The sequence below is a fragment of the Thalassolituus sp. UBA675 genome, from assembly GCF_002297765.1.
Classification (GTDB): domain Bacteria; phylum Pseudomonadota; class Gammaproteobacteria; order Pseudomonadales; family Oceanobacteraceae; genus Thalassolituus.
On record NZ_DBNJ01000012.1, the window covers coordinates 115,343 to 173,013 of the forward strand.

The window sequence follows — 57,671 nt, forward strand, 5'->3', positions numbered from 1 at the left end:
CGCAAACAGATAGAGGCTCTCCAGCGGCCCGGTAACGGCAATCCACGCAAACAGGAGATTGGTTCCGGCCATCGCCAACCCACCGATCAGTAGCCCCCTGAAAATACCCAGTTTCTGATTAAAATACGCACCTATCAGGCTGAAAACGATGGTCACCCACCAGGTCACCATCTTCGAATAGGTGGCAATCTGAGCATCGGTAAAGCCAATTTCCTTGTAAAAGGTAATCGACATACGTCCAAGGAATGCCTCGCCCATTTTGAACGTAAACAAGAAAGAGAGCAGTAAAAGTACTATCGTACTGCCATAACGGCTGAGCAACGCCCGGAAAGGTTCAATCAGGGTGAATTGAAGTTGTGCGCTTAGGCTCAGGCCAGAAACACGACTCTCGAGTTTTTCGCGACGGCGATTGTCTCGTTCCACTAATACCGTCACTAACGCGGTAATAAAGAGACAAAACATGGCCAGATAGAAAAACACATCGGCCCAGTCCATCGACGACAGACCTTTCATATAAAACGCCGCAGCACCAAGCAAGCTGTACCCCGTCCACCAGCCGCTGGTAGCAAACGCCGCGGCATAGGGAATAAGTGCCTCTTCAGCTTCTGGATCGAAACTGTCTACCCTGAATCCATCAATAGCGATGTCACAGGTCGCTGATGCCAGTGCAATCGTCATGGCCAATATGCTCAGCCAGACCATGCTGGCCTGCGGAGAAATCTGACTGATGCCCCAACATGCCAGTGTCATTACCAGCAACAGAAACACAATCCAGGATTTGCGGTCACCTAAACGCCTGAAAACAGGCAGCTGAAAACCGTCGACGAGCGGCGCCCAAAGAAAATTAATGGCGTATACGAAGAAAATAGAACCAAACAGCCCGATGCTGGTACGGGACAAACCTGCATCGGTCAGCCAGCCAGTCATTGCCGAGCCAATCAGAACCCAGGGAAAACCACTGCAGATGCCTAATAAAAAGATCATCCGCAGACGAGGTTCACGTAGCAGCTGCGTCAGCGGCATCCCGCTCATAAATATCAGTCTTTAAAGTTCTTGAATGCCAGTGGCATATCGATGGATTCTTCGCCACGAAGCATCGCCATAACCTGTTGCAGATCATCGCGTTTCTTACCCTGCACCCGCACGGTATCGCCCTGGATACTGGCCTGAACCTTAATCTTGCTGTCTTTAATCAGCTTAGCTATCTTCCGGCCCAGATCTTTATCGATCCCCTGACGCATGGTTGCCAGAATTTTCACCTGTTTCCCAGTTCCCTGAGGATCAGAAAATTCGAGGCAGTTCGCTTTGATAGAGCGCTTAATCATGGCGCTGATCAGCATAGACTTCATCTGATCAAGCTGAGTGTTGTTATCAGCGATCATAGTGACAACAAAATCTTTCAGCTCAAAGCTGGCACTGACACCACGAAAATCGAAACGGGTACTCAGTTCGCGGTTCGCCTGATCAACGGCATTCTGTGCTTCGTGCTTATCTACTTCTGATACTACGTCAAAGGATGGCATATTGAGTCTCCTGTAAATGTCGCCATATATACCGCGCTGTCTGAGATATTGCAAAGAAACGCCCCGCCCGGAGACTGGCGAAACTTGCTAAACGCACTAGTCTTAAAGCATATCTGCACCACTATTCAAGGCATTGAGTAGCCCAGGTCGCTGAACAGGCATATTGAGAGCAACGCATGGATAATCGTCAGAAAACTTTGCATGGCCCGGGAATCTATTACTTCCGGCTAACCGGAGCCCGACAGCAAGCGATATTCCGCTCTGTCTTTGAGTACGACTATGCTGCTCAGCTGCTCAGTCATATTGAAGGATCAACGCTCCTCGCCTACGTATTCTTCGATCACGAGATTCATTGCGTGCTTGATTGTCAGCGCGACTGGCCCGGTATTATCGACGATATACGCGATGCCTTCACTGACCAGCACGAACGCCTCTGGGATGCCCACAAGGCCGTCATTTCAGAAGAGATCAGTCCGGTTCTCGTTGACGAGCAGGCGTGTCTCGCTGATCTCATCATTACCCTCCACCAGCTACCTGTCAGCAGAAATCTGGTACCTGATGCCAGCATGTATTCGTGGAGCAGCGATCATCACTATCGCTCATTGAATCCGCCAGGCTGGATCGACTGTGGACGCATGCTCAATCAGCTCTGTCAGACCCGGCACAACCGCTCGCTGCGTTACGAATCACTTATGAATACACCGCACGTGACACAGCTCAATCTCAATGAAAGCAACCACCCGGAATTTCTTCTGTTTGGTCGCCCCGCATTGGCTGAGAAACAGCAGGCACGCGCTGAAATGAATCAACCCGGACGCAGCGCAAATGAACTGAAGCGACTGAGGGACGACGCCCTGCAACTCATCGCCGGCCGCTTTGGGATTACACTGGAATCATTGCAGGACTCATCGTTCAGACGACAGTACCAGCGCCTGATGCCGTTGGTCGCCTGGTTACTGGAAAAACGCCAGCTCAGCAATGAAACCATTGCTGAGCTGCTGGACGAAGATGAAGGCACCATTCCGTTTTGGTTGCGAGGGATTCCCGCAGATCACCCCCAGTCGCTTCTCGATAAACTGAGTGCGCTCTGGTCGCCTGCGGATTCACCCAGTGCGTCTCCACAAAACCAACTTCCCGCTGATACTCCGACTGATGATGCCTCCGCCGACAGCGAAGAAAACGGTTCCATTGCCCCCGCTGACACTGCGGAAGACGCCGACAAGCCAGAAAGTAAGGACGTTGTGAATCAGTAGTCATATAATCGGATTATGACGAATATCGATATTCATACCGCCCAGAGTTCTACCGAGCGCCTGCGTATTGTAGTCGCGGGTCTTGGTGCTCTGGGCACCCTGATAGCATGGCACTGTCGCTTTGAGGCGCTCTTTACGCACAACCGCCGGCAACAGACAGAGTTCTCTTTACAAACATCCGCCAGCGCCTCAGATACCCCTCCCAAGGTCGACACGTTTTCCGCTCCCCTCTGGCGTGGCGAAGAGGCCGACTGGCTGATTGTTACAACCAAGGCAGCTGCAACATTAGAGATTTTAAGTGATCTTAAAGATCACCTTAAAAACACTTCCCGGATTCTTCTGCTTCAGAACGGAATGGGGCAGCAGGAAGAAGCTTCTGCATGGTTAAAACAGAATAGAATCAGCGCTGAACTCTGGGTAGCTTCATCCACAGAAGGCGCCTACAAGGCGGATAACGGAACCGTTATCTACGCTGGTAAGGGGCAGACAGTGGCAGGACGCTGGCAGCTGTCAGGAGACATTGGAACGGCTCAACTCCCACCCGCCATGAAGTTGGCCACCGAAATAAAACAGGTCCTGCACGAGAAGCTGGCCATCAATGCCATCATCAATCCACTGACTGCACACTATCGCTGTCGTAATGGTGAACTGCTGACCAGTTCAGAAAAGCGTAGCGACTTCAACGCCCTCAGCAGTGAAGTAGCGACACTGTTTAATCAACTGAATTGGAAAACCGGTTTCGATATTCAACAACAGGCAGAGAAAGTAGCTGCAGCAACGGCTCAGAATCAATCGTCAACCTTTCAGGATGTATTGCATCAGCGCCGAACTGAGTTACCTTATATCTGTGGGTACTTACTGCAGCATGCAAGACAAAATGGACTGAATGCACCGCTGACAGAAAGTCTGTACCAATCAATTTCTGCCCTGGAGGCAGCATGGTGATGCGCAGAAAAGGAAGCCGGTTCATATGATGTTGGCGCGACAGAAATCGATGCTCGCCATGGTACTGGTTTGTTCAGGCATCATCCTGGTCGCAACCCTCGCATACGTTATTGCCGCTGAACGCATTGGCCGCGAACATCTGGCGCCTGACCTGTCACGCACCATGGGGCATATCATTGAAGCCCAGATGGCAGCCTCTCCCGGTAAGCTACAGGCCGTACAGACCACCCTGTATCACATGGCACAGCACTACCAGATTCAGGAGGCTGGGCTTTACAACGAGCGTGGAGAACGTCTGGCGCACAGCCACTCAGGCGAAGGCCCCACGCTTCTGGCGTCCAATCTTCATGCTCAGCCTCTCCCAGAGGATTACTTTGAATATCGCTTTGCCATTCTCGGAGACGAGTTCGATTTATTCATCAGGAACGATGTTTCCTTGCCAGGCTTCTTTTACATGGACACCCTGAGCACCAGCCTGGTTATCGTTACCTTATCAGCGATGCTCGTATTTATGTTGTATCTGATGACCCGGCAGTGGCAGCAGACCCCCTACATGCATTTGCTTGAAGACATTCGCGAAGCCAACACTCGCGACGACGATGGCCGCATTACCCTGAAACTCAGAGATCCTGACCTTCACCCCCTGATCGAGGCGTTGAACGATCTTTTCTGGCGCCGCAATCAACGCACTCAGCACCTGAAAACAGCTCATCAGCAAGCAGAACATGCCCGTTTACGCGCAACACGATTATCGACGGAAACCCGCCAGATGAACGAAAACCTGGCGAAAGAGGTCTCCGTCCGCCGTAGTATTGAAGTGCAGCTGAAAAACACTCAGACACTGCTCGACGGTATCCTGAACTCCATGCCCACCGCCCTGTTCGCGCTTGATTCCCGTAATCGGATCGTGCAGTGCAACGAGCAGGCCGGTGACTGGTTGAACATGGAGTATTCACAACTCAATGGCCTGCCTCTGGCGCAGCTGATACCTGAGTTGGGCAAGCTGAATCTGATGCCAACGCACCCCGGCGAAACACCCCATCTGGTGAAATCTGAGCGGGTAAAAATCCGCTTCGATGACAAAATTCTGGTCACCGATGTGCTCGCGTATCCTTTGCCCAGCGGTCAACAGGCGCGTCTTGTTATACGCATTGACGATGTATCACAGCGCCAGCGCATGGAAGAAGTTATGGTACAGACCGAGAAAATGATGACGGTCGGTGGGCTGGCTGCCGGCATGGCCCACGAAATTAATAATCCGCTAGGGGCGATTCTTCAGAATTTACAGAATACCCGGCGCCGACTTGATCCGGGGCTGGCGGCAAATCAGCGCCTTGCTGACGAACTCGGGTTAAGTATGGAGATTCTGAATCAGTACCTTACTGGAAGGGGCATTGATCAGTTTTTTAATCATATTCAGAACGCCGGTGAGCGTGCGGCTCGCATCGTCGCCAATATGCTGCAGTTTTCACGTAATGATCACCTTCAGAAGCGCGACATCAGTATCACTGAACTGATCAACACTACCCTGAACATCGCGCACAACGATCTGTCACTGAAACATATAGACCTAGATATCGACAAGGCCGCAGGCGATGCCCAGATACACTGCGTGCCGAGTGAGATTGAGCAGGTACTGCTGAACCTGCTGCGCAATGCTCAACAGGCGCTGGAAGAATACGATGGCGGCGATGGCTGGCACCCTAAGGTGAAAATCAAAGCCAGCCGTCAGAACAACATGACCTGCCTGGAAATTGAAGATAATGGGCCGGGCATCCCTGCGGATGTCGCACCGCATATTTTCGAGCCTTTCTACACAACGAAAGAAGTCGGAGACGGCACAGGTCTGGGGCTGTCGGTATCGTATTTTATCGTTACATCACACCATCAGGGGCGCCTCCGTTATCAGCGCAGTTCGCTTGGCGGAGCCTGCTTTGTGTTGTGCCTTCCCGCCGAAGAAAACGGATGACCAACCTGCCCTCAACTTGACCAAACCGGTCACCACGAGTACTCTCCACCGCAATTCAGGTGCCTCTGTCCACCAGACAGAAGTTAAACGGGAAGACTGGTGAGTTTCACAACAAACCCAGCGCTGCCCCCGCAACGGTGATCGACCAGGTATTGATACAACGCCACTGTGCATAGCATGGGAAGGCATCAATGCCGGAAATCCTTTGAACTTCAGGGTTTCAGTCGTCAGCCCGGATACCGGCCTGAATCCGAACCAACAGTATTGCGGTGGGCGATACAGGTGCTAAGTGAGCTCCAGGGCTCTCCTTCGCCTATTCTTTCCCGCCGACTGGTTGCCCATTAAAACCATTCGGAATCATGATGAAAAAATCACTCCTTACTGCGGCCGTACTAATGACCGCCACAGTGTCATACGCAGAAAACACCCTGGACGATGTCGTCACTATCGCTAACCGCATTGCAGCACCTTCCATCAATAGTGCACAAATCGTTGTAGTGGATCGTGACGATATAGAGACGTCAGGTGCCAACAACCTGTACTCTTTACTGGCGAGCAAAGCTGGCTTCCAGTTTTCAAAAACAGGAGGAGTACCTCACTCTTCGAACCTCTATATCAATGGTCTCGATGGCAAGCAGGTACTATTTCTGGTGAATGGGCAGCGTGTCGGAAGTGCCACTTCCGGTACCACAGAAGTCCAGTTAATTGCGCTGGAGCAGATCGAACGTATCGAAATTATTAAAGGCAGCCGCAGTGCTATATATGGTGCGGATGCGCAAGCCGGTGTCATCAATATCATCACACGTCTCGATACCTCACTGAACGAAGTGGCTGCAACAGTTGGCACCAACCAGACGAAAGCTGTCTCACTGCGTACACGTCACCAGTTTGGCGATGTCGACACCTACCTGAATTTAAACCATGATCGTTCAGCTGGTTACGACATTAATAACGACACAGAGAATGATCGCGATGGCTACGAGCGTAACGGTCTGAATGCCGGTGTCGGTTATGCAATCTCGGAACAGCAGAGCGTAAATTTTGATGCTCAGGTGAACCGCGGATCTTACGACTACGACAACAGCTTTGGCGGTACTGACGAAGCCGACTTCGATAATCGCGCTATGAACCTCGGCTACACATTGAATACTGACGGCCTGCTGCTGAATGCCAGAGCCGGTCGAGGCTACGATCGTAGCTGGAACTACGGTAACGGTGTTACTCGCAGCGGCGATGCTCAGTTGTTTGGTAGCCGCAAAGATGTTGCAGAAATCACGGCCCTTATTGGTCTGACTGAACATGTCAGCCTGCTGGCTGCTGCTGATACTCGCTTGGTTAAACTACTCACGCGTCCTGTTGAGTACGACACAGACAACGAGCGCAACCATGGCGGATTACTTGGAGTTCGTTACAGCAGCGATAGCTTGGCCGCTGAAATTGGCGCTCGCATCGACGACAACAGCAACTACGGCCGCTTCCGCTCGTTTAACACCTCTGTTGCCTTCTATCTGACCGACAACCAGGAACTGGCTTTCGGACAGGCTACAGCCTTCCGCGCTCCTACGTTTAACGACCTCTACTATCCAGCAAGCGACTTCGGCGATTACTCAAACGAAGATCTGAAGGCGGAAACATCACGCATCTGGTCGGTCGATTACACAGCCGCATACGATAATTTTGCAGCTGGCGGTTCTGTCACAGTGAGTGGTCAGCGCAGCCTGTTTAACAATCAGATCGTATCAAACAGTGCGTTTTATCCAGTTAACCTAGGTGAAAGCTACGTTAATTTTGCGAGCGTAACCTGGGCTCAGAACTGGGATGACGCGTGGAACAGTGAGCTGATTCAAGAGTGGACCGAAGCTCGGAATCAAGACACTGGAAATCTGATTGAGCGTCGTCCAATTCGTGCAACCAAGCTCAATGTACGTTGGACTTCGGGCAAGCTATCGAGTGCACTTGAGAGCCAGTACCGAGGCCAGGCACCATCGAGATCCGGCGGCTATATCGCTCCGTTCGTTCTGCTCAACCTCAGTGCAACCTGGGAGGCTTTCCAGGACTTCAGTTTGACTGCTCGCATCGAGAACCTGACCGATCGAGAGTACGAAACTGTACCTGGTTATGAAGCACAGGGACGCTATGCTCAGCTCACTGGACGCTATAGTTTCTGATCCAATGAGCGCCCGGGCAGTCCGCCCGGGTATTTAGTTTAGATTTGGATTCCAGAAACAAAAAAGCCCGCATCAAGCGGGCTTATTTGCGTTACGTATACCGGATCAAATATCCGGCTCTGTAAGCGGTGTTTACTCAGCTGGTGCCGCTTCTTCAAGCAGAGTCTTCAGCTCACCTTTTTCGTACATTTCAGTGACGATGTCACAACCACCGATCAGCTCACCTTTTACCCACAGCTGCGGGAAAGTCGGCCAGTTGCCGTATTTAGGCAGGTTCGCACGAATGTCCTGGTTAGACAGCACATCAACGTACGCAAACTTCTGACCGCAATCCATAACCGCTTGTACGGTGCGGGCAGAGAAGCCACACAGTGGCTGGTTCGGTGAACCTTTCATGTACAGAAGGATGTCGTTGTTTTCGATCTGATCTTTAATGACCTGCATGATATCCATAGCGTCTGTCTCTCACTGTTCGTATTAACTGAAACTGGCGGCAGTCTACCATAATCCCGACCATGATGCTCAGGTATGAAGTTGCCAGCGCAGATCAGGCACCAGATCAGTTGCGGGCCGGGATGGAGGTCTCAGCCTGCGACAACTGCTGTGCAAACACACGCTCGTCAGGATCAAGGACCGCCGTTACTTCTTTGCCTTTCAAACTGCTGAAAATAACGCGGTATGCAAGTACGGCTTTGACGTAGTCACGGGTCTCACGATACGGGATGCTTTCAATGAACTGGTCGTAAGCCACCGGCGCGTCTTTCAGCCAGCGATCGACCTTGTGTGGGCCAGCATTGTAGCCGGCCAGAGCTGCAATCAGGTTCCCCTGATAACGCTCCAGTAGAGAGCGAACATAGTAACTGCCCAGCGGGATGTTGGTGCGATAGTCCATCAGGTCTTCATTGACGTCATGTAAAACCAGATTCTTCTCTCTGGCTACCTGCTTCGCGGTCGCCGGCATGATCTGCATCAGACCGCGCGCACCAACAGGAGAGCGGGCATGAGGGTTGAAGGCGCTCTCTCGCCGGGCGATTGACATCAACAAGGAAGGGTCGAGGTCATACTCTTCTGCCCAACGGCTGAACTCATCCTGATACGCCAGCGGGAAGCGATGCTCCAGCAAGTTCCAGTGGCGTCCTGAAATCGTCGCCTGCACTGCCAATGCTGGCCAGCCATTCTGCTTCGCCAGCTCGGCATACACAGGCGTATCAGAAGGATGACGCAGCAGAGTGAAATTCCATTCATCGGCCGCCAGCCCTTCTTCACCGATAGCCCAGAGAGCACGAATACGGGCAATAGCTGGTGAATCAGCAACGGCTTCGAGCTGCCCTTCCTGCAGACTGGTCTTTGTCTGTTTCAGCTCATAAGGCAGAGCGAGTTTTTCTGCTGCAAGAAAGCCATAAAATTCGCGGGCCGAGGCGGCTTTCGTGTAGGCGTGATGAGCAGCTTCAGATTGCCCAAGCGCTTCCAGTGCGCGACCACGCCAGTACATGTGGTATCCAGATTCTCTTTCACTGCCCTGCACTTTATCAGTCCAGGCCAGCACGGCGTCCCAGTCAGACTGGGCGATCGCTTCACGAAGTACGGGGCCAATAAGGTTGCCATCGCCCAGGTCGGACAGGAGCTGGTCGACGATATCAGGACGCTCCTCCGCATCGAACTTGTAACTGCGGGCAGCTAACATATTCCCGAGGCGCGCGAGCTGCGCTTCACTCAGCACTCCCGCTTCGGACAGTTGCGGATAAAGCTCGGCAACGTCCGCGGGTTTGCGACGCACCAGATAAGCAAGCACTGCGTATCCCATATCACTGCGCTCTACGCCGTCAGGAAAGGTTTTATCCAGCGTCAGGAGCCTCTCTGGTGACGAACGCAACTGGCGAAAAGTACTTGAGGCAACCTTCCATTCTGCTGGCAACTTACGCAGCAGGTAATCAGATAAGCTTCGGTTACCAGCCTGCAGTGCCAGAACAGCGCGCTGCCAGATCGCCTGCTCATTAATTTCGCCACGGCTCAGCATGGCTTTGAACAGGTCATCGCATTGCTCAGGGCGCGAGCTTCCGCTAAGCCACAACTGACGACCGCCATCGAAAGCTGCCGCCTGATCTTTAATCAGTTTCGCCCGGTAATAAATGCAGCGCCCCGGGGCATCAGCCGGTGCGTATTCATTCAGAGAAAGAACTTCGTCCCATTTACGGGCAGCACCGTAGGTCAGTGTTGCATGGCGTACAATCCAGCGTGAAAGAGGCGAATCCGCATTTTCAGTAGCGTAGGCTCTGACATCCGCAGCAGATACATCAGGCAGGTTACGCTTGATACGATGGTATTCAATATAAGGGGCGAGCACATGATCCGATGCGTTCTCAGAAACCTTATTCCACTGCCCCTGACGAGCAGCTTCCAGAGACGTTCTGAACTCCGCATCCGATAACGCAGACGCAGTGATACTGAGTAGCCCCAGAAACAGGCCAGTGACAACTTGCAGATACGTTTTACTCATCGGCTTCGCAAAGACCCCGAAAAGAGATTGTCTGTACAGGTTAGTTCTTATATTCCAGAAAGACACAATACCAATGGTAATCTGGCACAACCCGCACCGCTGGTTACTTTCTGTTACTGACACTACCGGAGTTTGGCTCAAAATAACACCAATTTACAGTTCTCTTCACCGTATAGTGCAGGCTGTTTCTCAACTTGGTCATTCACAGGAGCCAACCATGAACGCCAGCCAGACCCTCGGACAGCCACTTACGCTTCCAAACGGCAGTGTTGTACCGAATCGTTTCGCGAAATCTGCTTTAAGTGAAACTCTGGGTAGCGTCGACCTGCGTGTGACCAAAGCACTACCGAAACTCTACCAGCGCTGGGCCGAAGGTGGTACCGGCCTGAGCTTTACCGGCAACGTTATGATCGACCGTCGTCACCTGGGTGAGCCTAACAATGTCGTTCTGGAAGACGATCGCGATATGGATATGCTCAAAGCCTGGGCCGCGGCCGCCAAATCTCAGGGAGGCCTTGTCTGGATGCAGCTCAACCATCCAGGGAAGCAGACACCGAAGATGCTTAATAAAGATCCGATGTCACCGAGTGCCATTCCATTTCGCAAAGAGATGCAGGCCTTCTTCGGTACGCCGCGAGCGATGACCGAAGACGACATTCAGGATTGCATCAAGCGCTTCGCTAATGCCGCTGCACTAGCCAAACAAGCCGGGTTCGACGGCGTTCAGATTCACGGCGCACATGGTTACCTGGTCAGCCAGTTTCTGTCCCCTCACCATAACCAACGTGAAGACCACTGGGGCGGCTCGATAGAAAACCGTATGCGCTTTGTTGTCGAAGTCTACAAAGCGATGCGTGATGCGACAGGAAAAGATTTCAGCATCGGCATTAAAATGAACTCCGCAGACTTTCAACGTGGTGGCTTTGATGAGAATGATGCAGCGACCGTTGCAACCACCCTCGCTGAGCTCGGCATTGATCTGATTGAAATTTCAGGCGGCACTTACGAAACACCCGCGATGGCTCAGGGCAGCGAGCATCACAATAAAAAACTGGGTAAAGACGAGCCAGTAAAAGAATCTACCAAGCTGCGCGAAGCCTACTTCCTTGAGTTTGCTGAAATGCTACGCAGTAAGGTCGATGTCCCTTTGATGGTCACCGGAGGCTTCCGCACATCAGAAGGCATGGCCGCTGCCGTAGAATCTGGCGCATGCGATCTCGTCGGCCTGGGTCGTCCACTGTGCGTTGAACCCGATCTGGTAAAACGTATTCTGAGCGGTGAAGATTTCACCAGCGTGGTGCGTCCTATCAAAACCGGTGTCAAAATGATCGACAAAATGGCTCTGATGGAAGTCTCCTGGTACGAACGCCAGTTGCATCGTATGGGCAAAGGAAAAGCACCACGTCGTCAGGATCAGGGCTTCTGGTCATTGATCGACGTACTCTGGCTGATGACCTACCGTGGCCTGTTCAACCGCGTTGGTCGTCTACGGGCCTGACCGATGAAAGTACTGCTCAACCGCTTAAAAGCCGCTTACGTTTCTATTTATCTGGCCGTTGCTTCTGTGATCGCAGCCTATGCAGCCTGGCAACTGTTACAAGGTCATGATGTTCTGACGTGGGCTGGCGTGCTCTTATCGGCCGCGCCTATGGCTCTCGTTATCGGATTTTTAATGGTCAAACCCGTGATGGCGCGCACCAGTGCAGATCTGCCCGAGGCCCATGTGCCGATTGCCGCTGGCGTCGCTCTGACTGCGTGGGGCTCATCAGGCGACAGCTGGCTTCCACTGAGCCTAGCCCTGATCAGCTACGTAGGTTTTCTTTTATACGTCTACTGGTACTCCCGCTACGGCCGCCTGAAGAGCGAGTCGCTCACGGTGGGCAAGCCTCTGCCAGCATTCACGCTCACCGACAAACAAGGAACTGTTGTCTGGACCCATGAAACAGATAACTATCGTGTACGCCCCGAACCAGAGACCTTTCTCGAGGTTATCCGGGCGATTTAACCTCGCCCGAACGCCGTAGCGTTTTACAACGTCGTGCTCTCTACTGCCAGGTTAATTACTGTATAGTGGGTAGCCTGTTTCAAGTCGCTATGGATTCGCTATGCCACGCCAGGTTGTGACCACCGCTCTACTTATCACTGCTCTACTCAGCGCGCTTCTTTCGGGCTGTGTCACCGTTTCTCCTGAACGCAAAAACGAGGTGGCCGAAAAGCTTGGCTGGGTAACTGGCAGCTGCCTCGCCATCCACAACGAAAATCTGAAAATAGGCGATGAGTTCACTCTGCACCAGGTCTCTGATCAGGAACATAGCCGCTCGATAACCGTTATTTCAAGAGCCACCTCGTCCGAGCAGTGTAAGCCCCTGCAAAAAGACCGCCGCTTCGTAAACCAACTAACCGATGCTACTTTTTACTACGTGAACGCAGAAGAGCTCCCTGAGCTGGCAGTCGCCAGCATCAAAGGCTATTCCACACGTGGCATTAAATTCCGCGCCTGTTACAGCAATCAGGCTGTGCAGTTCTTTGCGTTCAAAGGCGAAAAACAGATTTGGCAAGGCTACTACTTCGTCGCCGCCCAAGTGCCGGAAACCTGCCGCGGGTCACGTTAAGAACTGCTTTGGCTATTCCAACCACCACCACCCGGTGTATGGATACAAAAGGTATCGCCCGCCGCTACGTCCATCGCGGCGCAACCTTCGAGCCAGTCTATCTGGCCAGTATGACGTAGTACGAAATTGACACCGGTTTTGCCTTCACCAGCACCATTCAATGCAAACGTAGGCACCGAACGATGGCCACTGATGATGTTGGCCGTCATGGGTTCAAGGAAGCGAATATGACGCTCAACGCCATTTCCACCAGCATGATCTCCGCGACCGCCACTTAGCTGGCGAACATGAAATACGTCCAGTATTACAGGATAACGCTGCTCCAGAATTTCAGGGTCTGTAAGTCGGGAGTTGGTCATATGCGTATGCACTGCATTTGCTCCTCGCCCGTCCGCCGTTGCTCCCGCACCACCACATAAGGTTTCGTAATACTGGTAACGGTCATTACCAAACGTAAAATTATTATTGGTTCCCTGCCCGCCAGCCATCAAACCAAGCGCCCCCATTAAACAATCCACCAGGTATTGAGCCGTCTCGACGTTGCCAGATACCACAGCAGCCGGATATTCCGGCGCAATAATCGACGCGTCAGGTACTCTGATGTCCAATGGTCGGAAAAAACCTGCATTCAGAGGCATCTGCTTATTAACGAGTACGCGGAAACTGTAGAGAACAGCCGCCTTAACCACCGACGTCGGTGCATTAAAGTTGCCAGGGTGCATTGGCTGGCCTTTGCGATATCCGGTGCCTTTAAAATCAATCAATGCGGTGCGATTTTTATTATCAACATCGACCGAGACTTTAAAGCGCGTCCCATCGTCCATGTCATAGCTGAAACTTCCCGATGGCAAATCAGCCAGGCAATCCCGCAATGTCTGTTCAGCGTTGTCCTGCACATAGATCATGTAGGAATGAACCATCGCTGCTCCATACTGCTGACAAAGTCGCTTCAGTTCTTCTGCGCCTTTTTCGCAGGCCGCCAGCTGAGCCATCAGATCGGCAATATTCTGATCCGGGTTACGGGCTGGATATTTTGCAGATAAAAGTACTTCACGAAGTGCAGACTCCTGGAATACTCCGCTTCGCATAAGCACCAGGTTATCTAACAGTACACCTTCCTCTTCGATATGCTGACTGTAAGCGGGCATAGAGCCCGGTGTAATGCCTCCAATATCAGCATGGTGACCGCGTGCCGCGACGAAAAAATCAGCGCATTCACTCTGGTCAATAAATACGGGTTTCACCACAGTCACGTCCGGCAAGTGAGTACCACCGTTGTATGGGGTATTTAATACGAAGGCATCACCCGGCTGCATATCTTTATGCTCACGCATCACGACATGAATACTTTCACTCATGGAACCCAAATGAACGGGAATATGTGGTGCATTGGCCACCAGCTCGCCCTGACGATCAAAGACAGCGCACGAAAAATCCAGACGCTCTTTAATGTTCACGCTGCTGGCTGTTTTTTCGAGGACAAAACCCATTTGTTCAGCGACTGACATAAACAGGTGATTAAATATCTCAAGCGTCACTGGGTCGTAGTTTGCTGCAGTTTTCTTAATTTCAGGCGCGTTAATCGCCTCTTCCTGAACTGCTTTTTCGTTGATTCGTTTTTCAAGAACAAGCGCGCCGCTTGCGAGCACTTCAAGGTGCCAACCCGGTTCAATAAAGTGTGTTGAGTTCTGATCAGTCAACAATAATGGGCCGAAGCCTTTATAGCCTTCAGGTAAGTCGGATCGATCATAAACATCGACCTGATGCCAACTTCCCTGAACGTATAACTGAATCGCGTTGCGGGTTTTTACGTCATCTACAGATACGTCAGGTAAGCTAGCTTCAGGCAGTGTCTCGCCGCTTACAGTGACCTCTACTTGCAACGCATCAAGTAGTAGCGCTTTTTCTGGATATATGAACCCAAACAATTGTTTGTGCTGTATTTCAAACGCCTTTTTAGCCTCCACCGCATTTTGCCAATCGACCAGTAGTGGCGTATCCGAGCCTTCGTACCTTAGGTAAACACGTACTGTGTAGTCGCCGTCCAACGGACTCGTTGCTAAAAGCTTTCTCACACGAGTATTAAGTTCTGTTTCAGCCACAGACAATTCTTTCTCAACCGCCTCTTCACCCAGCCAGCGCTGATCGGCGATGCCAATACCGTAGGCCGATAAAACCCCTGCCATCGGATGCAGGTATACCTTGCTGATTCCTAAAGCTGCGGCAACGGCACACGCGTGCTGACCACCTGCTCCGCCAAACGCACTGAGTACGTAATCCTGAACATCGTATCCACGCTGCACAGATATTTTCTTCACCGCTGCCGCCATATTTTCTACAGCGATATTGAGGAAACCTTCAGCCAACTGCTCTGACGTCCAGGCTTGTCCTGTCGCATCAGCGACCTGCGCTGACAATGCCGCGAACTTATCCTGCACTGTCTTCAGATCCAGCAGCTGATTTTGCTGGGGGCCAAACACGGACGGAAAGAACTCTGGGGTTACCCGGCCAAGTAACAGGTTGCAGTCGGTCACTGTCAGCGGGCCACCGTTACGATAACAGGCGGGGCCTGGGTAAGCACCGGCCGACTCCGGGCCTACCTGTAACCGGCCATCAGCAAAGCGAACGATAGAGCCACCGCCGGCTGCGACCGTATGAATATTCATCATAGGGACGCGTAAACGTATACCGCTCACAACGGTTTCGGTTTCCCGCTCAAGCGTTCCGGCGTAGTGACTGACATCGGTGGACGTGCCACCCATATCAAACCCGACAATACGATCAAAACCATCCGCCTCGGCGGTTCGCACCATGCCGACAACACCACCTGCAGGCCCGGACAGAATGGCATCCCGCCCCTGAAATAAATCGGCTTTGGCGAGACCGCCGTTGGACTGCATAAACTCCAGATCCACGGTCTGAGAAGCTGACAAAGCGTCGGCGACCTGATTGACATAGCGCCGCAGAATAGGCGAAAGATAAGCATCCGCGACCGTTGTCTGACCACGCGGGACAATTTTCACCAGAGGGCTGACTTCATGACTGAGTGAGATCTGTGAGAAACCAATGTGCTGGGCTATTTCCCGTATGCGTTTCTCATGCGCTGGGTGGCGATACGCATGCATAAGAACAACGGCAACGCACCGGAAGCCTTGATCATAGGCTTCCTGAAGCTGAACCAGAGTGGCCTCTTCATCCAGCGCATATTCCACTGTTCCATCCGCGCGAACCCGTTCAGGTACTTCATACACACGGTCATAGAGAGGATCAGGCAAATCAATATGGGTCGCGAAAATATCCGGGCGGGTCTGATAGCCAATATCCAGCTGATCCCGAAGCCCCTTACTGATCAAAAGAACCGTCGGCTCTCCTTTGCGCTCAAGCAGAGCGTTGGTCGCGACAGTCGTGCCCATACGCACTGACGAAATATCGGTCGGTAAATCCGGATGGCGAGCCTGAAGACGCTGAATCCCTTCAACGGCAGCGTCTGCATAATGATCAGGATTCTCTGACAGGAGTTTATACGTCAGCACCTGCTGATCTGGCGTCAACGCGACAATATCGGTGAAGGTACCGCCCCGGTCGACCCAGAACTGCCAATGTGTCTGCTGTGAAGCTGATGCCATGATCCGCGCTGCCCCTGAAATTCTTAAACAGCGCGGATGATACCATCAGGGCATATTCGCAACCCAGCGTGCGACGGCCCTGAGATCTTCATCGCTCAGATTTCCGACGACGGCAGTCATCGGAGAGTTCTTTCTCGACTCGTCACCCTGCTTGAATTTCAGCAGTGTTTTCTCAAGAAATTCATAGGGCTGACCCGCAATGCGGGGATACGTATGACTGCCGTGTCCCTTATCACCATGACAGGCAAAACAAAGCGATTGATATACCTGCTGGCCCTTCATGTCGGGCTCGGGCCGGTTATCACGAGGAATCACTGGCTTATCTGAAAAGTACACGGCCACCGCGACACGCTCGTCGGCGCTCAGAATTTCTGCCAGTTTACTCATCACGTAGTTTTTACGTGTGCCTGAGGCGAATTTCTCAAACTGAGTAAAAAGATAAGCAGGGTTCTGGCTGGCGAGATTCGGCACGTAATCACGTACAGAGTTACCGTTTTTGCCATGGCAACGAAAGCAGAACTGCGCGCGCTCCTGCCCTTCTGCATTGGCCTTCTGGCGGGCCTCTGGGTCGGCAACGATGTTATCAAACCGCTGCAGCAACTCAGTCGTATGTTCCGGATCTTTTACTGCCAGCGTTTCCGCAGTCGCCGTGGCTGAAAAAGGCGTCAGCAACAACAAAGACAAAACACAAAGGCTGAAATTGATAAAACGAATATTCATAGAGAATGACAACTCTTTCCGGCATAACGATCGTAAGCGCCGACCATACTCAAGGCCGCCAGCTTATGGCCAGCGGCAAATAATACCTGAGTGTCTATTTCTCGCTGAAAACTGATTCAGATCAGTATTTACGAAAGCTGTTTCACATCGGAGAAATTAAACGTGCTGTGTGTGCTACGCACTCTGAGTTATCGAAACAAAAGGTCATAGGCAGTTCGCTTTTCAGCGGCGTTTTCAAGCCGAATAACATCAGATGAAGACCACCTGGCTCCAGAGTTACGCTCTCGCCTGCCGGTACTTCGAGCGATTCGATCTGACGCATTTTCATAACACCGTTTTCATGCAGGTGAGTGTGGATCTCTATCGAGCTGGCCCACGGAGCAGAGACCGACACCAGCCGCTGTGCTTGATCACTGGTGTTAGTCAGTGTCATAAAGGCTGCACTCATGCTCCGACCCGGAACGGGTTCACGAACATAAGGATCGTGGACAAGTACAGACTCCGCCGTAGCGGAAAATGAAGCAACGGTGAGGAGAACAGATCCACACACACGTTTCAGACAGAATTTCATAGCAGACAGCCTTAATTGCAACCAATATCACCTTTCTGCCCGCACGGGGCAGAAGGTGCATCAGGATACGGCATTTGCTTCAGTTTTCAGAGCGGCAGATTGTCGCACAGATGACTGAAGGTCACACTGTTGGGCGCCAGCTCACGGCATCTTCCAGGCTGTCGAGAGGTCGGGTGAAGTAGTAACCACCCAGACCATCGACACCAGTCTGGCGAACTGCATTGACGTCTGGTGCCTCTTCCAGCCCTTCCGCGAGCACCAACAGATCCAGGTTATGGGCAATCTGTACCATACTCTGGATGTAGAACTTATGATCCTGAGCCAGGTGAACACCCCGGTTAAAGCTCCCATCAATACGAACATACGCCAGAGGTAAGCGCTGCAGGTACGCGAACGCCATAGTACCGGTACCGACCTGATCAATACCCACATCAACACCAAACGGCTGAAGCTTAAGTGCAAGTCGGGCTATCGCGTGTTCTGCGGAATACAGAGCAAACTCAGGTACCTCAAGCGCGATACGGCGGGCCTGCTGAGGATAACGTGCAAGAAGCTCCGCCAAAGACTGATGAAAACTCTCATCCAGCACCGAGGCAGGCGACAGGTTGATGCAGAAGCGAACCGGCTCGGCGTCTTTATCGAGGTCATCCATTGAGTGAAACACTTTCTCGATCACTACCAGGTCGAAACGCGCGGCCAGTCGATGCTGTTCAACCATCGGCCAGAAGCGGGCCGCAGATAACGTCTGCCCTTGCCAGCTGACACGACTGAAAACCTCTACCTGGAGCAGTTTCTGATCGTGGTTAGAAATAACAGGCAGGTATTGCAGCTGAATACTCTGCTCTTCGAGCACGGTATTCAACAAGGTACGCCACTCACCGGCGGTCCATTCATCAAACTCAGAATCACTACGCTGGTATAACTGATACTTAGCGGTCGGCTGACGCTGCGCCTGACGTAATGCAGCATCAGCGCGGCTGAAGGCATCCACAGGATCATCCTGATCCCCTTGCAGGAACACGGCGCCCATGTGGAAACAGAGCTCATTTCGTTGAGACAGGGCCGACACGCTCATCAGACTGAACGCCTGCTGCACAATATCGTCGGCCTGCGTACGATCGGCACAAGGCACAAACAGAGAGAAATCAGCACCAGCGCGACGGCCCAGCAGACTGTGCGGATAATCTGTTCGCCATTGCTCAAGCGACTTACCCAACAAAGCCAGAAGATCATCACCGGCCTGACGACCGGCATTCAGGTTGAATTCAGTAAAGTTCTGAATCTGCATAATGACAAGCACACCACTGTGTTCATCATCGCGTGAAAGAATGTGACCAAACTGCTGATCAAAGCCCCGACGGTTAAGCAGGCCAGTCGGCGCATCGAGGTATGACTCTTCGCGCAGGCGCTCGGTCATTTCTGCCTGTTCGGCAAAAATCGCCTGAAGCTTACGTACCATCTTATTCATGGCTTCCACGACGCGACGCAGTTCACGCGCGCGCGGTATGTTTTCCTGTACCTGAAGATCACGTTCAGATATTGCCAGCGCCTGTTTCTCTACGCGCACGAGTGACCGGAACAACAGCCGCAACAGCAGTTGCAGTGCCACCAGAGCAATCAGAAGTACCCAGGCAAACCAGATCATTTCTGCGCTGATCATGTTCCACAGGTCACGATACGCAAAGTCTGCATGACTGATCACAGTCACAGTCCCGAGGCGCTGCCAGCCACGGGTAACATCGGCTTCGGCCGGAATAAGCTCAAGCGGTACCAGTTTCTGGAACCATTCGGGCGCACCGCCGCTGCTGAACGCTTCGCGTGCACGGCGATGCAGAGTTTCACCGTCGGTCCGGGCGAAAGTAATGTCTTCGAAGAAGCCACGATCAAACAGTACGTCCATCAGGCGAGTCTGTTGCACCGAGTCTTCCGCATCAATCTGCGACATAGACAACGCCAGCGAGGTAGCCGCGTCGTACGCACGCCCGTTGAGTTGTTGCTCAAAGTAGTCTCGCCCGTTGATCACGGTAACGACCAGGTTTCCTGCCAGCAACACGACGACCAGCAGACTGGCGAGTAGAGAGAATTGTTGTCTGAGTGTCATGAGCTTATAAGTCCATACCTAGGTTATTCATCCGGACACGCAGGTCCGTCCACAAATCGAGTTTGTTGGGGTCTCCCAACAGTATCCCCTGCCCCTTCATCTTGTCGAGCCACATTCCATTCGCATTGAAGCTGTAAACCGGATCGAGATCCGGGCGTTTACTGGCCGGGCGTATCTGATTAATCAGATTATCAAGCACCAGAGGGATCGCATCCGGGGTGGGGAAATACGTCAGCACCATGTGTGCCTGATTCAGTCGCACGGCCTTAACATAGGTAATACGCAGTTTTGAGACGTCGATTCCGATCTTGGACAGGGTGTAATATTTGGCAATGACGTAATCCTCGCAATCACCGCCATTAGTACCCAATGCCTCGTAGGGCGTCGCCCAGTAGTCGATCTTGCCCCAGTGCTTATCATCGTTATAAAAAGGTACACGCTTGTTGAAGAAGTAGTTCACCTCTTCAAGTTTTCTGTCTTCTGGGTAATTCGCTACCCGCTCCATCATACGGCGCCAGTCTTCTATTCGGCGACCAGCACTGTAGTCATATTCTTTTTCAGCACGCGCAACCAAGTCCTCAGGAACCCACTGGTTCACGTCTGCCACCAGCGTTGCTGATATCAGCAGCGAACTCCAGAAAAGCTTTCCGGACAAGGCGATTGTCAGACGTTTCAGCTTCATTAACAGTAATGCCAGACTCAGGTGAACAGTGGATGCCCAACAGACCAGAATCAGGGGCTGTATAAACTATAGACGTTCCCAGCATTTTCGCCGGCAATCGGCCGCTCAATGCCCACCCGCTGGACGCTGCGGCGCTTTTTCGGCAAACTCGCAGCAGAAACACACGCATCTGGATACAACCATGTCACGCATACTCCTTCTGCAAGGGCCAAACCTGAACCTTCTCGGCACCCGCGAGCCACATATTTATGGCTCGACCACGCTTGCAGACATAGAGCAAACACTGGGGCCAATAGCAAAAGCCGCAGGACATGAGCTGGAACAGCTGCAGAGCAATGCCGAGCACATCCTCATCGACCGGATTCATGCTGCACGCGACGACGACACCTGCTTTATTCTCATCAATCCCGGTGCCTTCACTCATACCAGCGTGGCGATTCGCGATGCACTCGCTGGCGTTGCGATCCCCTTTATCGAAGTTCACATCTCTAATGTGCACGCGCGTGAGCCATTCCGTCAGCACTCCTATCTGTCGGACATCGCTCAGGGCGTCATCTGCGGACTGGGCGTACAGGGTTACGAGCTGGCGCTTCAGGCTGCAATCACACAGGTAAACGCTTAACCATGTCCTGGATCCAGATCCGAATTCATACCCACAGCGAGCTCGTCAGCAAAGTTGAAGACACTCTGATGGAATGCGGCTCGCTGTCCGTTACCCTCAAAGACGACGCAGATCAGCCAATTCTTGAACCCGAACTGGGCACTACACCCGTCTGGGATGAAACCTGCGTCATCGGCCTGTTCGAAGCGACACGAGACCCGGCTGAGCTGAGTGCAGAACTGAACACCGTGTTCTCTCTGAAAGCAAAAACTGAGCTGCCGCGCCACAAGATCGAGATCCTCGAAGACAAAGACTGGGTTCGCGAATGGATGGATAATTACCATCCGATGCAGTTCGGTGAGCGACTCTGGGTGTGTCCAAGCTGGAAAGAACCTCCTCAGAAAGATGCGGTCAACCTTATGCTCGACCCAGGCCTGGCTTTTGGTACCGGCACCCACCCAACCACATCACTGTGTCTGAAGTTTCTGGATCGTGAAGTGGAAGGCGGAGAGCTGGTTGTCGACTTTGGCTGCGGCAGCGGGATTCTGGGCATCGCAGCTCTGCTACTGGGCGCACGCCATATGGCAGGTACCGATATTGATCCACAAGCGCTGTTAGCGACAGAAGACAACGCTAACCGCAATGGGATCAGTCGTGACCAATATGAAATATATCTGCCAGAGAATACGCCTGAACTGCAGGCCGATATTATGGTCGCAAACATATTGGCTGGTCCGCTTGAGCAATTAGCGCCAACCATTGCCGGGCTGACACGTAGTGGTGGTAAACTCGCCCTCTCAGGTCTGCTGGCAGAGCAAGCCGAAACCATCAGTCAGTGCTACGGCCAGTGGTTTGATATGAACGCACCGGAGCAAGAAGGCGACTGGGTCGTACTTACAGGGAAAAAACGCTGAAAATGATGTTGTTTACGCAGGTAACCCGTTGTCCTCATTGTCAGACCAGCTTCCGGGTTGGCGATGAGCAGCTGGAAGCAGCTAACGGCTTTGTCCGTTGTGGTTCCTGCCTGCAGGTGTTTAACGCCACCGACTACTTTGTTGGTGAGCGCGAAGGAGCACAAAACGCTGCTGAAAGCGAAGACGCTGCGACCGAAACGGTATCTGACATAGTCAGCGAAGACGCCGAAGAGACAACAACTGAAGAAAAGCCTGCCCCGCAATCGTTCGCGTTTACCTTTGCCGACGACGAGCCAGAGCCAGAGCCAGAGCCAGAGCCAGAGCCAGAGCAGCCTACGGCTAAGATTTTCGAATTCGAACCCCTGTCTCCATCCCGGGCGGCACAACAGAAGTCTGCGGTTGCAAACCATCTGATTGATCTTTCAGAAGAAGATCACGAAGACACCACCGACGACGAGCTCGATCTTGAAGGCTCTATGCTGATTTCGGACGACGGCATTATTCACGCGCCCTCCAAAGACAACGACCGCAGAAATAATGACGAAGACGAGCGCCAGCCTGACGAATTTCCCACTGAAGACACCAAACCGTTTGTAACTGACGACATCACAGCGTTTGATGTCAGCAGCGTATTAGATGACTCCGATGCAACCTCTGACGATATACCGGACGTCATCGAAGACATTATCGCAGCAGATGAGCCTGATCTGCCGACCGACACCCCGGAAGAATCGCCGCTACCATCGACGGATACACCAGAGATTGATCTGCCCGATAACGATTCTCCAGGAATAGAGTTCCCTCAGGGAGAACCCGCAGAGCCGGAGCTACCGGACGAAGCACCCGAGCAGATACCGGATGAAGTTCCGCTGCCTGACGTTGAAGTACCAGAGGAACTGCCACCAGCACCGCCTGCGAATATTCCAGCGACCGAACCTGCTGAAGTACCTGGTGTGCCAGAACAAGAAGTGCCTTTCATCCCTGAACAGGATAATGACCCTGCACCGATCGACTTTATTTCTGGTGCACCCGAGAACTCAGACGACGACTTTGCCAGTCTGCTCGATGATGCCGTTGCAGAAGCCAGCGACGACAACACTTCACTGGATGAGCTGTTGGAGAACGCCAGTGACGATGACCTGCTGATCAGCGATCTTACCAATGACGAAACGCCGGCAACCCAAGAGGCTGATCCCGCCCCGGAAGACGATGACGACGATTTCCTTATCCATGATGATATGGAGCCGGGTGACACCCTTGCTGACCTGATCGGTGAAGACGAGAAATCTCCGACAGAGACCGACGACAGCCTGCTCAACAACCTCGAAGATCTGGTATCAGACGATTACTCGGATATTCTCGCTTCTACACCCGAAGAGCACGATGATAGCCAGTATGAAGACAAATGGGCGCTGGAACTGATCAATCAGGAGCCAGCGACAACTGAAGCTAAAGACGACCTCACAGCACCAGACCTGGATACCATTGAGGCCTTCGAGCAGGGCGAAGAGTTTTCTTTTACTGATATCCACGACAGTAACAGTGGCAAGCAATCTGCAAAAGAGACAAGTTCTGCAGATACGATGGGCGCTGCACTCGCGGATGACAGCTACACAGACGATTACTTCGATAGCTATGTAGACGATTCTGACGAGGATCTGCCCGCAGGGCCTGAGCCGTTCGTCGAAGAAATCGCCTATCCGGAAGCGGGCTTCCCCGAAAGCCCGTCAACACAGCGTGAAAGCGACACCACGTTCGCCAACGTCTCAGAAGCGCAGCACGAAACCGAAACCCTTGATGGAAATCTGAACTTCAGCCAGGGAATCAGTCTCGATATACCAACAGCCGAACTGGACCCACTGAAACTTGAACAACAGCAGAAACCAGGCAGCTATACCGGGCTCTGGTCTTTTGCAGCGGTCGTTATGATTTTGATCGCGGTTGCACAGGTCGGCTGGTTCCGCATGGACACCCTGGCTAAAAATGATCAGCTGCGCCCACTCTACTCCGCTGTCTGTGACCTTGCCGGATGCACACTGCCGGGGATTCAGGACACTAGCCTGATTCGCGCTGCAAACACAGTATTCAACCCGCACCGCAGTATTGCCGATGCGCTAGTCATCGATACTCTGCTGACCAACAGCGCGGGATATGCACAGCCTTACCCTGATCTTGAGCTCGAGTTCCGCGACCTCAATGATCGCATTGTTGCCCAGCGCACCTTCTCTCCCGAAGAGTACCTCGCGGGTGACGTCATGCCCGGTGACCTGATGCCTTCCCGCGTGCCGGTTCACATAGCAATCGAAGTCATTAACCCGGGCCCTGAGGCCGTCAGTCGCCAGATTTACATACGCCCCAACCAGTAAAAGTCAATGCTGAAATTGCGCAAAATATGCGCAGTTTTCCCTTTATTCACAAAGGGGTTGGGAGTATCATAGCGCCTCTTTTTCAGCACACTTTTTAACCAGAAGGCCACCGTCTTCTATGCCCTCAATTGGCCCTTACACGCTACCGAACCCCGTGGTTCTGGCTCCTATGGCGGGAGTCACCGACCGCCCGTTCCGCCAGCTCTGCAGAGAACTGGGCGCTGGACTGGTTGTGGGTGAAATGGTCTCTGGCAAGCCTGAACTGCGCAATACGCGTAAGTCAAAGCTGCGCCTGGATCATACGGGTGAGCCGGAACCGATTGCAGTTCAGATCGTCGGTGGTGATCCGGAAATCATGGCCAACAGCGCCCGCTTCAATGTTGAGAACGGTGCTCAGATCATCGACATCAATATGGGCTGTCCGGCGAAGAAAGTGTGCAATAAGGCTGCGGGCTCCGCATTACTGCGCGATGAAGCTCTGGTGAAAGATATATTGCAGGCCACGGTAGAAGCCGTCGACGTACCAGTGAGCCTGAAAATCCGCACTGGCTGGAGCCCTGACTCCCGCAATGCGGTACGCATCGCCGAGATTGCCGAAGCCGCAGGCATAGTATCGCTTGCGGTCCACGGACGTACGCGCGCGTGTGGCTACGCCAACACCGTTGAATACGACACCATTCGTGATGTTAAAGCGAGCACCTCGTTACCTGTGTTCGCAAACGGCGATATCACCAATGCCCGCAAGGCCGCCGAAGTCATGCAATACACCGGCGCCGACGGCGTATTGATCGGCCGCGCCGCTCAGGGGCAACCCTGGATTTTCAGAGAAGTCGTTCATTTCCTGAACACCGGCAATGAACTCGCAGCGCCAGACCTGCACGAGGTAGAAACCATCCTCCAGCGTCATCTGGTTTCTCTCTACGATTTTTACGGTGAGTACTTAGGGGTACGCATCGCACGGAAACATGTCAGCTGGTACCTGAAAAGCCAGCCGGGTAACAGTTTCCGGAAAAAGTTTAATCAATTAGACAGTCCCACCGCACAGATGGAATCCATTGCGGAGTATTTCCGGGACCCATCGTTAAGGAAGGAAGCAGCAGCATGAGCTCAGAAGCAATTATCAGACAGGTTGAACCAGTGACAGAACCAGCGAACTCCGAGAACCATTTCACCACCATCGCAGACTCCACACACACGCTGCGTGAGAGCGTAGAGATCGCGCTCAAGAATTATTTTGATGCTATGGACGGCCAGCCAGTATCTGAACTCTACGAAATGGTTCTGGCAGAAGTTGAAGCGCCGCTTCTGGAAACTGTTATGCGTTACACCCGCGACAACCAGACCAAAGCGTCCATCGTGCTGGGCCTCAACCGCGGCACACTGCGTAAGAAACTCAAGCAATACGGCATGCTCTGAGCAGCACCCAATAAAAGGTTTTCAGACGGCTGAGATACTCAGCCGTTTTCACTTCCCGACTAGTTAAGATGACAATGACTGAAATCACACAAATCCGACGCGCCCTTATCAGCGTTTCTGACAAAACCGGAATCGTAGAATTCGCTTACGCACTGACTCAGGCAGGTGTAGAAATCCTGTCAACGGGCGGTACTTACAAACTGCTGGTTGATAACAATATCCCGGCCGTTGAAGTGTCAGACTACACAGAATTTCCTGAAATGATGGACGGCCGTGTAAAAACACTGCATCCAAAAATTCACGGTGGCATTCTTGGTCGTCGCGGTCAGGATGATGAAGTCATGCACGAGCACCACATCAACCCGATTGATCTGGTGGTTGTGAACCTCTACCCGTTTGCAGCGACTGTTGCCCGCCCTGATTGCGACCTGCCCCTGGCGATTGAAAACATCGATATCGGTGGTCCGACCATGGTGCGTTCAGCAGCGAAGAACAACGCCCACGTTGGTATCGTCGTAAACGCCTCTGATTACGATCAGGTACTGCAGGAAATCAATGCTCACCAGGGCCTGACGGCCAAACTGCGTTTCGACCTGGCACTGAAAGCCTTCGAACACACAGCAGCTTATGACGGCATGATTGCAAACTACCTGGGCACCATCGACCAGACAGCTGAAGTACTGAGCGTTGATGAGCGTGACGCCTTCCCGCGTACATTCAACAGCCAGTTCATTAAAACGCAGGACATGCGTTACGGTGAGAACCCACACCAGAAAGCGGCCTTCTATGTAGAAGCCAACCCAGCGGAAGCATCCATCGCTACTGCCAAGCAGATTCAGGGCAAAGAGCTGTCTTACAACAACGTTGCTGACACTGATGCGGCCCTGGAATGCGTTAAGTCATTCACTAAACCCGCCTGTGTCATCGTTAAACACGCGAACCCATGTGGTGTAGCTGTTGTACCTGATGATGAAGGCGGTATCCGCAAAGCCTACGATCTGGCTTACGCAACCGACAGCGAATCAGCTTTCGGTGGCATCATTGCCTTCAACCGTGAACTCGATGGCGAAACGGCACAAGCCATCGTTGATCGTCAGTTTGTTGAAGTCATCATCGCACCAAAAGTCTCTGCCGAAGCTATCGCCGTGGTAGAAGCGAAGAAGAACGTTCGTCTGCTTGAGTGCGGCGAATGGTCTGCGGAACGCGTTGAAGGTTTCGACTACAAGCGCGTAAATGGCGGCCTGCTGGTTCAGGACCGTGATAACGGCATGATCACCAAAGACGACCTGAAAGTCGTGACTAAGCGTGCACCAAGTGAAGCCGAACTCAACGACCTGATTTTCGCCTGGAAAGTCGCTAAGTTCGTTAAATCAAACGCCATCATCTACGCAAAAGACCGTCAGACTGTTGGTGTAGGCGCTGGCCAGATGAGCCGCGTAAACTCTGCACGTATCGCTGCAATTAAAGCAGAGCACGCAGGTCTGCAGGTTGAAGGTGCGGTCATGGCATCTGATGCCTTCTTCCCGTTCCGCGACGGTATCGATAATGCGGCCAAAGCCGGTATTAAAGCGATTATTCAGCCTGGCGGTTCGATCCGTGACGAAGAAGTGATTGCGGCTGCCGACGAGGCAGGCATCGCTATGGTGTTTACAGGAATGCGTCACTTCCGTCACTAATTCGGAGCTACTGCGCTTGGCCTGGCGGTGTTAAAAAGGTTTTCGGGATGCTCATGTAGGTGAACTACACTCCGCTCCCTCAAACCTTTTTGCCTTGCCAGACCTGCGCTCGTGACGCTTCTACACCGTAGATAACGCAAAAGTTAGAGCGGTGCGAAATAAAAATTTTGCGACAACGAATTTAATTCGCTGTCGCGTTGAAAAGAATTGGGCGTTGTAGCCCCGGGAGATGAAAGGTTTCTGAGCAAGGCAAAACCTGAGGAAAAAGCGGAGTGTACTTTAGTACATGAGCATTTTGACGAAGGTTTTAACACCGCTCAGGAGCGTTTCAGACCCGCAATAAGAGAAGTCAGCTATGAAAATTTTGGTTATAGGGGCCGGTGGTCGTGAACATGCTCTGGCCTGGAAGGCGTTACAATCCCCACTGGTTGAGAAAGTATTCGTTGCTCCGGGCAACGCTGGTTCAGCCATCGAAGAAAACATCGAGAACATCGCCATCGACGTATTGGACTTCGATGCGCTCGAAAGCTTCGCTAAAGAAAACGAAGTAGGCCTGACCATTGTTGGCCCAGAAGCTCCGTTAGTCGATGGCGTGGTTGATCAGTTTGAAGCCGCGGGCCTGAAAATCTTTGGCCCTAAAAAAGGTGCTGCGCAGCTGGAAGGTTCCAAAGCCTTCACCAAAGATTTCCTGGCACGCCACCAGATTCCTACGGCGGAATACCAGAACTTCACCGACGTTGAGCCAGCACTGGCTTACCTGCGAGAAAAAGGCGCGCCTATCGTGGTTAAAGCCGACGGGCTTGCTGCGGGTAAAGGCGTGATCGTTGCCGAAACTCTTGAGCAGGCTGAAGAGGCTGTGAAAGACATGCTGTCTGGCAACGCCTTTGGTGATGCAGGCTGCCGTGTTGTAATCGAAGAGTTCCTCGCTGGCGAAGAAGCGTCTTTCATTGTGATGGTCGATGGCAAAAACGTGCTGCCAATGGCCACCAGCCAGGACCACAAACGCGTTGGCGATAAAGATACTGGCCCGAACACCGGTGGTATGGGTGCCTATTCTCCAGCGCCTGTCGTCACACCAGAAATTGATGCCCGCATCATGAAAGAAGTCATCATGCCGACCGTTGAAGGCATGGCCGCTGAAGGCAACGACTACACAGGTTTCCTGTACGCTGGTCTGATGATCGACGAGTCTGGTGCGCCTAAGGTGATCGAATACAATTGCCGTTTCGGTGATCCAGAAACTCAGCCAATCATGCTGCGTATGCAGTCCGATATGGTGGCCCACTGTCTGGCCGCTCTGGAAGGCAAGCTGGATTCAGAAACTGCCAAGTGGGACCCACGTCCTGCACTGGGTGTGGTTCTGGCAGCCGCAGGCTACCCAGCGGACTACCCGAAAGGTGATGTCATCTCTCTACCAGAAAACGACGGCGCAGACCGCAAAGTTTTCCATGCCGGCACTAAGCTGAACGACAAAGGCGAAGTAGTGACAGCTGGCGGTCGCGTACTCTGTGCAACCGCTCTGGGTACTAGCGTCAGCGAAGCTCAGGCACAAGCTTACGAGTTGGTGAAACTGGTCTCATGGGAAGGCATGTTCTGCCGCTCTGATATCGGTTACCGTGCAGTAGCGCGTGAACAAGAGAACGGCTAACGCCGACTACCCAAGCCGGGCCAGCAACGTGCTGGCCCGGTCTTATCGCTAATGCCTGTCTGGCTGGTTAAACGCCACGCTCTATAGTGAGGGATCACTGCAGTAATGACCGCTCAACAATTCTTCCATCGTATTTTCCGGGTTCTGGTTCTGCCGGTCATGTTGTTACTGGTCGCTCTGCGTGCTTATGCGCTTGGCCCAATTATTCTGCCCGAGGGTTCTTTCAGTCAGTCCATTACACCCTATACGTCTTTCTATGAGGACAAATCGGCTTCTCTGACTCTGCCTCAGATACTGGCCAGTGACCGACAACTCAGCTTCACCCCAACGCACACGATATCCCTGAAACGCGGAGTTAACTCCGGAGTCGTCTGGATAAGAATGTCAGTCTTAAATCCATTCGCTCAGGAAATGGACACCATACTGACCCTGTCGAACTCACGAATCGACTCGGTGCGTATCTTCAATATCTCTGACACTGAACGTCCGCTGGAGCTGAATGCACCTCAACCCCAGGGGTCGTTAAGTCAGGCACACGTTTTCAGCCTGAATGTAGAGAGTAAGGCCACAAACAGTTATCTGATCCGCCTCGAAACTGATGCCATAATGGCAACCCGCATCGCCCTCAAAAGCCTGGATCAGTTCAACCTTGTAGAGCGTATCAGTAACCTGTTGACCGGGGCGCTCCTTGGGTTGGTATCTCTGGTTTTACTGTATTTTCTGTTCGCCTTTGCCCGCGGTGATAAAGGTATTCGCGCCGCTGGAGTTCTCGGCTCAACGTCAGTCATGTTCTTTGTGCCCGCCAGTGTAGGCATCAGTTTCGACCTCCCGATCAATGTCTACCTGCCAAACGGTTGTATCGAAACCTACTCAGTAGGTGGAATACTCATCGCCCAATTGCTGGCCCTCTTAAAGCTCAAGTGGCGGCAGGTCTGGATACGCGCACTTATCAAACTGAACATCGCAGCCCAGGTCGGCATTCTGCTCAGCGATGTTGTTACGCCCAGCTATCTGACCGAAACCATGCTGTACACCACCACGACCTTTGCTCAGCTGCTCACCATTTTTGTGACCACGGTATATCGCAGTAAGTATCCGGAGTGTCATGTATATCTGCGCAGTGCGGCCATCGTGATCACTCTGGGGATGGTGATCACACTCATGCACAAAATGAACTTAATCAATATGCCAGTGACCGAGCAGGTGTTGGTGTTTCTGTTACCTCTGGCAGCGGCTGCGGGCCTGTTCTTTTCACAACTGGCCATCAGCGCCAAACACAGCCATCGCGAAATCAGCGGTCAGCCGGGGATTCCGCCTGAGACCATGGGGCAGATCAGCCATGAGCTCAGAACCCCGATCAACGGCGTGATTGGCATGAGCGAGCTGCTCACTGACACGCCGCTATCGATCACACAACGCGACCACCTTGAGACCATCAAGATGGCGGGTACCGATTTGCTGGTACTGGTAAATGAACTTTCAGACCTCGGCAAACTGAAAGCCCGTGAAGTGTTTCTTGATATCAAACCCGTTCGGGTCATCAATCTTCTTAACCGCACACTCGGACACTTCCAGCAGGAAGCCGCGCGTAAACAGGTTGAGTTGATTCTCGACCTGTCTGACAATTTTCCTGAGCGCCTGCTGTGTGACCGCAACCGCCTGCTTTCCGTCTATTACAATCTGCTGTCACGCACTCTGGCATACACCGAGCACGGTGCCCTGACCGTGTATGCCTCTTACTACTGTGGTGAACAAGCACAAGGCCTGCGCCTGCAGCTGCAGATCAGTGGTACGGTCATCAAACAGCAGGAACTCGAGTCTCTGTTCCGCATGCTGCAACCGGGCAACACGAAAGTCGATGGCAACGACCCACACACCTGGAATCTAACGGTTGTCAGGGGTCTTATACGCCACATGCGCGGCACGTTGGATATCGAAAGCCTGAGCAGCCAGGGCGGCTCAGTTACCCTCTTCCTGCCGATGCAGACCGACACCAGTGAAGACCTCTCACAGAAAGAGCAGGACTCCTCTCTGAAGGGCCTGAATGTACTCATCGTTGATGACAACGCTACGCTGCGTTCAGTCATCGAAAAACAGCTGAAACGCTGGGGAGTGAACTCCGACAGCACCTACAGCGGCAAAGAAGCCCTGGCCATGCTGAGGACAGAACACCGCAACGGAACACCTTACGATATCGTTATCATTGATCACGATATGCCGGTGATGTCGGGCCTTCAGCTGGCAGAGCGTATTCACTCAGATGAAGAAATTCGCCGTAAGCCCGCCAACCTGATGCTGACCGGACTCAGCACCAACAGTGTCGAACGCAGTGCCTCCGCCGCCGGTATCGACTATGTGATCGCCAAGCCAGCCAGCGGTAATCGCCTGCGCGAAGCCCTCGCGATCCTTCAGAAACGGCGCACACCGGCCTACTGACCTGCATCATGCAGCTCTACGTTCAATAGGGTAAAATGGTTACCAGATTTCAAGAAGGTGACCTTCATGACCGCCAGAAGACAATTTTCTCTGTTCGATAAACTCATCACCAATGCCGATCAGGCGCTCCGCACACTGGTACCCGGTGCCGCAACTGCCGAGCGCGCTTCACCAGCGCAGAGCCGTGAATACAGTGAACTGTCAGAGCAGGAACGACAGCACGCGGCCGGATTGATGCGCATTAACCATACCGGTGAAGTCTGTGCACAGGCGCTGTATCAGGGTCAGGCCCTGACAGCGAAACTGCCTGAAGTGCGCGAAGCAATGGAAGAAGCGGCCGAAGAAGAAATCGACCACCTGGTCTGGTGTGAAGAACGTATCAAAGATCTTGGCAGCCACACCAGCCGCCTCAACCCTGCGTTCTACGCACTGTCATTCGGCATCGGTGCAATCGCGGGTAAGATCAGCGATAAGGTAAGTCTGGGCTTCGTCGCCGCCACAGAAGAGCAGGTCTGTAGCCATCTGAGCAAACACATGACGTCCCTGCCGACACAAGACGAAAAGAGTAAAGCTGTACTACTACAGATGCTTGAAGACGAAGCGAAACATGCGACAACGGCCATTGAAGCTGGCGGAAAGCGCTTTCCTTTGCCCGTAAAAATGGGAATGACTGCGCTCTCAAAAGTGATGACAAAAGCCACATACCGCATCTGAGCCCCGCCCTCCTGCCCCACTTTGGTTCAGAAGTGGGGCATCTATCGTTCCCCCTTTTATAGAACAAATCGCTGTAAAGAGGTATCTCTTCTGTAAACACTTGTCATATGGCCTACTCTGAAAAGTGGGCCTAATCTGAAAAGAGACAAGCGGGAGACAGATATGCCATCGTTCAACCTCATCAGTAAGATCCGCCGTTTTTATAAACTACCTGAGAATCACCCAGACATTGAGTGGACCAGAACTGAAACCTATCGCAGACGCCTGGAGCAGGTAAAAACAGGCTGGATTATCAGTGGTGTATTTATGTTAGCCGCAGAAAATGTTGCTGCGATTCTTGGCATATTCTTTTTCAGTAGTTTTATGAGCTTCGCATTTCTCGAACGGGACGAAGAATAAGCAACTTTTTTTATACCCGCTCTGCTTAAAGTAAAACAAACCACAAGCTGCAGAGCTCAACACGTCGCAACATCTTGAATCATCAGTATTTTTTCTGCAGTTTTTCCGCTCTCACTCTCCTGTTAAAACTTGTTCATCAAAAATCCCCTGAACTATTCACCGGATCACCGGTCGTAAAATTGACAGTAAAGAGACTGTAACGCCGGGAGAGGCCCTTTTTAACGCCCTCACGCGAAATCAATCTGAAGCCCGAAACAATCCCAAAAGGAGAGTTATTATGGCTAATGCAAACTCAAAATCAGCAAACAATTCAGTCGATAAGCAGGAAGAACTGGCAGCAAGTCGCGAAGCAGTTTCTGAAGCTTATAACAAGCTGATCGACGCCAAAAATCACTTCAAAGTAGCCGCAGAATCAGCAGGTGTAGATGTCAAAAATGACGCCACTGAGCAGCTATTAAAAGGTCGTGATAAAGCCTCTGAACTTGCAGACCAGGCAACCGGCTACATGAAAGAAAAGCCACTGGTGACTGCGGGTATTGCATTTGCTGCAGGCTTCCTTGCTTCGAAAGTGCTCTCAAGTAAATGAGCCCGAAAAGCAATAAAAAGCCAGAGCAGAGCGAACAGGAAGCTCTTGCTCAAGCGCTGACAGAACAACTGTCAGCGCTGTCTGGCCAGACCACAACGGCTGCAAAAGAACTGTCTGAAATATTCAGACTGGAGATGCAGTTAACGGTCGATGATACCCGAAGATTACTCATCACCTGGCTGGCGATTATTCCAGCAATTATTCTGGCATGGGTTTCTTTGGGTGGATTAATTGCCTGGTGTGTTTATGCCCTGTCAGCATCTGTGACCTGGGCAATTTCCAGTTTTACTTTGCTTCAGATTGCGCTCTGCATAACGCTGCTTTCAATGAGAAAACGATTCCGCAACGGTATCGGTTTTCGGCGCACCAAGTCGCATGCACGTCGAATCATACAGGAGGTATCCGGTGAAGCGTCAGACTATGATCAACCGACTCGATCAACTTGATGAACAGCTGACGCTTCGCACAAAAGCGATCGGCGTACTCGCAAAAGACTCTCACGAGACTCTTAAAAAAGTCCCCCCAGTCTGGTTAATAGGCACTGGCGTGGCAGCAGGTGCACTGGTCGGCTTTCTTGGCCCTACCCGTATCTCTGCCCTAAGCATTCAGGGCAGCCGGTTAATTCCGTTTACGCGTGATGCCTTCGCCTTAGGCCAGCAGTTCGGAGCCGGCGAATGAGTCAGCTTCGGCAGATTGCCCTAAAAAATCAGAACGATGAGTCAGAAGATCAGCCCAAAAAGCTGACCTCCATGCAAATGGTAATGTACTGGCTTATCGCATTTGTCGTTTTCTACACGCTGTACATTGCGCAGACACTCTTCCTGCCCGTTGTAGTGGCCGCACTGTTCGCACTGCTACTCAGCCCATTGGTACGAATACTCAAACGCTTCTATATTCCGAGATCATTCTCTGCCTTGCTGTTACTGGCCTCACTCGGTGTACCCTTTACACTGCTCGGAATGCAATTGGTCGAGCCCGCAGAGCGCTGGGCAGAACGTATTCCAGAGCTGTCGACACAGCTGACCACAGAGCTGAATGAAATCAGCGAAAAACTCGCGCTCAGCGAACAGGCGCCTCCACCAAAAGCTGAACCAGAAGAAGACAGCGGCGGATGGTTCGGCTGGTTCAGCAAAGATGAGCCCGAACCGCCGAAACCCGAACCTGAGCCAGACCAGAACGCTGTCTCAGACCGTTTCAAACAAGGCGGTGTTGAGTTAATGATTCAGATACTGGGCGCAACACCGGTCATGCTCACCCAGTTCTTCACCTTTGTGATTCTGGTCGTTTTCATGCTGGTATTCGGGCCGCTACTCTACAGTAACTTTATCAGTGGCTTTACTCAGCAAAGCGACAAGCAGGCGGCAAACTCGCTGCTCGACGAAGTACAACGCGAGCTATCGCGCTACATATTAACAGTGAGTGTCATCAATACCGGCCTTGGTATCGTGACAGGAGCAGCGCTCTGGGCCGCTGGCGTGCAGGATGCCCTGCTGTGGGGGGTGATGGTCGCCCTGCTGAACTTCGCCCCTTACGTGGGCCCGATTGCAGGAATGATGGTGCTGTATCTGGCTGGAATTATTCAGTACGGTGCAAACTGGATGGCGTTCATGCCGCCACTGATCTTTTTTGGTATTAACACCATCGAAGCTCAGTTCATTACGCCTACCGTGCTGGGCCACAATATGAGGCTGAACCCTCTGGTACTCATTCTCTGGCTTATTCTGTGGGGCTGGATGTGGGGTGCTGTAGGCGTCTTAATTGCCGTGCCTTTGCTGGTCTGCCTGAAACTGGCGGCCGCCCGCCTGAACATCTTCTCGAGATGGGTAAAGCTGATCGAAACTCCGGGCTAACGGAAACATAGCTACAAGAACGGCACAGGGGTATAAACAGTGCCGCTCATCCCTTCTATCGGATATCAGCCAGATTCGGGTTATCAGGCCTTTTTAACGAACTTGGCTGTCACCATAATCTCGCCAGCACCGGCAAACTTGCAGTCCAGCTCATGATCCTTGCCTTCAACGATGCGGCGGATGGTCGTCTTAGAACCAATCTTCAGCGGCTGCGATGAACCTTTTACCTTCAGGTCTTTAATCAGAGTGATCTGATCGCCTACTTCCAGCACCTTGCCGTTCGAATCACGAACCACAAACGCATCGTCATCGCTGTTATCTGCTGGATTCCACTCGTGACCGCATTCCGGGCATACCAGGTTCGCCTGATCTTCATACACGTATTCAGACTGACACTTAGGGCATGGAGGCAAAGACATAATGAACACTTCTTATCGATTTTTAAGGAGGCCGGAGTATACCCGAATAGCCCTACAAACGGTATGGGGTCTCAGTCATCATCCTGCATGGGGATGCCGTAAGTACCCGCATTCAGCCCAGCCAGCCGCTCATTGATGGCCGCCTGCTCTGCCGCCGTAACCTCAACAACATCAGCAGGCTGATAGAAGATATGCCTCCCTTGGGCGTCATCGAAGCGAATCTTGCCCAGAATCACACCGCGTTCGCTGATGCAGTCCAGCTCCTGCTGGATAGGGAAAAACAACATACTGAACAGAACCTGAATAACGTAAAGGGGCGGCGATTATAGCTATCGGGGCAACCTCTCTCAATTTGTACAACTTACGTATAAGTTCTGGATTTTATCACCACTTCTCGTACACAATGAGACGACTTAGCTATCTGTCTTAACTCACCGGAGTCATGCATGTTCTCATTCTTGAAAAGTGATCCGACCAAGAAACTCAGAAAACAGCACGCCGCGCTGCTTGAACAAGCCATGCATGCCCAGCGAGGTGGCGATATCCGCACTTACTCTAAGCTATCAACGGAGGCTGAGGATATTTATAAGAAGATTCAGGAGATAGAGGCTGCAGAGAAGCTGTAAGACAGCTACTCGCAGGGTATAGCGAAATCCACATGGTAGTGCTCGTCATGGCGCACCCAAGAGCGCTTTTTCGAAAACTGAATATTGTCTTTAAGATACTGCCCGTACTTAGTATCAAGCAAATTTGGTTGCAGGGCCGGATCAAAGATTACCCGCCATAAACCGTGCCCGTGCGCTTTCGCCTGTTGGTCCAACGCTACTATATGAGCAGCGAGCGCCTCGTAATCAATGTGCATTTCATCGAAATGATCTCTGCCATCGAACTCGATATTGTAGCCAAACTTATTTAAAGGATTCGTTGGCAGGTGAACGGATTTACCATTCCCATCCACGACTGGAGTCATGAAGTCGACAGATAGTCCGTTTCTGTGAGTCTTATGAGGTTTAAACTGACCGCCCTCTTTAAAACCTGTTTCTGCGTACTTATAAACCTTATCAGGTTGCTCTTTTTCCAACTGTACGTAGGCAGACACTACAATATCCCTGACTTCAGAATGAACATAAGTGCGACCAGCCAATCGGGCAATGGAGCTGTAGCCCACATAGTTGCTTCCTTCAGAGGGTAGCTGCACACCTCCAGACAAGCTGCCATTGGCTGTTGTGCCATAGCAGGTGCTCGTTTCGGCGTGTAACATCACAGGGAACGATAAGATGGCGAGTAGTATGTATCTCATAAGCATATTGGGCTTCGTTGACTGTCTTTGGTTTCCGTTTTATCGGGGCAAGATCATTGGTCCAATGCTTGTGCTTGTTATGCGCATGCTGCACTTTAACGTTTTTAATAGGATTTTATTGGTACGAAATCATAAGATCCTTTTTGGACCAATAAATATTCTGATGCGGAGTTTAATCGATTAATTAAGTGGTGCCCATCTAGTGGCTGAATATCAATAAAATTTCCCGGCTTTAAAATATTTGGATCACTACTAGAATCCAGCACAACTTCTATTTCACCACTTAAACATACTATGCTTTCAATAACATTCGAATGATAGTGTGCGGGTGAAATCTCTGCTGCTTTTAAACAGATTCTTGAAACTCTTACTTCATCTGTCTTGATTAAATCAATTTTATTCACTGACTTTTCTCTGACTCATAACGCCGCGTTCAGTTGCGGCCGGAATGGAGTTTGCTTTGTGCTAATGTTTTCTAGCACAAAGCAAGCGGAGTGTAGGGCGTCAATTGCAACGCTTTGTTATGCACTTATTCCTTGCCTTTAATAGGGGTTAATTTAGGCTTTGCCCCTTCAATATCCGAAATCTCTTGGTTTACAAGAGCCAAAAGTCGATTTAAGTAAAGACGATCATCTTGAATTTCAGAAAATTCATCGTCGTCCGAGCATTCATCTTCATTTACCTCAGAAAGGATGCCCTCATAGGCTTGAATAGATGCCCGTATATATGTTAGGTCCTTGTATGAAAAAGCCATATCATACCTTCTGTTTCATGTATTTTTTAAGCTCTTCAAGTTTTTCAATGTACTCAGATAACAGCATATCTCTATCAGGCTCTATTGAGTAGTGAGTATTTCCTTCGCTATCAGAGAACATATCCTTAGCGATAACTAAACCTTCTTCTAGTTTGGCATTCTTAGTTATTACCCACCAGCAATCATTTTTTCCGAGTTTGACCTTGCTGCTCATCCCATCAAAAAGTGAAACCCCGCCGGATTTCGCTAATACGTATAAGTCATCAGTTCCACCTTTTTGGTAGGTAACTATATCATTTTTCTTATCTTGCTCAGTTTTTGTCCTGCTGTTATAAGACTTTTGAGGCCTTGAATCTTCCTTGTATCGAACCTTGCCAATTTGCTCGTCACTCTTTTTTCCTTTCCGAAATACCACGTCGACATCGAATTTATACATATAAATCTGATTCGATCGCTTAGTTCGGTTAAGGTAGTCAATAGCTTCATTTTCAGTGAAGGTTAATATATTGGCTTTCATCATTACTCCTTTAATAGATGGTGATTGCATAACAGCTTATTAGTGTGCGTGCGCATTTATCCTAGGACACTCTTTCGAGGTTTCCTAGGTAGCCTATTGATTGCATTGAAGAATCCTCCATAACTCAAATTTCCCTTCAAGAAAAACGCGCACGTCTTTTACTTCGGCGGTGGCTTACTCAATTACTTCATCCGAAGTTCATAAGTTCTGATTTGATATTGGGTTAAGTTACTACGCTCCCCAAAGACGGGCAAGCGCATCTGCCCTACGTGATGATATTCAGGTGAGCAGGCAACAAAATCGACCAACAAAAAAGGGCCCGAAGGCCCTTTCTGTGAGTCGATAATTTAAGAGGTGCGCAGTGCACACCCTACATCAGAGACTCAGTACTTTCTCACCGCGTGCGATACCAGATACCCCGGTACGTACGGTTTCGAGTACACAGCCAGCACCGATGGATTCGATAAAGGCTTCGAGCTTGTCACTGGTTCCAGTCAGCTGGATGGTGTAAACGCTTGGGCTAACGTCAACAATCTGGCCGCGGAAGATGTCGGCAGTACGTTTGATTTCAGCACGTTGTGCACCAATCGCTTTGACTTTAATCAGCATCAGCTCGCGCTCAATGTGCGGGCCTTCTGACAGGTCAACCAGCTTAACCACTTCTACCAGTTTGTTGAGCTGCTTGGTGATCTGTTCGATCTTGCGCTCGTCGCCGGTGGTGGTCATGGTCATGCGCGACAGGGTTTCGTCTTCTGTTGGCGCGACCGTTAAGGTTTCGATGTTGTAGCCGCGCTGTGCAAACAGACCTACAACGCGGGACAAAGCACCTGGCTCGTTTTCAAGCAGGATTGAAATAATATGTCTCATGATCAGGTACGCTCCGTCTTGCTCAGCCACATATCACGCATGGAGCCGGTTGGCACCTGCATTGGATATACGTGTTCGGTTTCATCAACTGCTACGTCGAGGAATACCAGACGGTCGTTGTACTTGCCGAAGGTGTCTTCAAGCGCTTGTGGCAACTGATCGCGATCGGTCACACGGATACCCACGTGGCCATACGCTTCTACCAGCTTAACGAAGTCAGGCAGTGACTCCATGTAGGAGTGTGAGTGACGACCTTCGTAGTTCATGTCCTGCCACTGGCGAACCATGCCCAGTGAGCCGTTGTTCAGACACAGAATTTTTACCGGAATGCCGTACTGCAGACAGGTCGACAATTCCTGGATGTTCATCTGAATCGAACCTTCACCGGTCACACAGACGACCATGTCATCCGGGAAGTTCATCTTGATGCCCATGGCCGCCGGGAACCCAAAGCCCATAGTGCCCAGACCACCTGAGTTGATCCAACGGTTTGGCTTGTCGAATTTGTAGTACTGTGCAGCGAACATCTGGTGCTGACCTACGTCAGAGGTGATGAAGGCATCACCTTTGGTGGCAGTCCACATGGCCTCGATCACTTCCTGCGGCTTCATCAGCTGGCTGTCGTTTTTCTCGTAACGACCGCCATGACGCTCACGCCATTCGTTGATCTGTTTCCACCAGGTTTCCAGTGCTTCTGCATCGGGTGTTTCGTTGGCTTCGTCGAGCAATGCCATCATTTCGTCCAGAACCGCACCTACCGGGCCAACAATTGGCACGTCAGCGATGATGGTTTTAGAGATTGATGATGGGTCAATATCGACGTGGATGATTTTTGCATCCGGGCAGAACTTGCTGGTCGCATTGGTTACGCGGTCGTCAAAACGCGCACCAATACAGATAACAACGTCTGCGTTGTGCATGGTCATGTTGGCTTCGTAAGAGCCGTGCATGCCCAGCATGCCGATAAAGCGCTCGCCAGTGCCCGGATACGCACCCAGACCCATCAGGGTGTTAGTGCATGGGAAGTTCAGACGATCAACCAGCGCACGCAGTTTGTCGGAGCTGCCATCAATGATGACACCACCACCGGAGTAGATTACCGGACGCTTAGCAGCCAGCAGCAACTCAACGGCCTTTTTAATCTGACCTGAGTGACCACGCTGTGGCGGCGTATAGGAACGCATTTTAATTTTCTTCGGATAGACGTACTCGTAACGCTCGTTTGGCATCGTCATATCTTTCGGAATATCGATCACAACCGGACCAGGGCGACCGGTGTTGGCGATGTAGAAAGCCTTAGCAACGATCTCTGGAATGTCTTCAGGACGACGAACCGCAAAGCTGTGCTTAACGATAGGACGCGATACACCCAGCATATCGGTTTCCTGGAAGGCGTCGTCGCCCACTAAGTGGCTCATTACCTGACCAGAAATAACGACCATAGGGATGGAGTCTGTAAAGGCCGTCGCAATACCCGTAATGGTGTTTGTTGCGCCCGGACCAGAAGTAACCATCACCACGCCCGCTTTACCCGTCGCGCGCGCATAACCATCAGCCATGTGAGCAGCGGCCTGCTCATGACGGACGAGTACGTGCTTCACCGCGCTCTGCTTGTACAGCGAGTCGTAAACGTGAAGCAGCGAACCGCCCGGATAACCATAAACGTATTCAACACCTGCTTCGTGAAGTGCACGAACCAGCATGTCTCCGCCGGAAATTAATTCCACCGTAAAATCCTCTGTTCTTGTGCTCACCGTTGAGCACGAGTTACGTATGTTCGAGTCGGGTCTGCACCAACAACAGCTCAAACGGAACCGTTGGGGCAATCCCTTAAAAGGCTGGATGAGTCACTCTTAGTTCGTCATCAGATACCGGGTGCCTGGTCCAGGAAACCGGGGTCAGGGCCGGACACGGAGGGTAACCGCATCAAAGGCCATGTATGACAATCACCGCGCTCCGGGTGTGTAGCATTGGGTGAGCTGTCATTTATGGCGTTTATTCTATCAGTACTTGATCAATGTGTGAACCACCAAACCCCTGTAAAATCAAGGCTCAGGCCGGTTTTTATCACTGTATTTAATAAGGTTTCAGCAACGGTATTATCCAGTCTGAAAACGGGGCAGGTTTGACGCTTTCCAGATCAGGCTGACCTGACGACCGGTGACACCATCACGACGATATGAAAAATACCCACTTTCGTCTTCGAAAGTGCAGATCCCTCCTCCGTGCACACTGCCAATTCCCGCACGGATGAGCTGCCAACGAGCCAGCTCAAAGAGATCTGCATACCAGCGATCTCCCTCTCCGTTGCGAAAGCAGGTTTCGGGCGCACCGGGAAAGGCAGCTTTAACTTCAGGGCCAACTTCAAAGGCTTCAAATCCGATCGCCGGGCATAAGTAAGCACTTACCTGAGATGCATCAGAGAACTCGTTGAGTGTGTTGAGCAAGACGCCCGATGCCAGGCCGCGCCAACCGGCATGGGCAGCAGCGACCTTGTCGCCGCTCTGATCACAGAACAACACGGGCAGACAGTCGGCCGTCATCACAGCACAGGCGATACCTGCTTCGGTGGTGGCGGCCGCATCGGCTTCTGGGATTACTCTGAGTGAGTCAGCGGTTGCCTGAAATACCTCAACACCGTGCACCTGCTTCAGCCACTGGATGCCTGAAACGCCGGGCAAAGCATCGAGCAGCGTCGCTCGATTAGCGGCCACGGATTCGGGTAAATCACCCACATGATCGCCAAGGTTAAATCCGTTATACGGCGCTAACGAAACGCCGCCGCGCCGACCCGAATAGTATGCGTGAACGCCTTCCGGCAATGGCCATTCGGGTTGGTGCAGGTCGATCATTAATAGTCGTCCTGCAAGGCTTCGTCGTCGGCCAGTGTATTCAGCAGTTCAACAAAATCATCCGGGAGTTCGATTTCCCATTCCATGATTTCTTCGGTACGCGGGTGAATCAGCGTCAGGGCTTTTGCATGAAGTGCCTGTCGTGGAAATTTCGCCAGCATTTCGCGTAACTCTGGGCTGACGCCTTTCTTCAGTCGGGTACGGGCAGCGTACGTGGCATCACCAACGAGAGGATGGCTGATGTGCGACATGTGCACACGAATCTGGTGCGTGCGGCCAGTTTCCAGCTTGCAGCGAATGTAGGTATGCGACGGAAACTTATGCAAAACACGATAGTGAGTGACCGCTTCTTTACCCATGGGGCTAACGGCCATCTTGGTGCGTTGCGTACCGTGACGGCCAATCGGTTCATCGACTGTACCACCCGCCACCATGTGCCCTTGCACTACCGCCTCATACTCACGTCCCATGCTGCGATCCTGCAGTTGAGCGACGAGATGCGTCTGAGCCTGTAATGTTTTGGCAACTACCATCAGGCCGGTGGTGTCTTTATCAAGGCGATGAACAATGCCGGCACGGGGAATATTAATCAGCTCAGGGCAGTGAAAAAGTAAGCCGTTGAGTAAGGTACCGGTACGATTACCTGCGGCAGGATGCACCACGAGGTTGGTCGGTTTGTTCAGTACCAGAATGTCATCATCCTCGTAGACGATATCCAGCGGGATATCTTCTGGCTCCCATTCGCCCTCGGCCTCAAGCTCGGCGGTTAAGGTCAGGGTCTCACCACCAACCACCTTATCGCGCCCCCGGACAGATTTGCCGTTCACCAGCAGCTGGCCATCTTTGATCCATTGCTGCAGGCGCGAGCGTGAGTAATCAGGGAAGAGCTTGGCGGCCACCTGATCAAGGCGTTTGTTGCCCTCTTCATAGGGAACTTCAATGGTGTGGTCTATCTGGTCAGACATAGGAAACCTTTAATGTGCGCGACGGATGATGATGACGCGCAGGTGTGTTCTAATACGGCGTATCGCGAAATTATATAGATGTATGAGAATGCACTCCATAAAGTCCATCCTGTTGGCACTGATCACAGCGTCTTTTCTTTCAGCCGGCCTGAGCGCCTGCTCTTCGAACCCTGAACGTGAAGTACGTACCGAAGCCGAGTACTACGAAGAAGCCCGCGAGGCCATCGACGACGATAACATGCTGATCGCGGAAGACCGCCTGAAGCGACTCGAAAGCGAGTATCCGTTCGGCCAATACGCAGAGCAAGCTCAGCTTGAGCTGATTTACGTCAGCTTCAAGATGTCAGACATGGAAGGTGTTCTGGCCAAATCTGAACGCTTTATCCGTCTTCACCCGCAACACCCGAAAGTTGATTACGCTTACTATATGCGCGGTCTGGCAACCTATGAGCTGGGTTTTGCCTTCGTCGAGCGCTACCTGAGTGATGAAACAGAGTACCGTAACCCGGTGCCCCTGCAGGATTCATTCGCGTATTTCTCTGAGTTGCTGCGCCGCTTCCCTGACAGCGAATACAACGCCGATGCACGTGCCCGCATGGTTTACCTGCGTGAACGTCTGGCCAGCTATCAGATCAACGTCGCTAAGTATTATATGAAGCGTCATGCTTATCTGGCTGCGGCAAACCGCTGTGAAGAAGTTCTGATCCACTACCAGAAGACGCCGTATGTTAAAGACGCGCTGGCGATCATGACTGAGGCTTACCAGCTGCTGGAAATGGACGAGCTGGCTGAGAAGTCACTGGCGCTGTTGAAGCTGAACTATCCGGATCACCCACAACTGGTGGATGGCCAGCTGGAAGAAAGTGGACTGGCAGATGTCGACCGTCGCAGCTTCTGGAACATCATCAGCTTTGGCCTGATCGACTGATCAGCTCCCTGATTTTCACCCTGCCAGCCCTCTGACCCGCCCGGCTGGCAGGAAAAATGAATTTTTTGTTACCCAAACGTGCTGTTTCGCCGATAAATATTGACAGATAGCCGAACCAAGCCCATAGTCCATCTGGCAAGAAAGAAAGTCTCCTGTCTAAATACTCCATCTCGATGTCAGTTAGCTGTAATACCTCGGTTTGTAGTTTCTAAGTTCAGCCTTATTTCATGCTTTATCGTCCTCAGCGTGGCTTTGTGTCATGAGGGACACCACTGAATACAATCCGAAAGGTACAAATTATGTCTGATAAAACAACTGGCACAGTAAAATGGTTCAACGAATCTAAAGGTTTCGGCTTCATCGAGCAGGAATCTGGCCCTGACGTTTTCGCTCACTTCAGCGCGATCACTGGTTCTGGCTTTAAAACTCTGGCTGAAGGCCAGCGTGTTGAGTTCACTGTAACTCAAGGTCAGAAAGGCCCTCAGGCTGAGAACATCGTCGCTCTGTAATCAGAACGTGATGCATAAAAAAGCGCAGTCGGGAAACCGACTGCGCTTTTTTTGGTCTGCATTTCCGTTACTGCGGCGTGCGCACTACCATCAGGCGCAACTCTGTCATATCTTCAAGAGCATAGCGAATGCCCTCCCGGCCAATGCCTGAGTCTTTTACACCGCCGTATGGCATATGGTCGACGCGCCAGCTCGGCACATCACCAATCACGACACCACCGACTTCCAGCTCATCCCAAGCTTTCTGTGCTTTATACAGATCGCGGGTGAAGATACCCGCCTGCAGACCGTAGCGGCTGTCGTTTACTTTATTCAGAACAGCGTCGTAATCATCAAACGGCTCTAAAATAGCCACGGGGCCAAACGCTTCTTCCGCGCTGAGTTCGCAATCCGCTGGTACGTTTTCCAGCAAGGATGCCTGCAGCATATTGCCGTCACGCTCACCACCACACAGTAAGGTCGCACCGCGATCCAGAGCGTCTTTAATCCAGCCATGCAGACGTTCCGCTTCGCCTTCGGAAATCATCGGACCAATAAAGGTTTCCGGATCTTTCGGATCACCACTTTTCAGCGCTTTGGTTTTGGTCAGCAGTTTTTCTTTGAATTTGTCATACACATCGCTGTGCACATACAAGCGCTGAACACCGATGCAGCTCTGACCCGACTGGTAGAAAGCACCGATGATGACACGGGCAACCGCATCATCGAGATCCCAGTCGTTATCGACAACACATGCAGCGTTGCCACCGAGTTCCAGCACGACCGGCTTTTTACCAGCACGGGCTTTCAAAGCCCAGCCAACTTCAGGAGAACCGGTAAAGCTCAGAAGCTTCAGGCGGTCGTCTTCGGTAAGCATATCGGCACTGTCACGGCGACACGGCAGAATAGAAAACGCCCCTTTAGGGAGATCCGTTTCTGCGAGAATTTCACCAATCACCAGAGCGCCAATCGGTGTCATGCTGGCTGGTTTCAATACGAACGGGCAACCCGCCGCAATCGCCGGAGCGACTTTATGTGCAGCCAGGTTCAACGGGAAGTTAAACGGGCTGATAAATGCGCACGGGCCGATAGGCACGCGCTGAGTCATACCACGATAGCCTTTGGCGCGCGGACTGATATCCAATGGCAGAGTCTCGCCCAGCATACGCGGTGTTTCTTCCGCCGCGATTTTAAAGGTGTCGATTAAGCGACCTACTTCGCCTTTCGCATCGTTAATCGGTTTACCGGCTTCAATACACAAGGCTTCGGCCAGTTCGTCAGCGCGCTCGGTAAAGCGTTTCACACAATGCTCAAGAACAGCCTGACGTTCATAAACCGTCATTTTACGCATCGCTTCGGCTGCGCCTTCGGCCGCTGCAATGGCTTCATCCAGAACATCCGGCGTCGCCAGTGGCACTTCGTAAGCGACTTCTCCGCTGTATTTATCGGTAACTTTCAGGTCTGTATTGGCGTATACCGCTTCGCCTGCGAGATAGTAGGGATAGGTCTTACTCATGTCAGATCACCAGTTGCGAGAGTGCATTTCGTATCGGTTCAGGAATTGGGACGGATTTATTGGCCGCGCGTTCCACAAATACGTGAATAAAGTCGCCAAAGGCACAGGCCTGATCTTCGCCTTCTTTGAAGATAGCGACACCATAGGTCACTGAGCTGTTGCCCAGCTTGTTGACTCTCAGGCCAACTTCGATGGCGTCTGGGTAGGCAATCGGGGCAAGGTAATTACAATGTGAATTGACCACGAAACCAACAATCGGCGCATCATGAATATCCAGCCCACCCTCTTCGATTAAATGGCGGTTAACTGCCGAATCAAAATAAGAATAGTAAGTCACGTTGTTAACGTGGCCGTAGATATCGTTATCCATCCAGCGGGTAGTAATAGGGACGAACTTTTTATAGTCACTGCGTGACAGCGGTTTTTCACTGCTCATGGGTCATCCTCTTTTCAAAATTAATAAGCTGCGGTGTAAATAGCCAGCGCATCCGCTTCGGTGACTTCGCGCGGATTATTAATTAGCAAACGTTGCTGCAGCATGGCTTCACTGGCCAGCATAGGAACAGCATCTTCCGGGATGTCACACTCCCGCAGCCTCATTGGCAGGCCGGTCTCTTTGATCCGCTGTTCAAGCCAGGCGATCAGAGTGTTAGTAACGTCCTCATCGCTGCTCCCGGCTGATTTTTCTGAGAAATCAGCTCCCATAATATAGGGCGCTAATTCCGCGTACTGTGCTGCCGCCTGTTTATCCGCTGCGTTAAACCGCATAACTTGCGGCAATACGAGGGAATTACTCAGACCATGCGGAATATGGAAATGACCACCCAGTGGATACGCCAGTGCATGTACTGCCGCCACTGGCGCATTGGCAAATGCCTGACCAGCATACAGCGCACCGAGCAACATATTACTGCGCGCTTCGAGGTTGTGCCCTTCGTTAACAGCAGCCATGAGGTTCGATGACAACAGGCGCAGCCCTTCTTTCGCCAGCATGTCGGACACAGGGTTTTTCTTATGCACAGAGGTGTAGGCTTCAATAGCGTGCACCATGGCATCAATGCCGGTCGCTGCCGTAACGTGCGCTGGCAGGCCTTTGGTCAGCTCGGCATCTAATAAAGCAATGTCGGGCTGTAAAACGGGAGAAACCACGCCCGCCTTAGTCGTTGCACCTGTGGTAACGATAGCGATGGGAGTAACCTCAGAGCCTGTGCCTGCCGTAGTAGGCACCTGCAATAAAGGCAGACGTTTACCACGTGCATTGCCAACACCGTACATATCGCTTAACGGCTGTTTGCACTCTGGGTGAGCCAGTAAGGCCACCAGCTTGGCGACATCCATCGAGCTACCACCGCCAAATCCCACCACATAATCGGCTTTAGCAGCACGCGCCTGATTCGCGGCGTCGATGACCGTGCTGTCAGCCGGGTCGGCTTCAACGTCTTTAAACAGTGTTAACTGAATACCCGATTCTGAAAATGCTGGCAGTACGTCCTCAAGCAAGCCAATACTGATAATGCCCGGGTCAGTTACCAGCATGACGCTACGCGCACCCTGCTCTTCACAGATACTGGCCAGGCGCCGGGCTGAACCCGGCTCATTGATGATGGTGCGTGTCGTTGTAAACGTAAAAGCTGTCATTATTATTCTCTGCTGATTATTTAGTGGCGGACAAACTGCTCTGCTGTCAGGCCAAACAGGTTATCAGCCGACGTTTGTAGTACCTGGCGATGCAATTCTGCACGCGGCAGAATACGCTCAAAATAGAAACGCGATGAGGCCAGTTTCCCTTCATAAAAATCCTGATCGCCCGACTTTTCATCAAGCTTCTTCTGCGCTGTCAGCGCCATACGTAGCCAACCGTAAGCCAGAAGAACATACGATGAGAAATTCAGGAAGTCGGTCGCACAGGCGCCGATTTCTTCCGGATTATTGGCCGCACGCTTGATGATGTCCTGCGCCAGCTTACGCCAGTGAGCATTCATGGAAGTGAGTGCAGCGACTTGCTCACGCAAAGATTCATGCAGATCGTTCGCTTCGCATAAAGCGTCAATTTCGTCCTGCAATTTAGAAAGCTCGGCACCCTGATCGCCCATCACTTTGCGACGCATCAGATCCAATGCCTGAATACCGTTGGTGCCCTCATAAATCTGAGTGATACGACCATCGCGTACCAGTTGCTCCATGCCCCATTCGCGAATAAAGCCATGGCCACCATACACCTGCATGCCCAGGTTAGCGGCTTCTGCGCTCATATCAGTGAGGAAGGATTTCACAACCGGGATCAGCAGCGCAGCGCGCACTGCGGCCTTTTCACGTTCTTCAACGTCAGGATGGTGTTGCTCCATATCCAGATACTGAGCCGCTTCGTACGCAAGAATACGGCAGCCTTCGACCAACGTTTTCTGAGTCAGCAGCATACGGCGTACATCGGGGTGAACAATAATCGGATCGGCCGCTTTCTCTGGTGCTTTCGGACCAGAAAGCGAACGCGACTGTAAACGGTCAATAGCGTATTCGACGGCGCCCTGATACGCCATTTCAGCAACACCCAGACCCTGCAGGCCCACCTGGAAACGTGCATCGTTCATCATGGTAAACATGCACGCCAGACCGCGGTTTTCTGTACCGACAAGCCAGCCTTTAGCGTTATCAAAATTCATCACACAGGTTGCTGCGGCTTTGATGCCCATCTTGTGCTCTATCGAGCCGCATACCGCTGGGTTGCGGCTGCCGTCTTCGAGCACTTTTGGCACAAGGAAGAGCGAAATGCCTTTCACCCCAGGTGGTGCGTCCGGCAGGCGAGCCAGTACAAGATGAACAATATTGTCGGTCATGTCCTGCTCACCACCACTGATAAAAATCTTGGTGCCAGAGATTGCATAACTGCCGTCTGCCTGTGGCTCGGCTTTGGTGCGCAGCAGGGCAAGGTCAGTACCGGCATGAGGTTCGGTCAGACACATGGTGCCGGTCCATTCGCCGGAGACCATTTTCGGAAGATACGTATTTTTAAGCTCGTCGCTGCCATGCATGTTCAGCGCGAACACAGCACCGTCCGTCAGGCCGGTATACACACGGAACGACAGATTGGCGCTCATCATCATTTCCTGAAATGGCGCCGCCATCGATACAGGAAAGCCCTGACCGCCAAACTCTTCACTGCCGGTCATCGAGGCCCAGCCGTTTTCACAGAACTGCTGATACGCCTCTGGGAAACCCTCCGGTGTTTTTACTTCACCATTTTCAAAGTGAATCCCTTCTTCGTCACCACTACGGTTCAGCGGTGCCAGTACGCCCTCATTAAATTTTGCGCCTTCTTCCAGAACGGCATCGACAATTTCTGCCGTCAGATCATCACGACCGAGGCGGGCAAAATGTGAAGTAGCGTCGAGTACTTCGTGCAATACGAAACGCATATCCTGCAAAGGGGCTTTATAGGCTGTCATATCTGTAACCTGTTTTTAATTTATTATTTTCTGGGTATCAGTTAGCGATATCTGAAAACTTACCGCCACTTTCGGCGAGTTTTTTCAGCAACGGAGCTGGCGCACATGCCTCACCGAACTTATCGGTCAGTGCTTGTGTACGAGCAAGAATATCGCTTAAACCGCACTCATCGGCGTATGCCATAGGGCCGCCGCGCTCTTTCGGGAAGCCGTAACCATTCAGGTAGACCTTATCGATATCGGCACTGTTGCGGGCAATGCCCTCTTCAAGGATTTTCGCGCCTTCGTTCACCAGCGCAAGAATGCAGCGATCAACGATTTCCTCATCGCTGATATCTCGGCGGGTGAAGCCGGCTTTTTCTGAAGTTTCGACTATCAATGCTTCAACCGATTCGTCGACGATGGCCTCACGGCTGCCTTTTTCGTAGCGGTAGTATCCTTTACCTGATTTCTGACCGAAGCGCTCCTGTTCACAGAGCTGGTTGTCCACACGGACATTCAGTTCTTCAGGAGAGCCTTCAGGGAGCTGCACTCCCGAGAGCTGACGCGAGCGCCACTCAAGATCAATACCGACAACGTCGTACATACGGAACGGGCCCATCGCCATACCAAAGTTCTGCAATGCGCTATCGACCTGCGCTGGCAGTGCTCCCTCTAACAGCAGTCGGCGCGCCTGAAACACATAAGGCTCCAGCATGCGGTTACCGATAAAGCCATGGCAGTTACCTGCGACAACGGCGACTTTGCCAATGTGCTGGCCCAGATCTTCAGCCAGCTGCAGTACCGCAGGAGCAGTCTTCTCACCGCGAACAATCTCAAGCAGCTTCATAATGTGTGCTGGGCTGAAGAAGTGCAGACCGAGTACCTGCTCTGGGCGTGAAGTCGCCGCGGCAATGGCATCAACATCGAGATATGACGTGTTGGTCGCAAGGATAGCGTTCGCATTCAGCGTTTCATCCAACTGCTTGAAGATGGTTTTTTTCAGGTCGATATTTTCGTAGACCGCTTCAATCGCGAGCTGCACATCGGCAATGTCAGCGTAGTCTCCGCTCAGGCTGAAGCAGGCCAGGCGCTCGTCCGCCTGAGCCTGAGTGATACGCTCACGCTTTACCATGCCGGCATAGATGCCTTCGATGTAGCTCATAGCTTGCGCCCGTACGTCTTCGTTCAGGTCGAGCAGAGTCACTTTGATGCCTGCATTCGCGAATGAGATAGCAATGCCGCGGCCCATGGTGCCCGCACCAATCACTGCAACCTGCTGGATGTCGTTTACGCTTGAGGGGAGATTCGCTTGAGTCATATACCTTGCCTGTCCGGATTGTTATCCGGGTTACTATTGAGTTGTTATGCTTATTCGATCAGCTTCTGGGCTCATTCTGACCAAGATTGAAGAAGCACATGAAATTAAACATAGTGATATAGCTTATTGTGATGATGAATATCCGCAACTTTGACCTCAACCTGCTGGTCATCTTTGACGCCCTCATGCGCGAGCGCAACGTATCGCGGGTCGCCGACCAGCTGGCTCTGAGCCAGCCGGCCATCAGCAATGCTCTCAACCGCCTGCGCAGCCTGCTCGACGATCAACTGCTGATCCGCACCGCACAGGGCATGCAACCGACGGCACTGGCATTATCATTGGAAGGGCCGATACGTCAGGCCATTCAACAAATCGAGACCACGTTGTCCGGCGGTCATCAATTTGATCCTCAATCCAGCCGCCGCCGTTTTCGGATAGCGACTACAGACTACGCCGAACTGGCGCTGATGCCACGTTTATTGGCTTACATGCGCACAACGGCGCCCGGAATCGAATTCGACATTCTTGATCTGCCACCGGATACGCCGACGAAAGCGCTTGAAGATGGCAACTTAGACCTGTGCATCGGACGCTTCGGAGAGCTGCCGCCCCGCATTCGCCGCACAGGATTTCTGAAGGAGGATCTGGTTGTCGCCTATGACCCACAGCAACTGGACCTGACCTCCGGGCTGGATCTGGAACGATTTCTTGGCTTACGCCACATATGGGTATCGGGTGGGCAACACCGGGGGGTTGTCGATATGTGGCTGGACGATAACAACCTTGAGCGTGAGATCGTTCTTGTCACGCCCAATTACCTTGGCGCCACGCATCTCATCATTGGCAACGATATGGTCGTAGTGCTGCCAAAACGCATGGCCGACCAGTATGCAGGGCTGCTACCTATCGCGCTGGCTTCGCTGCCTCTGCCGATACCACCGTTTGATGTCGACATTATCACATCTTCCTTGCGGGGCGATGACCTCGCACTGGAGTGGCTTATCAGCACTTTACAGCAGGAATTTACTGAGATCTGACGGATGAACCGTCGCAACCCGCGTCGTTGACGGACTCGCACACTGGCAAATCCAGCCATATAGTTATACATTAGTTATACCAAACAACGTAGAAATGTATAACTTATGCACCTCGGGCTGATTCTCGGCGACCAGCTGACACACGACCTCGCAAGCCTTCGCGTTCTCGATCCGAAGGTGGACCGGCTGATCATGGCCGAAGTCCGCGATGAGGCCACCTACGTAAAACACCACAAACAGAAGATCGCTCTGCTCTTCAGCTCCATGCGCCATTTTGCACAGGAGTTGAGAGATGCGGGGTGGCAGGTGGATTACTACGAATACAACAGTCAGGGAAACTTCAAATCCCTGTTCGACGTAGTGAAGCACTATGCAAAAGAGTATTCGGCTGAGCGCCTGATCCTGACCCAGTGTGGTGAATACCGTTTGCAGAATGCGATGGACCGGGAATGGTCAAAATCACTGAACATCCCGGTCGATGTGTATGGCGACGATCGCTTTATCGCCACAACAAAAGAGTTCGCAGACTGGGCCGACGGTCGCAAGCAACTACGTATGGAATACTTTTATCGGGAAATGCGCCGTAAAACTGGTTACCTGATGAAAGACGACAACCCAGAGGGCGGACAATGGAATTACGACGCCGATAACCGCAAAAAGTGGGATGACAAAACTCCCTTTCCTAACCCTCCTGTGTTTGAACGCGATGATATCGACCGTGAAGTCATAGAGCTGGTCGAAAAGAACTTCGCAGATCACCCAGGCTCGCTCGATGAATTTCACTGGGCGACTACAAGAAGCCAGGCTTCAACCGCGCTAGGCTTTTTTATTCAGCATTGCCTCAGCAATTTCGGTGATTTTCAGGACGCTATGGTGCGCGGTGAAAAAGCCTTGTTTCATAGCCTGCTCTCTCCCTACCTGAACTGCGGATTACTGACAGCGAAACAAGTATGTGATGCTGCCCAACGTGCCTGGGACGAAGATCGTGCCCCCCTGAATGCAGTAGAAGGCTTTATTCGCCAGATTATCGGCTGGCGCGAGTACGTGCGAGGTATTTACTGGCTTCACATGCCCCGATACGCGAAACAGAACACGCTGAAGAACAAGCGCTCACTGCCCCGCTATTACTGGGATGGCGATACGAAGATGGCCTGCATGGCCGACTGTTTTAAAAACACATTTGATCATGCCTACGCACATCATATTCAGCGCTTAATGGTCACGGGTAACTTCGCGTTACTTACCGGAATTAAACCTGAAGAAATCTGTGACTGGTATCTCGCGGTATACGCCGATGCCTACGACTGGGTTGAGCTTCCCAACACACTTGGCATGGTCATGCATGCCGACGGTGGATATCTGGGGAGCAAGCCCTATGCAGCTTCCGGAAACTACATTCATAAAATGTCGGATTACTGCTCGCAATGCCATTACTCAGTCAAAACTCAGGTGGAGGAAGAGAGTTGTCCCTTTAACAGTCTGTACTGGCATTTTATCGACCGTCACCGTGAGGATTTCAAAAACAACCACCGTATGGGAATGATTTACCGGACCTTGGACAAAATGAAAGACGACAAGAAAGACCGGATTATTGCCCGTGCGGATGACCTTCTCAGTCGACTGGACGATCTTTGATATGCCCCATAAAAAAGTAAATCTTCCAGAGAAAAACTGTGCCTATTGCAAACGCCCTTTTTGCTGGCGGAGAAAATGGGCGCGTGACTGGGAAAACGTGCACTATTGCTCACAGCGCTGTAAGCGCGCTGCTAAATCAACACCCGCTGCAAATCTGTGCGCCAGCGCGAGTGTGGAGGACGAGTTCTGATGCAAAAGACGACTCAAGTATTATGGCTGCGGAATGATCTGCGCCTCCATGATCATGAGGGGTTTCGGCTGGCCGTAGAACACGGCGCCCCTCTCGCTGTCATTTATATTTTACCTGAGCATTGGCTGAATACAGATGATGATGGCATGAGTAGGCTGGGAAGCGCGAAAGCACATTTCCTGCGAGCCTCATTGATTGATCTTCATCGACAGCTTGAAGATCAGACCATTAACTTCAATATGTATCATGGTCACCCAGTCGACATCATTACTCGACTCAGAGATGAGCTGTGTGGCGACATAAGGCTGCTCACCTCGGATGCGCAGGCCCCTGAAGAACAAGAGTGGCTGGAAGCGGTTAAAGAATACGACATTGATCTGGTGACCTACGAAAGTCAGACACTCTTCAGTCAGGCACAAATGGCCACCTTACTGAACGACTTTCCTGCATCTTTTTCTAAATTCAGAAAAACGGTCGAAAAAAGACCAGAGCTTTTTTATATCCCTGAAAGCGCAGAAACAACCCGCCTTCACATCCATGAACAACCACTGAGAACCAGTGCCTCTATCAGCTGGCCAGGCAGCGAATACGCGGTTTCACTCGGCTGTCATGGAGGAGAAAGACCAGGGATAGAGTGGCTAAGTCGTTATGTGTGGGACGATAAAGCCATCACTCATTATAAAGAAACGAGGAACGCACTGACCGGTGAGAACTTCAGTAGTCGTCTCAGTCCGTGGCTTGCCTGGGGCTGTCTATCGCCGCGTTATATCTGGCATGAAATACTTAAGTTTGAAGCCAGCTATGGTGAGACAGAGCATACCTACTGGCTCAGATTCGAACTGCTCTGGCGGGAGTACTTCCACTGGTCAATGCGAGTGCATGGCGACCGATTGTTTGCACGCTCAGGAATCCAGAGAAAGAAAATCGAAGCTTCAGACAATAGTGTCCACTGGCAAGCCTGGTGTAATGCCAGTACGGGCGTCCCTATGATTGATGCAGGACTGCGCGAGCTAAGACATACCGGCTTTGTTTCAAACCGCCTGCGCCAGAATATGGCCAGCTACTTTATTCACCAACTTAAGCTGGACTGGCGACTGGGTGCCCGCTGGTTTGAGATGTATCTGTGCGACTTTGACGTTGCCAGTAACTATGGAAATTGGGCCTACCTTGCAGGTGTCGGTCACGACCCAAGACCCGTTCGTGAGTTCAACCTGAACAAACAGCTTCATCAATATGATCCAGAACTCAGTCATATCAGGCGGTGGTGCCCGGAAATAGAAGAGAATAGTCTGCAGGACGTTCTTGATCATCAGGCAGGAAGAAAACTTCTCGCGTCCTTCCCTCCGCCCGTCGTTACCGTACCCGCTTTTGATATTAAATCATGACGCAAATAGTATGGTTTAAGCGTGACCTGCGCTTACAGGATCACTCTGCACTCTGGCACGCTGCGCAATCGGGAACGGTACTGGCACTCTATATTTTTGAGCCTGATTACTGGCAATTGGATGACACCAGTCAACGCCAGTGGGCATTCACACGGGAAGCCCTGATCGATCTGAATCAACAACTGAAAAGGCTCGGTGGCGAACTCATCTGTATGAGCGGAGATGCGGTGCTTCGTTTTAATAAGCTGACAGAAGTTCTGAACATTCAGGGGATTCACAGCCATGAAGAAACTGGCAATCTCTGGACTTTCTCACGTGATCTGAAATTAAAAAAGCTACTTAAGAAATCCAATATTCCGTGGACAGAATACCCGCAGAACGGCGTGCGACGGCCTAACCGTAATCGCGATGACTGGGCATCCCACTGGAATCAATGGATGACGCAGACGCAATATCCAATACCCGATCACATTAATTTCCTGACCCTTGATCGAAACGAGAATTTTCTGAAACCCGAACAACTTCCAGAGCGTATTTCCTGCCAGCTGCCTTCTGTGCAGCAGCCGCAAAAAGGAGGGCGTGAAGAAGGTGTAAAAATACTCTCGGACTTTCTGAACCAACGCGGCGAATACTACCGTGGCTCAATCAGCTCTCCATTAACAGCAGAAAATGGCTGCTCACGGTTAAGCCCTTATCTGGCAGTGGGTTGCATCGGTATGCGCGAGCTTGTGCAGGCGGTTCAAAACCGGCGGCGAGCAGCGGAAGGGCGTTGGAAGGCGAGTCTGTCGGCATTTGAATCCCGGCTGTGGTGGCACTGCCATTTTATTCAGAAGCTCGAAGATCAGCCGGATATGGAAATTCAGAATCTTCATCCACTGACAGAGCAGCTCAACCGCCCTTTCGATGAGGAAAAATTCGAGGCCTGGAAAACAGGCAACACTGGCTGGCCGATGGTCGATGCCTCCATGCGCTACTTAATTGCCAACGGCTGGGTAAACTTCCGCATGCGTGCCATGCTGATTTCGATCGCATCCTACCCCCTAGCTCTGCCCTGGCAACCTGTGTCGCGCTATCTGGCATCTCTGTTTACCGATTATGAGCCGGGCATTCACTATCCGCAGGTGCAGATGCAGGCAGGGACTACCGGGATTAATATTCCGCGCATGTACAACCCTATCCTTCAGGCGCAACGACTGGATGCCAAAGGTCTGTTTGTACGTCGTTGGGTGCCCGAATTACAGCATGTCTCAGATCAATGGATCTTCGAGCCCTGGTTAATGCCACGAGCAATTCAGGAAAATTCACACTGTATTATTGGCGAAGACTACCCTGCTCCTCTGGTCGACTTCGCCGCGGCAACCCGACGAGCCAGAGCCGACCTGAAATCCGTTCGTGACTCTGAATTCTTTACCACTGCTCAGGTAATCGGTGAAAAGCATGGCTCGCGAAAGCGTAATTCAAGCCGACGAATGACAGGCAAAAAAAAGGCCCGCGATGCGGGCCAAATGACGTTGTTTTAAACAGCGAACTTTACAGGTCCTTCAACGCCGAAATTGTATCCTGCAGAACCTTCTTAGCATCGCCTGCCACCATGAGTGAGTTATCACGGATGAAGAGTTCGTTAGGAATACCTGCAAAGCCAGGTGACAGACCACGTTTAACAACAACGACAGTCTTAGCATGGTGTACATCAAGAATTGGCATACCGAAGATAGGTGAATTCGGATCTTCTGCAGCCGCTGGGTTAACAACGTCGTTCGCACCCAGAACAATCGCAACATCAGTCTGCGAGAATTCAGGGTTGATCGCGTCCATTTCTACCAGCTGATCGTACGGTACTTCCGCTTCCGCCAGCAGTACGTTCATGTGGCCCGGCATACGACCGGCAACCGGGTGAATTGCGTATTTAACTTTCGCACCCTGCTTCTCCAGCATACCAGCCAGTTCACGTGTCGCGTGCTGAGCTTGTGCAACCGCCAAACCGTAACCCGGAACAAATACAACGTTCTGAGCGCCATCAAGCAGCATCGCCAGTTCGTCAGCGGAAGAGAACTTCACTTTGCCTTCGTAGAAAGCATCGTTTTCTGAACGGCTTACGCCTGAGCTTTCAGACATAGAGCCACCGAACAGAACGTTCGTCAGTGAGCGGTTCATTGCTTTACACATGATGCTGGTGAGGATGATACCGGATGCGCCTACCAGAGAACCGGTAATGATCAGGCCATTGTTGCCCAGCACGAAACCCGCAGCCGCACCCGCCAGACCTGAGTAGGAGTTCAGCAGTGCAACCACTACCGGCATGTCTGCGCCACCAATTGGCATTACCAGACAGATACCCAGAATCAGACACAGAATAATCAGACCCGCGATCAGCAGATCAGAGTTAACAGGATCAACCGCAGCAAAGTAAGCTGCACCCGCCAGCAGAGCTGCCAGGCTCAGTTTTACAATCCACTTGAACAGGCGGACCTGCTTAGCGTCGCCGATTTTTCCTTTTAGCTTACCAACCGCGATAAAAGAACCGGTCAGAGTCACAGCACCGATCAGAATCGACAGAATAACGGCGATAGACCAATCGTACGTAGGAACAAACTGACCCATCTCAGCCAGCTTCTGGCTTTCAAGGTAGTTAGCCGATGCCACCAACAGGGATGCACCACCACCGATACCGTTCAATGCAGCAACCAGTTCTGGCATATCTGTCATTGCGACTTTCTTGGCGATAAACGCACCGATTGCACCGCCGATCAGCACACCAATAATGATGTATTCGTAGCTGACAACGTTATTGTCGAGCAGCGC

The 57,671-nt window shown here is 51.9% G+C and carries 54 protein-coding genes and 1 riboswitch (2 of these 55 running past the window's edge); of the genes, 29 read left to right on the top strand and 25 right to left on the bottom strand.

Going from position 1 to position 57,671, the window contains the following annotated elements:
• On the bottom strand, positions 1-1,032 hold the 5' portion of the coding sequence (locus B3007_RS06220) for an MFS transporter (RefSeq protein WP_301378029.1). 288 nt of this gene lie to the left of the window's left edge; the window shows 1,032 of its 1,320 coding nt (coding positions 1-1,032); it begins with the start codon at positions 1,030-1,032; its stop codon lies off the left edge, out of view.
• A gap of 5 nt (positions 1,033-1,037) precedes the next feature.
• Positions 1,038-1,523: a YajQ family cyclic di-GMP-binding protein gene (locus B3007_RS06225; protein ID WP_076515141.1), complete on the bottom strand. Its 486-nt coding sequence runs from the start codon at positions 1,521-1,523 to the stop codon at positions 1,038-1,040.
• A gap of 176 nt (positions 1,524-1,699) precedes the next feature.
• Here B3007_RS06225 and B3007_RS06230 point away from each other — a divergent pair, with 176 nt between their 5' ends.
• The 4 genes from B3007_RS06230 (at position 1,700) to B3007_RS06245 (ending at position 7,858) form a co-directional block, all read left to right on the top strand.
• On the top strand, positions 1,700-2,776 hold the full coding sequence (locus B3007_RS06230; RefSeq protein ID WP_076515142.1) for a hypothetical protein: 1,077 nt from the start codon (positions 1,700-1,702) through the stop codon (positions 2,774-2,776).
• A 15-nt stretch (positions 2,777-2,791) separates the two neighbouring features.
• On the top strand, positions 2,792-3,721 hold the full coding sequence (locus B3007_RS06235) for a ketopantoate reductase family protein (RefSeq protein WP_297534001.1): 930 nt from the start codon (positions 2,792-2,794) through the stop codon (positions 3,719-3,721).
• Positions 3,722-3,746: 25 nt separating this feature from the next.
• A complete protein-coding gene (locus B3007_RS06240) occupies positions 3,747-5,690 on the top strand; it encodes a two-component system sensor histidine kinase NtrB (RefSeq protein ID WP_301378028.1) in 1,944 nt (647 codons plus the stop codon).
• A gap of 40 nt (positions 5,691-5,730) precedes the next feature.
• Positions 5,731-5,952, top strand: a riboswitch (cobalamin riboswitch).
• A 100-nt stretch (positions 5,953-6,052) separates the two neighbouring features.
• Positions 6,053-7,858 (top strand): TonB-dependent receptor domain-containing protein, encoded by a 1,806-nt coding sequence (locus B3007_RS06245; protein WP_301378027.1) that lies wholly within the window; start codon positions 6,053-6,055, stop codon positions 7,856-7,858.
• Positions 7,859-7,990: 132 nt separating this feature from the next.
• On the opposite strand, the gene grxD is transcribed toward B3007_RS06245, so the two are convergent.
• Positions 7,991-8,311, bottom strand: coding sequence for a Grx4 family monothiol glutaredoxin (gene grxD, locus B3007_RS06250; RefSeq protein ID WP_068435309.1), 321 nt, complete (start codon positions 8,309-8,311; stop codon positions 7,991-7,993).
• Between the two features lie 106 nt (positions 8,312-8,417).
• Positions 8,418-10,355 (bottom strand): transglycosylase SLT domain-containing protein, encoded by a 1,938-nt coding sequence (locus B3007_RS06255; RefSeq protein WP_301378026.1) that lies wholly within the window; start codon positions 10,353-10,355, stop codon positions 8,418-8,420.
• Positions 10,356-10,572: 217 nt separating this feature from the next.
• On the opposite strand from B3007_RS06255, the gene B3007_RS06260 reads away from it, so the two are divergent.
• The 3 genes from B3007_RS06260 to B3007_RS06270 all read left to right on the top strand — a co-directional run bounded on the left by B3007_RS06260 (position 10,573) and on the right by B3007_RS06270 (position 12,967).
• Positions 10,573-11,853: an NADH:flavin oxidoreductase/NADH oxidase family protein gene (locus tag B3007_RS06260; protein ID WP_301378025.1), complete on the top strand. Its 1,281-nt coding sequence runs from the start codon at positions 10,573-10,575 to the stop codon at positions 11,851-11,853.
• A 3-nt stretch (positions 11,854-11,856) separates the two neighbouring features.
• Positions 11,857-12,360 (top strand): hypothetical protein, encoded by a 504-nt coding sequence (locus B3007_RS06265; protein WP_076515147.1) that lies wholly within the window; start codon positions 11,857-11,859, stop codon positions 12,358-12,360.
• 100 nt (positions 12,361-12,460) lie between these two features.
• Positions 12,461-12,967 (top strand): hypothetical protein, encoded by a 507-nt coding sequence (locus B3007_RS06270; RefSeq protein WP_301378024.1) that lies wholly within the window; start codon positions 12,461-12,463, stop codon positions 12,965-12,967.
• Here the strand turns inward: B3007_RS06270 and B3007_RS06275 are convergent.
• From B3007_RS06275 to B3007_RS06295, 5 genes are all read right to left on the bottom strand, one after another.
• The gene (locus B3007_RS06275; RefSeq protein WP_301378023.1) at positions 12,964-16,593 is read right to left on the bottom strand and encodes a hydantoinase B/oxoprolinase family protein; all 3,630 of its coding nucleotides are present in this window, start codon (positions 16,591-16,593) and stop codon (positions 12,964-12,966) included. The two genes, B3007_RS06270 and B3007_RS06275, sit on opposite strands and share 4 nt — an antisense overlap.
• A 45-nt stretch (positions 16,594-16,638) precedes the next feature.
• A complete protein-coding gene (locus B3007_RS06280) occupies positions 16,639-17,313 on the bottom strand; it encodes a c-type cytochrome (RefSeq protein WP_297533993.1) in 675 nt (224 codons plus the stop codon).
• Between the two features lie 142 nt (positions 17,314-17,455).
• Positions 17,456-17,884, bottom strand: coding sequence for a copper chaperone PCu(A)C (locus B3007_RS06285; protein ID WP_297533992.1), 429 nt, complete (start codon positions 17,882-17,884; stop codon positions 17,456-17,458).
• A gap of 121 nt (positions 17,885-18,005) precedes the next feature.
• Positions 18,006-19,985, bottom strand: a complete 1,980-nt coding sequence (locus B3007_RS06290; protein WP_076515151.1) for an EAL domain-containing protein — start codon at positions 19,983-19,985, stop codon at positions 18,006-18,008.
• A gap of 4 nt (positions 19,986-19,989) precedes the next feature.
• Entirely contained in the window at positions 19,990-20,667 is a 678-nt protein-coding gene (locus tag B3007_RS06295) for a transglutaminase-like cysteine peptidase (RefSeq protein WP_068442666.1), read from the bottom strand.
• 181 nt (positions 20,668-20,848) lie between these two features.
• On the opposite strand from B3007_RS06295, the gene aroQ reads away from it, so the two are divergent.
• The 14 genes from aroQ to B3007_RS06365 all read left to right on the top strand — a co-directional run bounded on the left by aroQ (position 20,849) and on the right by B3007_RS06365 (position 35,273).
• On the top strand, positions 20,849-21,289 hold the full coding sequence (aroQ, locus tag B3007_RS06300) for a type II 3-dehydroquinate dehydratase (RefSeq protein ID WP_068443942.1): 441 nt from the start codon (positions 20,849-20,851) through the stop codon (positions 21,287-21,289).
• A 2-nt stretch (positions 21,290-21,291) separates the two neighbouring features.
• Positions 21,292-22,182 carry a 50S ribosomal protein L11 methyltransferase gene (gene prmA, locus B3007_RS06305; RefSeq protein ID WP_301378022.1) on the top strand — a complete coding sequence of 297 codons (891 nt, stop codon included), beginning with the start codon at positions 21,292-21,294 and terminating at the stop codon, positions 22,180-22,182.
• A gap of 2 nt (positions 22,183-22,184) precedes the next feature.
• The gene (locus B3007_RS06310; protein WP_301378021.1) at positions 22,185-24,548 is read left to right on the top strand and encodes a DUF3426 domain-containing protein; all 2,364 of its coding nucleotides are present in this window, start codon (positions 22,185-22,187) and stop codon (positions 24,546-24,548) included.
• A gap of 118 nt (positions 24,549-24,666) precedes the next feature.
• Positions 24,667-25,653 carry a tRNA dihydrouridine synthase DusB gene (dusB, locus tag B3007_RS06315; protein ID WP_076515153.1) on the top strand — a complete coding sequence of 329 codons (987 nt, stop codon included), beginning with the start codon at positions 24,667-24,669 and terminating at the stop codon, positions 25,651-25,653.
• Positions 25,650-25,964, top strand: a complete 315-nt coding sequence (fis, locus tag B3007_RS06320) for a DNA-binding transcriptional regulator Fis (protein ID WP_068439928.1) — start codon at positions 25,650-25,652, stop codon at positions 25,962-25,964. The genes dusB and fis overlap by 4 nt, the downstream gene beginning before the upstream one ends.
• Before the next feature lie 74 nt (positions 25,965-26,038).
• The gene (gene purH, locus B3007_RS06325; RefSeq protein ID WP_068440107.1) at positions 26,039-27,640 is read left to right on the top strand and encodes a bifunctional phosphoribosylaminoimidazolecarboxamide formyltransferase/IMP cyclohydrolase; all 1,602 of its coding nucleotides are present in this window, start codon (positions 26,039-26,041) and stop codon (positions 27,638-27,640) included.
• A gap of 355 nt (positions 27,641-27,995) precedes the next feature.
• Complete coding sequence (gene purD, locus B3007_RS06330; RefSeq protein ID WP_301378020.1) at positions 27,996-29,288, top strand: phosphoribosylamine--glycine ligase; 1,293 nt, start codon at positions 27,996-27,998, stop codon at positions 29,286-29,288.
• A 105-nt stretch (positions 29,289-29,393) separates the two neighbouring features.
• Positions 29,394-31,724, top strand: a complete 2,331-nt coding sequence (locus B3007_RS06335; RefSeq protein ID WP_297533989.1) for a response regulator — start codon at positions 29,394-29,396, stop codon at positions 31,722-31,724.
• Positions 31,725-31,790: 66 nt separating this feature from the next.
• Positions 31,791-32,438, top strand: coding sequence for a 2-polyprenyl-3-methyl-6-methoxy-1,4-benzoquinone monooxygenase (gene coq7, locus B3007_RS06340; RefSeq protein WP_068439699.1), 648 nt, complete (start codon positions 31,791-31,793; stop codon positions 32,436-32,438).
• A gap of 162 nt (positions 32,439-32,600) precedes the next feature.
• Positions 32,601-32,837 carry a hypothetical protein gene (locus tag B3007_RS06345; RefSeq protein ID WP_068439701.1) on the top strand — a complete coding sequence of 79 codons (237 nt, stop codon included), beginning with the start codon at positions 32,601-32,603 and terminating at the stop codon, positions 32,835-32,837.
• A gap of 277 nt (positions 32,838-33,114) precedes the next feature.
• Positions 33,115-33,423 carry a hypothetical protein gene (locus B3007_RS06350; RefSeq protein WP_068439703.1) on the top strand — a complete coding sequence of 103 codons (309 nt, stop codon included), beginning with the start codon at positions 33,115-33,117 and terminating at the stop codon, positions 33,421-33,423.
• The gene (locus tag B3007_RS06355) at positions 33,420-33,869 is read left to right on the top strand and encodes a hypothetical protein (RefSeq protein WP_068440098.1); all 450 of its coding nucleotides are present in this window, start codon (positions 33,420-33,422) and stop codon (positions 33,867-33,869) included. The genes B3007_RS06350 and B3007_RS06355 overlap by 4 nt, the downstream gene beginning before the upstream one ends.
• On the top strand, positions 33,829-34,101 hold the full coding sequence (locus B3007_RS06360) for a hypothetical protein (protein ID WP_273088076.1): 273 nt from the start codon (positions 33,829-33,831) through the stop codon (positions 34,099-34,101). Before B3007_RS06355 ends, B3007_RS06360 begins: the two co-directional genes overlap by 41 nt.
• Positions 34,098-35,273, top strand: a complete 1,176-nt coding sequence (locus tag B3007_RS06365; RefSeq protein WP_301378019.1) for an AI-2E family transporter — start codon at positions 34,098-34,100, stop codon at positions 35,271-35,273. The genes B3007_RS06360 and B3007_RS06365 overlap by 4 nt, the downstream gene beginning before the upstream one ends.
• Before the next feature lie 83 nt (positions 35,274-35,356).
• On the opposite strand, the gene B3007_RS06370 is transcribed toward B3007_RS06365, so the two are convergent.
• Both B3007_RS06370 and B3007_RS06375 read right to left on the bottom strand, forming a co-directional pair.
• The gene (locus tag B3007_RS06370; RefSeq protein ID WP_301378018.1) at positions 35,357-35,692 is read right to left on the bottom strand and encodes a zinc ribbon domain-containing protein YjdM; all 336 of its coding nucleotides are present in this window, start codon (positions 35,690-35,692) and stop codon (positions 35,357-35,359) included.
• A gap of 71 nt (positions 35,693-35,763) precedes the next feature.
• A complete protein-coding gene (locus B3007_RS06375) occupies positions 35,764-35,979 on the bottom strand; it encodes a hypothetical protein (protein WP_301378017.1) in 216 nt (71 codons plus the stop codon).
• A 159-nt stretch (positions 35,980-36,138) separates the two neighbouring features.
• Here B3007_RS06375 and B3007_RS06380 point away from each other — a divergent pair, with 159 nt between their 5' ends.
• On the top strand, positions 36,139-36,318 hold the full coding sequence (locus B3007_RS06380) for a DUF6435 family protein (protein ID WP_076515158.1): 180 nt from the start codon (positions 36,139-36,141) through the stop codon (positions 36,316-36,318).
• Between the two features lie 5 nt (positions 36,319-36,323).
• Here B3007_RS06380 and B3007_RS06385 read toward each other — a convergent pair whose 3' ends face one another.
• The 8 genes from B3007_RS06385 to rluD all read right to left on the bottom strand — a co-directional run bounded on the left by B3007_RS06385 (position 36,324) and on the right by rluD (position 42,947).
• Entirely contained in the window at positions 36,324-36,998 is a 675-nt protein-coding gene (locus B3007_RS06385) for a penicillin-insensitive murein endopeptidase (RefSeq protein ID WP_273088051.1), read from the bottom strand.
• A gap of 98 nt (positions 36,999-37,096) precedes the next feature.
• A complete protein-coding gene (locus B3007_RS06390; RefSeq protein ID WP_301378016.1) occupies positions 37,097-37,396 on the bottom strand; it encodes a cupin domain-containing protein in 300 nt (99 codons plus the stop codon).
• 125 nt (positions 37,397-37,521) lie between these two features.
• On the bottom strand, positions 37,522-37,746 hold the full coding sequence (locus tag B3007_RS06395; RefSeq protein WP_075273413.1) for a hypothetical protein: 225 nt from the start codon (positions 37,744-37,746) through the stop codon (positions 37,522-37,524).
• 1 nt (position 37,747) lies between these two features.
• On the bottom strand, positions 37,748-38,263 hold the full coding sequence (locus B3007_RS06400) for a hypothetical protein (protein ID WP_297533984.1): 516 nt from the start codon (positions 38,261-38,263) through the stop codon (positions 37,748-37,750).
• Between the two features lie 375 nt (positions 38,264-38,638).
• Positions 38,639-39,130 (bottom strand): acetolactate synthase small subunit, encoded by a 492-nt coding sequence (ilvN, locus tag B3007_RS06405; RefSeq protein ID WP_297531337.1) that lies wholly within the window; start codon positions 39,128-39,130, stop codon positions 38,639-38,641.
• Between the two features lie 2 nt (positions 39,131-39,132).
• A complete protein-coding gene (locus B3007_RS06410) occupies positions 39,133-40,857 on the bottom strand; it encodes an acetolactate synthase 3 large subunit (RefSeq protein ID WP_068440079.1) in 1,725 nt (574 codons plus the stop codon).
• 372 nt (positions 40,858-41,229) lie between these two features.
• Complete coding sequence (gene pgeF / locus B3007_RS06415; protein ID WP_297531334.1) at positions 41,230-41,982, bottom strand: peptidoglycan editing factor PgeF; 753 nt, start codon at positions 41,980-41,982, stop codon at positions 41,230-41,232.
• Positions 41,982-42,947, bottom strand: a complete 966-nt coding sequence (rluD, locus tag B3007_RS06420; RefSeq protein WP_297531332.1) for a 23S rRNA pseudouridine(1911/1915/1917) synthase RluD — start codon at positions 42,945-42,947, stop codon at positions 41,982-41,984. Before rluD ends, pgeF begins: the two co-directional genes overlap by 1 nt.
• Positions 42,948-43,035: 88 nt before the next feature.
• Between rluD and B3007_RS06425 the strand changes: the two genes are divergently transcribed.
• Positions 43,036-43,875, top strand: a complete 840-nt coding sequence (locus tag B3007_RS06425) for an outer membrane protein assembly factor BamD (protein WP_139325802.1) — start codon at positions 43,036-43,038, stop codon at positions 43,873-43,875.
• A 299-nt stretch (positions 43,876-44,174) separates the two neighbouring features.
• Positions 44,175-44,384 (top strand): cold-shock protein, encoded by a 210-nt coding sequence (locus B3007_RS06430; protein ID WP_068440070.1) that lies wholly within the window; start codon positions 44,175-44,177, stop codon positions 44,382-44,384.
• 67 nt (positions 44,385-44,451) lie between these two features.
• On the opposite strand, the gene B3007_RS06435 is transcribed toward B3007_RS06430, so the two are convergent.
• From B3007_RS06435 to B3007_RS06455, 5 genes are read right to left on the bottom strand one after another with little or no spacing between them, the layout of a single operon-like run.
• Positions 44,452-45,879: an aldehyde dehydrogenase family protein gene (locus tag B3007_RS06435; protein ID WP_301378015.1), complete on the bottom strand. Its 1,428-nt coding sequence runs from the start codon at positions 45,877-45,879 to the stop codon at positions 44,452-44,454.
• 1 nt (position 45,880) lies between these two features.
• The gene (locus B3007_RS06440; protein WP_068440066.1) at positions 45,881-46,315 is read right to left on the bottom strand and encodes an acyl-CoA thioesterase; all 435 of its coding nucleotides are present in this window, start codon (positions 46,313-46,315) and stop codon (positions 45,881-45,883) included.
• 20 nt (positions 46,316-46,335) lie between these two features.
• Entirely contained in the window at positions 46,336-47,517 is a 1,182-nt protein-coding gene (locus tag B3007_RS06445; RefSeq protein WP_301378014.1) for an iron-containing alcohol dehydrogenase, read from the bottom strand.
• Between the two features lie 20 nt (positions 47,518-47,537).
• Positions 47,538-49,322: an acyl-CoA dehydrogenase C-terminal domain-containing protein gene (locus tag B3007_RS06450; RefSeq protein WP_301378013.1), complete on the bottom strand. Its 1,785-nt coding sequence runs from the start codon at positions 49,320-49,322 to the stop codon at positions 47,538-47,540.
• A gap of 37 nt (positions 49,323-49,359) precedes the next feature.
• Complete coding sequence (locus B3007_RS06455; RefSeq protein WP_301378012.1) at positions 49,360-50,622, bottom strand: 3-hydroxyacyl-CoA dehydrogenase; 1,263 nt, start codon at positions 50,620-50,622, stop codon at positions 49,360-49,362.
• A 131-nt stretch (positions 50,623-50,753) separates the two neighbouring features.
• Between B3007_RS06455 and B3007_RS06460 the strand changes: the two genes are divergently transcribed.
• The 5 genes from B3007_RS06460 to B3007_RS06480 all read left to right on the top strand — a co-directional run bounded on the left by B3007_RS06460 (position 50,754) and on the right by B3007_RS06480 (position 56,389).
• Complete coding sequence (locus B3007_RS06460; RefSeq protein WP_301378011.1) at positions 50,754-51,659, top strand: LysR family transcriptional regulator; 906 nt, start codon at positions 50,754-50,756, stop codon at positions 51,657-51,659.
• A 105-nt stretch (positions 51,660-51,764) separates the two neighbouring features.
• Entirely contained in the window at positions 51,765-53,294 is a 1,530-nt protein-coding gene (locus B3007_RS06465; protein WP_301378010.1) for a cryptochrome/photolyase family protein, read from the top strand.
• Between the two features lies 1 nt (position 53,295).
• The gene (locus tag B3007_RS06470; RefSeq protein ID WP_076515256.1) at positions 53,296-53,484 is read left to right on the top strand and encodes a DUF2256 domain-containing protein; all 189 of its coding nucleotides are present in this window, start codon (positions 53,296-53,298) and stop codon (positions 53,482-53,484) included.
• A complete protein-coding gene (locus B3007_RS06475; RefSeq protein WP_076515259.1) occupies positions 53,484-54,869 on the top strand; it encodes a DASH family cryptochrome in 1,386 nt (461 codons plus the stop codon). The genes B3007_RS06470 and B3007_RS06475 overlap by 1 nt, the downstream gene beginning before the upstream one ends.
• Positions 54,866-56,389 (top strand): FAD-binding domain-containing protein, encoded by a 1,524-nt coding sequence (locus B3007_RS06480; protein ID WP_301378009.1) that lies wholly within the window; start codon positions 54,866-54,868, stop codon positions 56,387-56,389. Before B3007_RS06475 ends, B3007_RS06480 begins: the two co-directional genes overlap by 4 nt.
• 10 nt (positions 56,390-56,399) lie before the next feature.
• Here the strand turns inward: B3007_RS06480 and B3007_RS06485 are convergent, their stop codons facing one another.
• Positions 56,400-57,671 carry the 3' portion of an NAD(P)(+) transhydrogenase (Re/Si-specific) subunit beta gene (locus B3007_RS06485; RefSeq protein WP_068438810.1) on the bottom strand. Its footprint extends 138 nt past the window's final position, so the window shows 1,272 of its 1,410 coding nt (coding positions 139-1,410); its start codon lies beyond the right edge, outside the window; the stop codon is at positions 56,400-56,402.

Excerpts from the sequence above, each read along its gene's own strand:
- B3007_RS06225 (WP_076515141.1), bottom strand. The coding sequence starts at position 1,523 with ATGCCATCCTTTGACGTAGTATCAGAAGTAGATAAGCACGAAGCACAG.
- B3007_RS06230 (WP_076515142.1), top strand. The coding sequence starts at position 1,700 with ATGGATAATCGTCAGAAAACTTTGCATGGCCCGGGAATCTATTACTTC.
- B3007_RS06235 (WP_297534001.1), top strand. The coding sequence starts at position 2,792 with ATGACGAATATCGATATTCATACCGCCCAGAGTTCTACCGAGCGCCTG.
- B3007_RS06240 (WP_301378028.1), top strand. The coding sequence starts at position 3,747 with ATGATGTTGGCGCGACAGAAATCGATGCTCGCCATGGTACTGGTTTGT.
- B3007_RS06245 (WP_301378027.1), top strand. The coding sequence starts at position 6,053 with ATGAAAAAATCACTCCTTACTGCGGCCGTACTAATGACCGCCACAGTG.
- grxD (WP_068435309.1), bottom strand. The coding sequence starts at position 8,311 with ATGGATATCATGCAGGTCATTAAAGATCAGATCGAAAACAACGACATC.
- B3007_RS06255 (WP_301378026.1), bottom strand. The coding sequence starts at position 10,355 with ATGAGTAAAACGTATCTGCAAGTTGTCACTGGCCTGTTTCTGGGGCTA.
- B3007_RS06260 (WP_301378025.1), top strand. The coding sequence starts at position 10,573 with ATGAACGCCAGCCAGACCCTCGGACAGCCACTTACGCTTCCAAACGGC.
- B3007_RS06265 (WP_076515147.1), top strand. The coding sequence starts at position 11,857 with ATGAAAGTACTGCTCAACCGCTTAAAAGCCGCTTACGTTTCTATTTAT.
- B3007_RS06270 (WP_301378024.1), top strand. The coding sequence starts at position 12,461 with ATGCCACGCCAGGTTGTGACCACCGCTCTACTTATCACTGCTCTACTC.
- B3007_RS06275 (WP_301378023.1), bottom strand. The coding sequence starts at position 16,593 with ATGGCATCAGCTTCACAGCAGACACATTGGCAGTTCTGGGTCGACCGG.
- B3007_RS06280 (WP_297533993.1), bottom strand. The coding sequence starts at position 17,313 with ATGAATATTCGTTTTATCAATTTCAGCCTTTGTGTTTTGTCTTTGTTG.
- B3007_RS06285 (WP_297533992.1), bottom strand. The coding sequence starts at position 17,884 with ATGAAATTCTGTCTGAAACGTGTGTGTGGATCTGTTCTCCTCACCGTT.
- B3007_RS06290 (WP_076515151.1), bottom strand. The coding sequence starts at position 19,985 with ATGACACTCAGACAACAATTCTCTCTACTCGCCAGTCTGCTGGTCGTC.
- B3007_RS06295 (WP_068442666.1), bottom strand. The coding sequence starts at position 20,667 with ATGAAGCTGAAACGTCTGACAATCGCCTTGTCCGGAAAGCTTTTCTGG.
- aroQ (WP_068443942.1), top strand. The coding sequence starts at position 20,849 with ATGTCACGCATACTCCTTCTGCAAGGGCCAAACCTGAACCTTCTCGGC.
- prmA (WP_301378022.1), top strand. The coding sequence starts at position 21,292 with ATGTCCTGGATCCAGATCCGAATTCATACCCACAGCGAGCTCGTCAGC.
- B3007_RS06310 (WP_301378021.1), top strand. The coding sequence starts at position 22,185 with ATGATGTTGTTTACGCAGGTAACCCGTTGTCCTCATTGTCAGACCAGC.
- dusB (WP_076515153.1), top strand. The coding sequence starts at position 24,667 with ATGCCCTCAATTGGCCCTTACACGCTACCGAACCCCGTGGTTCTGGCT.
- fis (WP_068439928.1), top strand. The coding sequence starts at position 25,650 with ATGAGCTCAGAAGCAATTATCAGACAGGTTGAACCAGTGACAGAACCA.
- purH (WP_068440107.1), top strand. The coding sequence starts at position 26,039 with ATGACTGAAATCACACAAATCCGACGCGCCCTTATCAGCGTTTCTGAC.
- purD (WP_301378020.1), top strand. The coding sequence starts at position 27,996 with ATGAAAATTTTGGTTATAGGGGCCGGTGGTCGTGAACATGCTCTGGCC.
- B3007_RS06335 (WP_297533989.1), top strand. The coding sequence starts at position 29,394 with ATGACCGCTCAACAATTCTTCCATCGTATTTTCCGGGTTCTGGTTCTG.
- coq7 (WP_068439699.1), top strand. The coding sequence starts at position 31,791 with ATGACCGCCAGAAGACAATTTTCTCTGTTCGATAAACTCATCACCAAT.
- B3007_RS06345 (WP_068439701.1), top strand. The coding sequence starts at position 32,601 with ATGCCATCGTTCAACCTCATCAGTAAGATCCGCCGTTTTTATAAACTA.
- B3007_RS06350 (WP_068439703.1), top strand. The coding sequence starts at position 33,115 with ATGGCTAATGCAAACTCAAAATCAGCAAACAATTCAGTCGATAAGCAG.
- B3007_RS06355 (WP_068440098.1), top strand. The coding sequence starts at position 33,420 with ATGAGCCCGAAAAGCAATAAAAAGCCAGAGCAGAGCGAACAGGAAGCT.
- B3007_RS06365 (WP_301378019.1), top strand. The coding sequence starts at position 34,098 with ATGAGTCAGCTTCGGCAGATTGCCCTAAAAAATCAGAACGATGAGTCA.
- B3007_RS06370 (WP_301378018.1), bottom strand. The coding sequence starts at position 35,692 with ATGTCTTTGCCTCCATGCCCTAAGTGTCAGTCTGAATACGTGTATGAA.
- B3007_RS06375 (WP_301378017.1), bottom strand. The coding sequence starts at position 35,979 with ATGTTGTTTTTCCCTATCCAGCAGGAGCTGGACTGCATCAGCGAACGC.
- B3007_RS06380 (WP_076515158.1), top strand. The coding sequence starts at position 36,139 with ATGTTCTCATTCTTGAAAAGTGATCCGACCAAGAAACTCAGAAAACAG.
- B3007_RS06385 (WP_273088051.1), bottom strand. The coding sequence starts at position 36,998 with ATGCTTATGAGATACATACTACTCGCCATCTTATCGTTCCCTGTGATG.
- B3007_RS06395 (WP_075273413.1), bottom strand. The coding sequence starts at position 37,746 with ATGGCTTTTTCATACAAGGACCTAACATATATACGGGCATCTATTCAA.
- B3007_RS06400 (WP_297533984.1), bottom strand. The coding sequence starts at position 38,263 with ATGAAAGCCAATATATTAACCTTCACTGAAAATGAAGCTATTGACTAC.
- ilvN (WP_297531337.1), bottom strand. The coding sequence starts at position 39,130 with ATGAGACATATTATTTCAATCCTGCTTGAAAACGAGCCAGGTGCTTTG.
- pgeF (WP_297531334.1), bottom strand. The coding sequence starts at position 41,982 with ATGATCGACCTGCACCAACCCGAATGGCCATTGCCGGAAGGCGTTCAC.
- rluD (WP_297531332.1), bottom strand. The coding sequence starts at position 42,947 with ATGTCTGACCAGATAGACCACACCATTGAAGTTCCCTATGAAGAGGGC.
- B3007_RS06425 (WP_139325802.1), top strand. The coding sequence starts at position 43,036 with ATGCACTCCATAAAGTCCATCCTGTTGGCACTGATCACAGCGTCTTTT.
- B3007_RS06430 (WP_068440070.1), top strand. The coding sequence starts at position 44,175 with ATGTCTGATAAAACAACTGGCACAGTAAAATGGTTCAACGAATCTAAA.
- B3007_RS06435 (WP_301378015.1), bottom strand. The coding sequence starts at position 45,879 with ATGAGTAAGACCTATCCCTACTATCTCGCAGGCGAAGCGGTATACGCC.
- B3007_RS06440 (WP_068440066.1), bottom strand. The coding sequence starts at position 46,315 with ATGAGCAGTGAAAAACCGCTGTCACGCAGTGACTATAAAAAGTTCGTC.
- B3007_RS06445 (WP_301378014.1), bottom strand. The coding sequence starts at position 47,517 with ATGACAGCTTTTACGTTTACAACGACACGCACCATCATCAATGAGCCG.
- B3007_RS06450 (WP_301378013.1), bottom strand. The coding sequence starts at position 49,322 with ATGACAGCCTATAAAGCCCCTTTGCAGGATATGCGTTTCGTATTGCAC.
- B3007_RS06455 (WP_301378012.1), bottom strand. The coding sequence starts at position 50,622 with ATGACTCAAGCGAATCTCCCCTCAAGCGTAAACGACATCCAGCAGGTT.
- B3007_RS06460 (WP_301378011.1), top strand. The coding sequence starts at position 50,754 with ATGATGAATATCCGCAACTTTGACCTCAACCTGCTGGTCATCTTTGAC.
- B3007_RS06465 (WP_301378010.1), top strand. The coding sequence starts at position 51,765 with ATGCACCTCGGGCTGATTCTCGGCGACCAGCTGACACACGACCTCGCA.
- B3007_RS06470 (WP_076515256.1), top strand. The coding sequence starts at position 53,296 with ATGCCCCATAAAAAAGTAAATCTTCCAGAGAAAAACTGTGCCTATTGC.
- B3007_RS06475 (WP_076515259.1), top strand. The coding sequence starts at position 53,484 with ATGCAAAAGACGACTCAAGTATTATGGCTGCGGAATGATCTGCGCCTC.
- B3007_RS06480 (WP_301378009.1), top strand. The coding sequence starts at position 54,866 with ATGACGCAAATAGTATGGTTTAAGCGTGACCTGCGCTTACAGGATCAC.